A 56,496-nucleotide genomic window follows, 5' to 3' on the forward strand; every position below is an offset into this window, starting at 1 on the left:
AGGGCGCGACGGTGGTGCCGACGATGGAGACGATGAGCAGCAGCAGCGTCGAGTTCAGGCCGCCCGGGAACGACGGGATCAGGCCGTGGGCGGTGTCCTTGGCGCTGGGGTGGACCATGAACGCGAGTGGGAACATGACGATATTGATGGCGATGAGCCCGAACAGGAATCGCTCCCACCGGCGGAAGGAACCGCCCGCGACCATGGCGAACAGCAGTACCGCCGCCAGCGGCACCGAGATCGCCTTGGGGAGCCCGAAGTAGTTGAGCGCCATGGAGACGCCGATGAATTCGGTGACGATGGTGAGCGCGTTGACGATGAACAGGTCGCCGACGCTGAACGCGCCCCAGAACTTCCCGAAGCGGTCGAAGATCAAGCGCGCGTGCCCGACTCCGGCGACCGCGCCGAGGCGGACCACCATTTCCTGGTTCACGTAGAGCACCGGGATGAGCAGCACCAGGGTCCAGACCAGCGCCATGCCGTAGTTCTGCCCGGCCTGCGCGTAGGTGGCCACCCCGCCGGCGTCGTTGTCGCCGACCATGACGATCAGGCCGGGGCCGATCACGGCCAGCAGCATGCGGAAACGCTGGAGGCGGGTGCGGCCCTCGAGGGTGTCGTGCCGGCCGATGGAGCCGAGCGCGCCGACGATGTCGCCGACGTGCGCGGAGTCCATGACCGCGCCGGTCGGGGTGGCGGCCGCGGGTGAGGTGACGGTGGTGGTCCGGCGGGTTGCGCCGTTGGAGAAGAAGGCCATCGCCGTTCTCTCCCTTCTTCACTTGTATTGCTGCACAGCAGATCTGGTGTACGTCGAAAGGGGTGCCGCGGGCGCACCGGATGAGCGCGCCCGCGGCGGTCGCGGCCGGGGCTGTCGACCGCTGGGATGTCAGGCGTGGAAGGGGTGTCCGCCCAGGGAGGCGGTGTAGACCGCGCTACGGCCGCGGGCCAGGTGCAGGTTGTGGCGTTCCTGCTCGGACAGCCGGTGCCGCGTGACGTAGCGACGGACGGAATCGGTCAACGACGCGGTCAGCGAGACGTGACCCGAACGGGGGAAGGCGATGACGGCCATGATGGGGGCTTCCTTTGCGAAAGGCCAGCCGCTGCAATGCATTCCGGGCACGACAAGGCACACCGAAGGCACGCATCGACCACGTCACGGACGACCGGTGTCGCCGTGGCCGATGCCTGATTTCGGGATGTCAGGCGGTTACGGTGTCGCAGCAAGCTGGGAACGAATGTTTTCGAACCGGACTCGGATACGGACTATCGCCGGACTTCATGTCGTCCCTCACCTCCTTGCTGCCTGGACGCGCACGTCACTACGTTGAAATGTCAGAACACGAAAGGGAGAAAACCCGAACAGACTGTTCGGATTGGCACCCCTCTCGTCAGAGCTTCGGCACTGCACGACGTGATCCCTTGCGGGAAGCCACTTCGGGTGACCCCTTAATCCGGGGAAACCTGTCCTAACCCTGGGCGTCTCTCGACGTCGTCGGATCAGTGGCCTGTGTTCGTGCAGGAGCCTCGCCTAGCGAGGTGCTGACCCGAGAATATTGGGCTGTTTTCCAGCGAAAGTCAAATCGAGGCCGGTCGGTTTCTGTATGCACCGACCAGGACCGCGCCGGACGTGGTCGTGCCGAAGCGAAAGCCGCAGCGGCACAACCACGTTCCAACTCAGGCCGCCGGTACGTCTACGGGCCGCCGGAGTGGCAGCAGCGTATTGATCCGATGGAAGAACTGGATCAAGGCCATTCAGCGCTCGGTCGCGGCTGAGACCGGCCGATCATCGGCCCCGTCCACGTCCCGGATGGGGCCGTTTCCGTGGTGTCTGCCCACCCTTGCCACCAAGGCCCCGGAGCAGCGCGATCAGCACCGCCAGCAGGATCACCAACACGATCGCCGAACCGACCCACACCTCGGTGTGACTGTATGCCGGGACATGGCCCGTACCGGCCCCGGCGATGATCGCCCACCCCGTGGGAATGCCCACAGCTTTCAGGCTAGCCGACGGGCGCTGGCCCGCCCCTCGCCCACGCGTCGGTCAGCTGTCATCGACGGCAGTCGGTTCGATGAGGCACTGACCCGCACCACTGTCATCTGCTCTCGCCCCCGGGCAAGGTCGTCGAGTCCAACTCCCGCTCAGGGTTCTGCGAGCGGGTTCGCGGCCGCACAATCTGGGCAGGTGCCATACAAGTCGATGTGGTGTTCGAGGTCGATGTAGCGATGCTGGTGCGCTATGCGCTCGGTGTGGTGTTCCAGCTCGCCGAGAACGAAGTCTTCGGCACGGCCGCAGACCCGGCACAGCAGGTTGTGGTGATGGCCGGTGGTGCGGTGCGTGGCCGCATCTACGTCAGCTGATGGAAAGTTCCGTTGTGACATGTGTTCGGTGGCGTCGGAGGCGGTCGAGGAGGAAAGCGGCCAGATAGCAGCAGGCCGCGACGGTCATGATGGTGAAGCTGGCCGGCGCGGCCGGTATTGCGTAGGAGAGCGTGATACCCGCCCAGACGGACAGGACGGCGAGAGCCGCGGACAACCAGAATGCCGTCCACGGCCGGTCGGTGAGCCGGGTCGCGGCGGCAGCCGGGGCGGCGAGCAGCCCGAGTACGACAACGGAACCGACCAGCGGGGTGGCCTCGGCGACAGTTGTGCCGACGACAGCCAGGAAAACAGCGCCCAGCAGGCGCGTGGGCACACCCGCTGCCCGGGCAACGGCGGGATCGATGGTGGCGAACAGCAGTGGGCGCGCGACCATCAGCAGCACCGCTACCGCAGCCGCGGCGACGATCATGGCGGTCGCGGCCGCCGCGGCATTGATCCCGAAGATGCTGCCGAACAGCACGTTCACGTTCGCATTGCCGTTTCCGCCGCTGCGGTGAGTGGTGTAGTAGGTCAGAAACAGCACGCCCAGACCCAGTATCCAGGAGAAGAACGACCCGATTGCGACGTCGTCCGTGCCGCCGCGAATTCCACCCAGGCCCAGCGTGAAACCGGCCGCGATGGCCGCCGCGAAGAGTCCGATGCGCGGGTTCAGTCCCGCGGCCAACGCGGCCATGGCTCCGGTGTAGGCGACATGCCCGAGCGCATCGCCAGCGAAGACCTCGCCGCGTTGTACGAGGAAATATCCTGTCAGGCCGCATAATACGGCTACAACGGTCCCCGCGAGGAGCGCGTGCGCGATGAAGGGATGCTCCAGCATCGCGGTCAGAGCGTTCATGCGGCGACCTCGCGAGCCAGGTCGGCGACTTGCGATGCGGGCCTTTGCCGCGGCGCCCGGTCGCGCCATTTCCGCCAGGCCAGGCAGATCAAGTAGAGACCGAAAGCGAAACTGCTGACCCAGAATCCGATCGGATACGGCGAGAAGAACGCGAAACCCATTCCCGCCCAGGTGACCACGAGCGCGATCGCGACCGACGCCGCGATCCCCCGGCCCGGATGACCGGTGAGCTGGTGTGCGGCCGCGGCCGGGGCCACCAGGAGCGCGAAGACCAGCAGACTGCCGGTGACCTGACTGGTGCCCGCCGCAGCGACACCCAGCAGCACCATGAAGGCTGCGGCCACCAAATGAGACGGAACACCTTGCGCGGCAGCGGATTCCTGGTCGATCGAGACCCACAGCAGGGGCCTGCCGAGCACAGCCAACAGCAGCAGGCACGGCACCGCGGCGACCAGCAACAGCACGACCTGCTCATCGGTGACGCCCGCGATGGCGCCGAACAGCAGGTTCGTCAGCCCGGACAGAAAGCCCTTGTACAGGCTGACGAACAGCATTCCGGTGGCCAGGGCGAACGCCTGCACAATGCCGATCACGGCCGACTGCTCACCGCCACCACGGGTCCGGACCGAGCGGGGCAAGGCGGCGATGACGATTGCCGCGCCGACACATGCTCCGAAATACCCATAGCCGGAGGCGATTCCGAGCCACGTGGCCGCAGCCGCACCCGGAAACCCGACCAGGGCGAGGGTATGGCCTGCGAAGCTCTCCCGGCGCAATACCATCACCCAGCCGGCAGCACCCGCGACCACCGCCACGATGGTGCCCGCGCGCACGGCGTTCACCATGAACGGATACGAGAGCATCTCGCGCAGATCCTGCACCAGATTCCAGGACGCCGCCGGATTCATCGGGACTGCCCCGCATCGGGATTCGCGAGCATGTGCCCGGCCGCGACATCGGGCTGCCCGACGACCACGAGCCGCCCGGTGCTGTCGCGCAGTACCTCGATCCGGATACCGTAGAGCGCCGACAGCCGCTCACCGGTGATCACTTCCTCGGGTGTACCCGTCAAGGAGGTGCCGTGCGCTAGATAGATCAGCCGATCCAGGTACGGCAGAATCGGATTCACGTCGTGGGCGACCATCATGACCGCTACTCGCTCCTGCCGGCAGACGTCGCGGATGAGCGCGCTGATCCCGGCCTGACTCGGCACATCGAGACTGTCCAGTGGCTCATCGAGCAGCAGCAATCGCGGGCGGCGGATCAGTGCCTGCGCGATCAGCAGTCGCTGCTGCTCGCCGCCGGAGCACTGCCCGATGGGCCGGTGCGCGTACGCGCTCGCGCCGACCAGCTCGATCACTTCCCGCAATCGCCGTTGTGTCGCTTGGAACCGTTGCGGGGCGACGATTTTCGATAGGAACGGGATGGGCGTACCCCAGCGTGCGCCGTCGAGGCCGAGCCGGACGATGTCGATCCCGCGGATGCGCACACTCGCGTCGAAGGCCCGGCGCTGCGGCAGATATCCGATCCCGGCGTTGTGCCGCCCCGGTCTGCCACCGAGCACCTCGAGTGTCCCCGTATTGGTCGGCGCCAGGCCGAGAATCACTTTCAGCAGTGTCGATTTCCCAGCACCGTTCGGGCCGAGCACCGCAACGAAATCCCCCGGCTCCACATTGAGCGAAACCTCGGACCAGATCCGCCTACCGCCGACAGCCGCCGCGATCCCCCTCATATGGACCACGGCTTCCGGGATGGCGGGCGGCGGGTCCGCGACGGTATCCGTGGCGGACCCGGCCTTCACGGTGGTCATCTACTTACCTGTCGCCTTGTGCAGCGCGTCTTCCAGCGCCTGCAGCTGAGCGGACTGCCAGTCCTGGAACGTCGCGTCGGCCGGGGCGAGCGTCTCGGTGACGGCGCTGACCTCGATACCCTGCTTCTTGACCGCGTCCACCTGGGCCTGGACGTCCGGGGTGCTGTTCTGGGTGTTGTAGACGTAGACCTTCAGCGCCTTGGTGGCGATCTGCTGATCGATGGCCGCCTTGTCGGCAGGCGCGGGATCGGTGCCCTCGCTGATCGCCTTCAGGAACGCGGCGGGCGTGATCAGCTCGAGCCCCAGGCCATCCGAGAGCGGCGAGAAGATCGACTCGCTGGCTCCGACCGGGGTGCCCGCGTACTTGGCCTTGATGTCGGCGATCAGGCCGTTGTACTTGGCCAGCGCGGTGCCGACGAACTTGGTGCGCTGATCGTCGAAGTAGGCGGAGTCCGCGGGATCGGCCTTCTTGTAGTCGGCGGTGATCGCGTCCACGATCTTGGTGACCGAGGCGGGCGAGTACCACTGGTGGGGGTTCCCGTCCTCGGCCACCCCGAGTTCCTTGCCGACGGTGAGCTCGGTGCGATCCTTGCCCGGGTTGGCTGCCAGCAGCTTGTCCGCCCAGGCGTCGTAGCCGATTCCGTTGGCGATGAACACCTTCGCGCCCGCGACCGTGCGCGCGTCGGCGGGCGACGGCTCGTAGTCGTGCGGGTCGGTGTCGGGGTTGGTGATGACGCTCGTCTCGTGGACCTTGTCGCCGCCGAGCTGTGCCGCGATGCTGCCCCAGGCATTGATCGTCGCCACCACCTCGAGCTTGCCGCTCGACGAATCCGACGACTTCGACGACGTGCTGCACGCCGTCGCCATCCCCACCAGCGCCACCGCGCACGCGGTGGCCGCAACCGCGCGTTTGCTGAAAACCAGACCAGCCATCTTGCAACCCTCATCAGATCTTGAAATCGAAAATCATTACCAACAACGTAACAGTCCTTCGACCCATTTCCAAGCCGAATCCGAACCGGGCATCCATACGAATCAGCAAGCCGCCGAGCACATCACGCAACCAGAGAACTAGCTATCTGTCAGCGCATACGCAAAAGGATGCGCACATTATGATGTGAACCCGACAGTGACGAGGAAGCGAACCAAGACAGGCACGGGAAAGGAACGAAAATCATGACCACACCCGAGCATGCGACGCACACCGGACACGAACACCATCACGGCGAAGGTTGCGGACATGTAGCTGTTCCGCATGACGGGCACACCGACTACGTGCATGACGGTCATCTGCACCGTGCACACGGCGATCACTACGACGAGTGCGAGCCGGCCGGGCACACCGCGCACGAAAACCACGATCATGTCCACGGCGAGGGCTGCGGCCACACCGCCGTGCCCCATGGCGACCACGTCGACTACATCCACGATGGGCACCGGCACGCGCCTCACAACGGGCACTACGACGAACACTGACGATCACGCTCGGGGCACAGAGCGGCGGAATCGCTTACACGCGAAAATGACTGAGCTTGTAGCACCGGAACCGGAGCTTGTAGCACCGGAACCGCTGACGCACTGCCGCATGCACGCGGAAGCCTTCCACATCGCGTCGTGACGGTGCTGGTCATCGACGACCCGGGCACCATGTACCGCGGGGTGTCCGCTGGAGGTCAGCGGACACCCCTGCCAGGATGTGGGGGTGCTCGCGCAGAACACTTTGAACACCGTCCGCATGCGGGTGTCCTCGACCTATGTCCTTGCCGCGCTGGTGGTTCTCGGCGTGGCCTGCCATGGGCCGCTGGAGCGCGCGGCGGCTTCGTCGGCACGTTTGCAGACCGCGGTGACGATCTTTGCCGGCGTCTTCGTACAGGCGGTGCCATTCCTCGCGCTGGGGGTCACGGTCAGCGGGGCGATCGCGGCGTTCGTGTCCCCCGCGCTGCTGCGAAAGGTGTTGCCGCGCAACGAGACGGCGGCCATCGGCGTGGCCGGGCTCGCGGGTATGGCATTGCCCGGTTGTGAATGCGGGGTCGTCCCGGTGGCGCGGCGGCTGACCGATCAGGGCGCGCCGGGATCGGTGGTGCTGGCCTTCATGCTGTCCGCGCCCGCCATCAATCCGGTGGTGCTGATCGCGACGGCAGTGGCGTTCCCCGGCGAACCGGGAATGGTGGTGGCGCGGTTCACCGGTTCCTTGGCGACAGCATTCACAATGGGCTTGCTCTGGTCGAGAATCGGACGTCCGGGCTGGCTCCTGCCGCGGGCGGCGCGCCACGATCACTGCGCGACCGGGCACAGCCGATGGCAGATCTTCACCGAGACCGCGCGGCACGACCTGTTGCAGGCCAGTGCTTTTCTCGTACTCGGCGCCGTCGCGGCTGCAGCACTGCACGTGCTGGTGCCGCCATCCTGGTACGAGCACCTGGCGGGCCAGGTCGCGACGGCCATCCTCGTGATGGCGGTGCTGGCCATCGTACTGGCGCTGTGCTCGGAGGCCGATGCCTTCGTCGCGGCGAGCATGTCGGCGCTGCCGCTGCTGCCGCGTCTGGTATTCCTGGTGGTCGGCCCGGCCGTCGACGTGAAACTCTTCGCCATGCAAGCCGGTACGTTCGGACGGCAGTTCGCACTTCGCTTCGCGCCGTTGACCTTCGCGGTGGCGCTGGTCTGCGGCACCATCGCCGGACTCGCCTGCCTGGGAGGGGCGCGATGAAGCGGGAGACTCAAAACCTGCTGTTGCTGCTGATCGGTGTCGCGGTGCTGTGGATCACGCTCGATGGCACCTACCTGCGCTACGTGAAGCCGAGCCTGCATCCGTATCTGCTGATCAGCAGCATCGGATTCATACTTCTCGGCCTGATCGCGATCGCGCGTGACATCCGGCGTGGCACCGCAGTTCACGACCACGACCACGACGACCACGATCACGGCAGCGGCCGCACCCAATGGCTGCTGCTCGCCCCGGTCACCGCGCTCCTGCTCATCGTCCCGCCCGCCCTGGGCGCCGGCGCGGCCTCGACAACCTCTCCGGTACAGGCGGTTTCACGCGACCCGGCCGCCGACGAACCCAAGCAGTATCCGTTCCCACCGCTACCCGCCGATCCGGCGCCGCTCATTCCCATCGTCGACCTGGTGGACCGCGCCCTCCTGGACTCGAGCCATTCGCTGGACGGCCGCGAGGTGACCATCCGCGGATTCGTCATCCGCCCCAAAGATCTCGAACAACGCAACCCCGACTCGACCGAGTTCGATCTCGCCCGCGTCGTGATCACCTGCTGCGTCGCGGACGCCCGGTACGTCCTCGTTCACCTCTCGGGCATGCCGGAGGCCATCGCGGACGACACCTGGCTGGAAGTCCGCGGCACAGTCCAACCCGGCAGTGCTCAGCGCGACTCGGATGAAACCCCCACCCTCGCCGTTTCCGACTACCAGCGCATCCCCAAGCCCGACAGCACCTATGAGCGCAGCCACTGACCGAGTCGCCGGCGGCGCTGAGTCCGGCCGTGATACCGGTGCTCTCCTGGGCTCAACGCCGTGCCGGGCGTGAACCCGGATCCGCTTGGGCTCGAAACATGCTGGGTCCGTGCGTATTCGACAGTTGATGCTGCCCGGGGACGCCTCGGGAACCAGCCGAGGCGTCCGATTCGTCGCAGGGGTCAGGCGTGGTCCTGGACGGCGACATAGCGGTGCAGCCGACGTAGTGGGGCGGGGGCGTACCAGTTGATCCCGCCCAAGAGGCTCATGGCGGCCGGCACCAGGACACCACGGATCAGCAGGGCGTCGATCAAGATCGCCAGACCGGTTCCGAGGCCGAACATCTGGATGAAGCTGACCTTGGACACGCCGAATGCGAAGAAGCTCACTGCGAGCAACCCGGCCGCTGTCGAAACGATCCGCCCGGTTTTGGCCAGGCCGTGGATGACGGCATCGGTCGTAGCCGCGCCCTTGTCGTGCAGTTCTTTGATACGGCTGGTGAGAATCACCTCGTAGTCCATGGACAGCCCGAATGCGACACAGAACAACAACACGGCCATGGCGGTGTCGGTCGGGCGCGCGGTGAACCCGAGCAGCCCGCTCAAATGCCCATCCTGGAATATCCACACCATGGCCCCCAGCGCGGCGGAAAGCCCGAGAGCATTGAGTAGCAGCGCGCGCACCGGCTGCACGACACTGCCGGTGAATGCGAACAACAGCGCGAACGTCGTGAGGACGATCATCAATGCGGCTGTGGGGAGCCGGGATCCGATCGACGCCTCGGTGTCGATCTGCTGGGCGTCGACGCCGCCGACCAATGCAACGGCGCCCGCAGGCGCGGAAACGGCACGGACCGAACGCACCAGATCGGCTGCGGCAGTGGACTTCTCGTCCACGTTGCTGGTGATCGTGAGTCGTTGCAGGCCGGGCTGGGCGAGCGCGGCGACCGAAGGCCCGGCGTCAGTGGATTCGCCGTGAACCCAGGTGCCAAGGCTGGTGGTCACACCCGTGACGCCGGGTAGTCTGGACACCCCGGCGGCGTAGTCGGCGATCGCGGATGCTGGTGCGGGACCGTCGATGACGACGTCGAGAGAGGCATGACCGAAGCCCGCAAAGTCGTCGTGCAAGGTGTCCGCCACGTGGCGGCTCGCGGCGCTGACGGGCATCACCCGTTCGTCCGGAATGGAGAAGCCGACTCCGAGCAATGGGCTGGCCACCAGCGCAAGGATCGCGACAACAGGCAGCGCGGCCGCGATCGGACGGCTCGTCACCGCGGCCGCGAGCCGGCCCCACACAGGTGCGTCCGCGCCGCGATGAGCGTTCGACCAGGGCAGCGACCACGCATTGACCCGGTGGCCGAGCACCGCCAGCAGCGCAGGCACTACGGTGAGCGCACTGATCGCGGCGATAGCGACGACGCCCATGCCCGCGTAGGCGAACGACCGGAGGAAGAACTGGGGGAACACCAGGAGCGCGGCCAGCGCCGCGATCACGGTGGTCGCGGAGAACATGATGGTGCGCCCAGCAGTACGCAGCATCGATCCGACCGCGTCGCGCACGTCGGCACCGCCGGAGAGCTCTTCACGGAACCGCGCGACCAGTAAGAGCGCATAGTCCACGCCGAGCGCCAACCCGAGTGCGGTCGTGAGATTGACCGAATACACCGACACATCGGTGATTCGGCCCAGCACGTCCAGTTCCGCGAAGGTACCCAGGATGGCAACCACGCCGAGGATCAGCGGGATCAGCGCGGCCACGACGCTCCCGAATGCCAGTACCAGCAGGATCAGGGTGACCGGGATCGCGATCGATTCGGCGAGCCCGAGATCTTTGGCGACCTGATCGTTGACGTCATGCTGCACCGCTGCACTGCCGCCGGCGGCGACGGTGATCGGCCCGCTGAGGCCGCGGTATCGGCTGACGAGAACGGTGGCGCGTTCGCTGACCTGACCAGCGTCACCGTCGATGTGCGCGATGACGATGCCGTTGGCGCCGTCCCGAGACTTCATGTTCGGCGCGGCCGTTGTCCAGTACGAGGACACCTGACTCACCCCGGGTTCCGCGGCCAGCCTCTCGGTGAGTTGCCGGGCGGCATTCGCGACGTCGGGGGTGTCCACCGAGCCGCTGTTCGCGTGCACCATGAGTACGAGGTTGGTCTGGCCGCCGAAGTGATCGGCGATGGTGGCTGCCGCGCGGCTCGACGCCGCGGCGGGGTCGTCGAAACCGCCCCCCTGCAGCTTGCCGAACGCTCCAGACCCGAGGACGGCGGCAGCGGCGAGAATGAGGACACTGATCGCGAGAACCGTACGGGCCCTTCGATACAACAGGCTCCCTAGTCTGCTCACTCTGTCGATGCTCGAGGTTGGGGCGGCGAGGACTTGTTCGGACATGACTGGCGTTTCCCATCAGGTACGTGGTTGTTCATGGGCCCGGATTCGGGGAGCACGGTCCTTGCTATAGAACAACGTTCTATTAGACTGCGGCAAGCTGTCAACCCGGTCGGCCGCGGAATCTCCGCACCTCGCCGCCTCACCGCATCCCACAGCGGTCCAGTCCGGCCCGGTCGATGACGAGTCACGGTTCACGGCGCCGGCGGATATGCTGCGAGGTGAACGCCACTCTGCGGCAACTACTGTCGTGGCTGCTGTGGGGATGCGAGATCGTTCTGGGACGGCAGGGGCGATGGTCGCGCAATCGTCATGCAGTTGTGATGCCGCTTCGCAGGTACGTTCACCTCATGGTGGCCGCGGCGCGACACGCTGAAGGCCGGTGACACCACGACAGCAGGATGTGCAGAACCTTTGGTTATCGAGACGGTGCTATCCCGGTCGGCGGCGCAGGAGATCCCGCCACCGATGATGGCCGAATCCGCGCCGATGCGCGGTAGCGAGTACGCGGCCCTGTTGCGGCGCGTCCGGCAGGCGGGTCTGCTCGAACGGCGGATGCGGTACTACGGGCGGAAAACCGCTTTCACCGCAATGGCTTTCGCGGCGGGGTGGGCGGCGTTGTGGGTGGTCGGCGAGTCGTGGTGGCAGCTGGGGACCGCGGCCTACCTGGCCGCGGTCTTCGCGCAGCTCGCGTTCCTCGGACATGATGCCGGGCACAGGCAGATCTTCCGGACCCGGCGGGCCAATCACTGGTACGGGCTCATCGTCGGCAATCTCGCCACCGGGGTGAGCATCGGCTGGTGGACCAGCAATCACAACCGTCATCACGCGCACCCCAATACCGAGGACGACGACCCCGACGTCGCGGGAATCCTGGCGCACTCCGGTGAACGGGCCGCCCGCGGAAAAGGCTGGCGGCGCTTCGTCTTCCGCTATCAGGCCTGGCTCTTCTTCCCGATGCTGCTCCTCGAGGCGGGCAGTCTGCACTACTCGAGCGTGCGTGCCGTGGTGAATTGGCCCATCCCACATCGTATCCGGGAGGGCGCATTCCTCGCCGCGCACGCGATCGCCTACTCGGCCGCGGTCTTCCTGGCGCTGTCACCGGGCAAGGCGCTGGTCTTCATCGCGGTGCAGCAGGGCCTGTTCGGCTTCTATATGGGCTGCACCTTCGCGCCCAATCACAAAGGCATGACGGTTCTTCCCGCGGGCGACAACACCGGCTTTCTCCGCCGCCAGGTTCTGACCGCCCGCAACGTTCGCGGCGGGCCGCTGACCGACCTCGCGCTGGGCGGACTCAACTACCAGATCGAACACCACCTGTTCCCCTCCATGCCCCGCCCGGCCCTCCGCACGGCCCAACCCCTGGTCCGAGCCTTCTGCGCCGAACGCGCCATCCCCTACGCCGAGACCTCCCTGCTCACCTCCTACCGCCAGGCCCTCCAGCACCTGAACACCGTCGCCCAGCACACGCGTCGCGTCGAATCCCTTGCTGTCCAAGTACTTCCGAGTGTTGAGCAGCCCGGTACTCGTGACCGCCGATGACTCAGTGGTCGTGGTCGTCCTCGCCGTGCGGGTGGCCGTGGGCGAGTTCGTCCTCGCTGGCGTCGCGGATATCGACGACCTTGACGGTGAAGTGCAAGCGCTGACCGGCCAGCGGATGGTTGGCGTCGATGGTCACCTCGTCGCCGTCGACCTGACGGACGGTGACGATCTGCGAATCGCCGTCCGGCGCCTCGGCGTGGAACTCCATTCCGGGCTCGAGCTCGTCCACGCCCTCGAACATGTCGCGGGGCACGGCGCTGACCAGTTCGGCCAGGTACTCACCGTAGGCGTCCTCGGGCTCCACCACGACTACCAGTTCGTCGCCGGTGCTCTTGCCTTCGAGAGCCTGCTCCAGGCCCGGCACGATATTGTCCGCGCCGTGCAGGTACACCAGCGGCGCCTCGCCGACGGAAGTGTCCAGCACCTCGCCGTCATCGGCCTTCAGCGTGTATTCGATGGAGACAACCTTGTCAGCGGCGATCGACATGGCGGTAACCCTTTCACAGAGGAATCCGGACAGCGCAAATGTATCCCGTCAACTTTCCGGCGCCTGCTCGGCGTGTCCGCCGGGCGCTCGCGGGCCGTCGCTGCTAAGAAACCCATCGTGCCCGATGCATTTTGGCATTTCGTTGCCGCACTGTCCGTTTCCGCCACCGCGGTGGTCGCGCCCGCCACCGCGCTCGCCGCACCACCGTCCACGCCGGAATGTGCGACCACCCTGTCCCCCGCAGAGAACGCCGAGATCGCCCGGCTCGCCGATACCGGCACGCTCACCGGCGACGACGAGCTCGCGCTGCTCGAGGACGCCGTGTCCCACGACCACCTGATCACCCGGATCCTCGAACAGCACGCGGACCGCCGGGGCGCCTTCGCGACCGGCCTGGACGTCGTCGAGCAGCAGGCGGTGCTGCCGCTGCAGCGCGATCCGCAGGCGTTCACCGACCCGGAGTACGCGCACCGGGTCAGCTTCGACCTGCTGCGCCGGTTCCTCGACAATGTGCACGCCGAGTTCAGCGGCGGGACGCCGGAACCGCACTGGGCCAACTACTTCGCGCTCGCCGCGGACTGCGCGGCCTCACCCGGCCGGGTCGCGCTCGCCGGCTACAACGCGCACCTGATCGTCGATCTGCCGCGCGCGGTCGCCGAGGCCGGATCGACACCGGCCGACGCCGGCGACTACTTCAAGATCGTGGCCAGCATCGCCCGGACCGGCGACGTCATCACCGAGCGGACCGACCGGATCTACGACGCGAACATGGGCCCGCTGTGGCGGTTCTACTTCTTCGGCGAAGGACTCGATCAGGTACTCGGCCAAGGGGTCGCCACGAAGCCGCTGCTGGTCGCCGCCGACCTCGGGGCCAATGTGACGATCTTCGCCAACGGACTCGCCCTGGCGAATCCCGCACTGACGACGGCGACGGCCGCGGAGATCGAGCTGGAGCGCCAGACCGCGGAAAGCGCGTTCGACATCCTGGCCCGGCTCAACGGAATCTGAGATCGCATCGCCAGGCGAAACACACTGCCCGGCAGCGACTTTCGCCTGGATCACGCTATCGGCTCACTGGGCCGAGAGGCTGCCGAGGAGTCCCGTGAGGGGATTGGACGCCGACCAGCCGGAGCCGCCACCCGACGGGGTGCAGTCGACGACGTTCACGGTGGCGGTCCTGTTGCTGACCACCTCCTGGGTCGCCTCGAGGGTGTGGGAACCGGTGGCAGTGGGAGTCCAGCTGAAGGTGGCCTGGGTGTTGGACAGCGTGGAGTTGCCGGAACCACTTCGCCGACACTGCCGATTCGGCGTCACTGGCAGAATCCGGGGAATGGCGCAGTCTTCGGTTTCGACCACGTCGCCGGCGGTCGGTCGGGCGCTCGACATCCTCGTCCGCTTGGCCCAGGGTCCGGGCCCGGTCCGGGCGGCGGCGCTCGCCCGCGATCTGGGGCTGCCGCGCTCGTCGGTCTACCACATCCTGTCGGTGCTGGTGGACCGGGGATTCGTGGTGTACGTGCCGGGCGAACAGGCCTACGGGCTCGGCGTGACGTCCTTCGAGATCGGTTCGGCCTACCTGCGCCACGAACCGCTGGAACGGCTGGCTCAGCCGATTCTGCACCAGCTGGCCAGGCAGCTCGGGCAGGCCGTGCATCTGGGCATCCTGCACGGCAACGAGACGGTCTATCTGCTCAAGGAACGCCCCGGCTCCGGTCCGGCCGCGGAGGTCTCGCTGATCACCGATATCGGGGTTCGGCTGCCGTCGCATCTGACCGCGAACGGGCGGGCGATCCTCGCCTCGCTGCCGGATGCCCAGGTAAAAGCGTTGTACGCCAAGCGTTCCGACTTCATCACCCGTACCGGCCGCGGGCCTCGGACCCTGACCGAGCTGCGCCGGGACCTGGAACAGATCCGCACCCGCGGCTGGGCCGAGGAGGTGGAGCTGGTGACGGCGGGGCTGCGGTCGGTCGGCACGGCCGTGTTCGACCACAACAGCCGGCCGGTCGCGGCCCTCAGCACCACGTGGCGCACGCTGTCCTACCCCGAGCCGGAGGTGGTGGGTCAGGCCCTGCGGTGGGGCGCGGAGCGCCTGACCTCGCGAATCGCGGGTCAGGCACCGGTAACGCGGTGACTCGGCAGCCCTGCTTGTGAGTCCCCTCACAAGGGTTGTATGTTGCTGTATATACAACCGCCGCAACGGGGAGATTTCCGACAATGACGCAGGACTGGGACGACGACCTCTACGCACGCATGGCAGATCACACCCTGGCGAAGGCGTACTCCCGGTCCCTGCCCGAGTGGTACAAACACGATTTCGACCCCGGCCGGGCGGCCGCCGACATCGCCCGCGTCGAAAAGCTGCACCCCGACTCATGCGACGTGGCCCTGCACCCACCCACCGGCCGGGCGCGCGGGCGATTGCGGCTCACGCTCTACATCGCCGGCGCGGCCGTCTCACTCAGCCGCATCCTGCCGGTCATCCAGTCCCTCGGGGTGGAAGTCCTGGACGAACGCACCTACCCGGTCGACGATTCGGCCGGAAACCAATGCTGGATATACGACTTCGGCCTGGCCTTCGACAGCGAACCGGCGCCCGACGACGACACGCACACCCGCTTCACCGAAGCCTTCGCCGCCGCCTGGCGGGGCGACGCCGAGAGCGACACCTTCAACCGCCTGGTGCTGGGCGCGGGATTGGCCTGGCGTCCGGTATCGGTACTGCGGGCGTACGCGAAGTACCTGCGCCAGAGCGGATTCCCGTACAGCCCCGAACGGATCGCGGAAGTCCTTGCCGCACACCCCGAATCCGCGCGGCTGCTGACGGACCTGTTCCACGCGCGGTTCGCACCGAACGGGCACGCCGCATCCGCCGAGGCCGAGGTGACCGACCGGCTGAACGACGCCATCGGCCGGGTCGTCGGGCTCGAAGCGGACCGCATTCTGCGCGCCCTCACCACGCTGGTGCGAAACACGCTGCGCACCAACTACTTCGTGCACGACGGCAACGCGACGGCACTGTCGGTCAAGCTGGATCCGCAGCGAATCGACGAACTCCCCCATCCCAGGCCACGATTCGAGATCTTCGTCTATTCGCCCCGGGTCGAGGGCGTGCATCTGCGGTTCGGCGCCGTGGCGCGCGGCGGCCTGCGCTGGTCGGATCGCAAGGAAGACCTGCGCACGGAGGTCCTCGGACTGGTCAAGGCGCAGGCGGTGAAGAACGCCGTCATCGTGCCGGTCGGCGCCAAGGGCGGGTTCGTCGTCAAGCAACCCCCGCGGCCCACCGGCGACGATGCGGCCGACCGCGCAGCCCACCTGGCCGAGGGCATCGCCTGCTACCGGCAGTTCATCGCCGGCCTGCTCGACGTCACCGACAATATCGACGCGGCCACGGGAGCCGTGCTCCCGGCCCGCGACGTCGTCCGCCATGACGGCGACGACACCTACCTGGTGGTGGCCGCGGACAAGGGCACAGCGACCTTCTCCGATATCGCCAATGAGGTCGCGGCGGGCTACGGCTTCTGGCTCGGCGACGCGTTCGCCTCGGGCGGATCGGTCGGCTACGACCACAAGGCGATGGGCATCACCGCCCGCGGCGCGTGGGAGAGCGTCGAACGCCACTTCCACGAAATGGGCCGCGACACGAGCACCGCCGACTTCACGGTGGCCGGGATCGGCGACATGAGCGGCGACGTCTTCGGCAACGGCATGCTGCTCAGCGAGCACATCGGACTGGTCGCCGCGTTCGACCACCGGCACATCTTCCTCGACCCGCAGCCGCGAGCAGCGGCCTCCTACGCCGAACGCCAGCGCCTGTTCCAACTGCCCCGCTCGTCCTGGGCGGACTACGATCCCACCCTCATCAGCGCCGGCGGCGGGGTGTGGCCTCGATCGGCGAAATCGGTGCCCCTCAGCCCCGAAGCCCGTGCGGCACTGGGGCTTCCGGACTCGGTCACGGCGGCCGCGCCGAACGAGGTGATCCGCGCGATCCTGCGCGCACCCGTCGACCTACTGTGGAACGGCGGCGTGGGGACCTACGTCAAGGCCGCCACCGAATCACACGCCGACGTCGGCGACAAGGCCAATGACGGCGTGCGGGTGAACGCCGCCGACGTGCGGGCCACCGTGGTCGGCGAGGGCGGTAACCTCGGATTCACCGCGCGCGGCCGCATCGAATACGCCTGCGGCGGAGGCAGAATCAATACCGACGCGCTGGACAACTCGGCCGGGGTCGACTGCTCCGACCACGAAGTGAACATCAAGATTCTGCTGGACGGCATGATGTCGGCGGGCCGGGTGGACCGGGCCGAACGCGACCGGCTGCTGGCCGACATGACCGGCGAGGTCGGCCGGATCGTCTTGCGGGACAATCATTCCCAGAACCGGGTCCTGGGCGTGAGCCGAGCCGACGCGGCCGCCCGCATCGGTGTGCACGCCCGCATGATCGCACAGCTGGAGGCCCGCCGCGGACTGGTCCGGGCCCTGGAGGCGCTCCCCGACGAGAACGAGCTCACCCGGCGCTCCGACAGCGGCCGCGGTCTGACCTCCCCGGAACTGGCGACCCTGCTGGCGCACGCCAAACTCGCGATCAAGGACGAACTGCTCGCCGGCGAACTGCCCGACGACCCCGCACTGCACGATCACCTGCTCGACTACTTCCCCGCCTCACTGCGAGAACGTTTCGGCGACAGCGTGTCCGAGCACCCGCTGCACCGCGAGATCGTGGCGACACAGCTCGCCAACGATGTGATCGACCATGGCGGAATCAGTGTCGTCTTCCGGCTGGCCGAGGACTCCGCGGCCGGCGGGCCGGACGTGGTGCGCGCCTACCTCGTCGCCACCCGCGTCTTCGGGCTGCACCACCTCTGGGACGACATCGCCGCCAGTGGACTGCCGGCGGCGGTGACCAACGGGCTCGTCCGCACCACGCAGCGGGTGCTCGACCGCGCGGTGCGCTGGCTGCTGGCCAACCGCCCGCAGCCGCTCGACATCGCGACCGAGACCGGCAGATTCGCCCCGCGGCTGGCGGCACACGCCCACTTGGTCCCGGAATGGCTGCGCGACCGTGAACTGGCGGACCTGCACGGCCGCATCGCCGACTCGATCGACGCCGGGGTACCGCGCGAGCTGGCCGTCCGCGTGCACCTGCTGCTCGACCAGTTCGGGCTGCTCGACATCATCGAGGTCGCCGACGCGGGCGGTCACGAGGTGGCCGACGTGGCCGGGCTGTACTACGCGCTGAGCCAGCATCTGGGCACAGTGCGCCTGCTGCAATCGGTTTCGCGACTGTCCACCGAGGACCGCTGGGGTTCGATGGCCCGCCTGGCCCTGCGCGATGACCTGTACGGATCCCTGCGCCTGCTGTGCCTGGCGCTCCTGGCGGACCGGCCCGACCCCGCCGAGCCGCCCGCCGACACCATCGCCCGGTGGGCGACCCGCAACGCCACCCGCATCCACCGGACCAGCTCCACCCTCACCGAAATCCTCGACAGCCCGGCCGCCGACGTCGCCGCCATGTCCGTGGCGGTGCGTCAGATCCGCGGCCTGGTCCGAACGGGATAGCCCCTCAGGAAGTCTGCGCGTCGAAGGTTCCCGCGAGCCGGTAGCGGGAACCGGGATGCAGCAGCCGCGCCGAACTGACCAGCCGATCCTCCGACCACGTACGACGTCGGATCAGCAGACACGGCTCCGACTCGGTGAGCCCGAGCAGGGCACACTCGTCGGGGGTCGGCAGCACCGCCTCCACCACATGCTCGCCACGACCGAGCGGAGCCACCGACACCAGATACGTGTTGGGTGTCGTGGTCGTGAAGTCCTGTTCCAGATAGCGCGGCGCGAACTCGGGATTCACGAAGCGATCCTCCAGCTGGATCGGCAGTCCGTCCTCGAAATGCACCAGCTTCGAATGGAATACGGGGCTGCCGTCGGCGACGCCGAGATCCTGCGCGATCACCGAATCCGCCGGGCGCTGCTCCAGCGACACCACCTCGGCCCGATGCCGGTGGCCCCGGTCCCCGATCTCGTCGGCGATATTGCGCACCTCGACCAGCGCCGAACTGACCTTCCGCTCGGCCACGAACGTGCCGACACCGGTCAGCCGGACTACGAGACCGTCGGCGCTCAGCTCCCGCAACGCGCGATTGATGGTCATGCGCGACAGTCCCAGCGCACCGACCAGCTGATTCTCCGACGGCAGCAGCTCGCCCTCCCGCCAGCGCCCCGAGACGATCTGCTCCGTGATCAGATCCTTGACGCGCTGATACGCCGGGGCTGCTCCACGGCCGCGAGCCCGATACAGCGACGCGATATCCACCTCGTCCATCGCCACATTCGTCACCTGCTCCACATCCTGCCCATCGGTGGACACCCGCCCGTTCGGGCCCAAGTGTATCGGCGCTCCCGGCGGGGGCCCGCAGCGGTCAGGTGTCTCGGATCCGAGAATCTCTCGCGCCGACGCTGTTCCAGGCGTCGAATCCGGGGTGTTATGGGCGTCACGATCAGCCCATACACAGGAGTCCCGATGACCACCAACCCCACGTCCGGCCCCCGCCCGGTCCGTGCACCGCGCGGCACCGAACTGAACTGCCTCGGCTGGCAGCAGGAGGGCGCCCTGCGCATGCTGATGAACAACCTCGACCCCGAGGTGGCCGAGCGACCCGACGATCTGGTCGTCTACGGCGGCACCGGCCGCGCCGCCCGCAGCTGGGCGGCCTACGACGCCATCGTGCGCACGCTGACGACCCTGAAAGACGATGAGACGCTGCTGGTTCAGTCCGGCAAGCCGGTCGGCGTGATGCGCACCAGCGAATGGGCGCCGCGCGTCCTGCTGGCCAACTCCAACCTCGTCGGCGACTGGGCCAACTGGGAGCAGTTCCGCAAGCTCGAGGCCGAGGGCCTCATGATGTACGGCCAGATGACCGCGGGCTCGTGGATCTACATCGGCAGCCAGGGCATCCTGCAGGGCACCTACGAGACCTTCGGCGCGGTGGCGCGCAAGCGTTTCGGCGGCACCCTCGCCGGCACCATCACCCTGACCGCCGGCGTCGGCGGCATGGGCGGCGCGCAGCCGCTCGCGGTGACCATGAACGACGGCGTGGCGCTGTGCGTCGACGTCGACGTCACCCGCATCGATCGCCGCATCGCGCACGGCTACCTCGACACCAAGGCCGAAAGCCTCGAAGCCGCACTGGAACTGGCCGTCCAGAAGCGCGACGCGCGAGAACCGCTGTCCATCGGCGTGGTCGGCAATGCTGCGGAGATCTTCCCGCGCCTGCTCGCCATGGGCGCGCCGATCGACATCGTGACCGACCAGACCTCGGCCCACGACCCGCTGTCCTACCTGCCGATCGGCGTCGACGTCGCCGACTGGCACCGCCGCGCCGCCGAGGATCCCGCCTGGTTCACCACCGAGGCCCGCAAGTCCATGGCCGCCCACGTCGAGGCCATGGTCGGCTTCCAGGACGCTGGCGCCGAGGTGTTCGACTACGGCAACTCCATCCGCGACGAGGCCCGCAAGGGCGGCTACGAGCGGGCCTTCGAATTCCCGGGATTCGTGCCCGCCTACATCCGGCCACTGTTCGAAGAGGGCCTGGGCCCGTTCCGCTGGGCCGCCCTGTCCGGCGACCCGAAGGACATCGCCGCCACCGACCAGGCCATCCTCGAGCTGTTCCCGGAGAACGAGCACCTCGAGCGCTGGATCACCATGGCCGGGGAGAAGGTCCACTTCGAGGGCCTGCCCGCCCGTATCTGCTGGCTCGGCTACGGCGAACGCCACCGGGCGGGATTGAGGTTCAACGAGATGGTCGCCTCCGGGGAGCTGTCCGCGCCGGTCGCCATCGGCCGCGACCACCTGGACTCCGGTTCGGTGGCCTCCCCCTACCGCGAGACCGAGGCCATGGCCGACGGCTCCGACGCCATCGCCGACTGGCCGCTGCTCAATGCCCTGGTCAACACCGCGTCCGGGGCATCATGGGTGTCGATCCACCACGGCGGCGGAGTCGGCATGGGCCGTTCCATCCACGCCGGACAGGTGTGCATCGCCGACGGCACCGAACTGGCCGCCCGCAAGCTCGAGCGGGTGCTGTCCAACGATCCCGCCATGGGCGTGATCCGCCACGTCGACGCCGGCTACCAGCACGCGGCCGATGTCGCCGCCACGCGCGGTGTCCGAATCCCGATGCAGGAGAACTGAACTCACATGCACAACGAATCCGGGCAGTGGACGGTCGTCGACAATATCGGCGCACTGGTGACCAATGATCCCGAGATCGGCGCGGGCCCGCTCGGCGTGATCCGGGATGCCGCGGTGGTGCTCGGCGACGGCCTGATCCAGTGGGTCGGCCCGCGGGCGCGTCTGCCCGAGGGCAGCGCCGGCGCCCGGGTGGATCTGGAAGGCCGTGCCGCCCTGCCCGGATTCGTCGACAGCCATGCGCATCTGGTGTTCGGTGGTGAGCGGTCGGAGGAATTCGCGGCTCGCATGACGGGTGCGCCCTACAGTGCGGGCGGCATCCGGACGACCATCGCCGCGACCCGGGCGGCCACCGACACAGCGCTGAGCGCCAATGTCGCCCGCCTGGTCGCCGAGGCCCTGCGGACCGGAACCACCACGATCGAAACGAAGTCGGGCTACGGACAGACCGTTGCCGACGAGTTGCGGAGCCTCGAGATCGCCGCCCGGCACACGTCGGAGACGACCCTGCTGGCGGCGCACGTCACACCGCCGGAATTCGCCGGGCGCACCGACGATTACGTGCGGCTGGTCATCGACGAGATGATTCCCGCGTGCGCCCCGCACGCCACCTGGATCGACGTCTTCTGTGAGGAGGGCGCCTTCGACGCCGACCAGTCGCGTGCCGTGCTCGAGGCCGGTATCGCGGCCGGGCTCACGCCGCGAGTGCACGGCAACCAGCTCAGCTACGGCGCCGGCGTCCAGCTGGCGGCCGAGCTGGGCGCGGCCTCGGTCGATCACGTCACCTACACCACCGGCGAGGACATCGAGGCGCTGGCGGCGAGCACCACGGTCGCCACCCTGCTGCCGGGGGCCGACTTCTCCACGCGCAACAAATATCCCGACGCGCGGGCCCTGCTCGACGCGGGCGTGACGGTCGCCCTGGCCGCCGACTGCAATCCGGGCACCTGCTACACCACGAGCATTCCGTTCTGCATCGCACTGGCCGTCCGCGAAATGCACATGAGCCCGGACGAAGCCGTGTGGGCGGCGACTGCGGGCGGCGCGGCGGCCTTGCGGCGCAACGACATCGGATGCATCCGGGTCGGCGCGCGCGCCGATCTGATCGCACTGGACGCACCCTCGCACCTGTACCTGGCATACCGGCCGGGAGTGGCGCTGGTGCGCGAGATCTGGAAGGACGGACACCGGCTGTGACCGCTGTCGATCATCCGCCCGCCCCCTGGTCCGGTCGCGACGACGGCCCGGGTCCGGCACATCTGCGCTGGCACAACGCGATATCCCCGTTCACCCCCGAAACCCCGCCCGGGGCAAGCGTTCTGGTCGGATTCCGCAGCGATGAGGGGGTCCGCCGCAACAAGGGGCGGACCGGAGCTGCCACCGGCCCGGCCGCCCTGCGGCAGGCACTGTCGTCCATGGCGCTCCCCGGCCCGGCAAGCGTCATGGACGCCGGTGACGTGGCGGTCGAGGACGGGGATCTCGAATCCGGGCAGCGGCGACTGGGCGCGGTGGTCACCGAATTGCTCGACGGCGGGCATTTCGTGACGGTGCTCGGAGGCGGGCACGAGGTGGCCTACGCCAGCTATCTCGGCATCGCCTCCGGGGCCACGGTCGCCGCCGGGGCACGCCTGGGCGTGCTCAACCTCGACGCCCATTTCGATCTGCGCGCCGACCCAACGCCCAGTTCCGGGACGCCGTTCCGGCAGATGGCCGAGGGCGAGGCAGCGGCCGGGCGGGCGCTGAACTATGCGGTGCTCGGCATCTCGCAGCCGAGCAACACCGTGGCATTGTTCGAGACCGCCGCAACTCTGGGAGTGCGCTATCGGCTCGACGAGGACTGCACCGCCGCGGATATGCCCGGGGTGCGGGGTTTCGTCGAGGAGTTCCTGGCCACCGTCGATGTCGTGTATCTGACCATTGACCTGGATGTGCTCCCCGCGCCCGTCGCGCCGGGCGTCAGCGCCCCGGCCGCGTACGGCGTGCCGCTCGAAGTGATCGAGCGGGTGTGTGACCTGGTCGCGGGCAGCGGCAAACTGGCACTGCTGGATGTGGCGGAGCTGAATCCGGATCTCGATATCGACCATCGGACCGCGCGCACCGCCGCTCGGCTGATCCACCGGATCGTGACTCGACGCGATGGCCAACTAAATTAGTTGCCATTGTGTAACTACCCGCTCTTGACACAGTTGTATAGACAGCCCTATACATGTGTGAACGCACTCACAATCCCTGTCGGGCTGCGTTATGAACAACACCAGGGAGTTCGATCCGTGAAAGACATCTCCTCGACCCTGACCCGGGGTCTCACCGCCCGCCACATCCGATTCATCGCACTCGGTTCGGCCATCGGCACCGGCCTCTTCTACGGATCGGCCGAGGCGATCAAACAGGCCGGCCCTTCGGTGCTGCTGGCCTACCTGATCGGCGGCGTCGTGATCTTCATCGTGCTGCGGGCGCTGGGCGAAATGGCGGTCCGCAACCCGGTGTCCGGTTCGTTCGGTGAGTACGCCAGCCAGCACATCGGTCCACTGGCCGGGTTCATGACCGGCTGGACCTACATCTTCGAGATGGTCATCGTGCTGCTGGCCGACACCACCGCGTTCGGGGTCTACATGGGGTTCTGGTTCCCGGATGTCCCCCGATGGATCTGGGTGCTGGCGATCGTCTTCTTCATCGGCGCGATCAACCTGCTCAACGTCAAGGTGTTCGGCGAGCTCGAATTCTGGTTCAGCCTGATCAAGGTCGTCGCGATCATCGCCATGATCGCGGGCGGAACCGCCGTGCTGATCTGGGGATTCGGCATCCATGACACCAGCACGGGCCTGTCCAACCTGCACGCCGGCGGCGGATTCTTCGCCAACGGCGTGGGCGGCTTCCTCGGGTGCTTCGCGATCGTCATGTTCGCGTTCGGCGGCTCGGAGATCATCGGCGTCACCGCGGGCGAGGCGGAGAATCCCGAGAAGACGATTCCGCGGGCCATCAACACCGTCCCCGCCCGCATCATGCTGTTCTACGTCCTGACCCTGACCGTGATCATGGCCGTCACGCCGTGGAACCAGATCGGCGACGAGGGCAGCCCGTTCGTGCAGATCTTCAAGAGCCTGGGTCTGGGGTCGGCGGCGACCGTGCTGAACGTCGTGGTGATCACGGCGGCCCTGTCGGCGATCAACAGCAATATCTTCGGCGCGGGCCGGATGATGTACGGCATGGCCCTGCGCGGGCAGGCCCCGGCCGTGATGCGGCGGGTCTCCCGCAACGGCGTGCCGTGGATGACCGTCGTGATCATGGTGTCGGCCCTGCTGGTCGGCGTGATACTCAACTACCTGATTCCGGACCGGGTCTTCGTGGTCATCGCCTCCATCGCCACCTTCGCCACCGTCTTCGTCTGGCTGATGATCCTGGTGTCCCACTTCCGCTCGCGTAGGCAGATGAGCGCAGCGGAGGCGGCCGAGCTGAAGTTCCCGGTGCCGCTGTGGCCCTACCTGCCGATCTTCGCGATCGCGGGCCTGGCGTTCGTGATCGTCCTGCTCGCCTTCGACGCCGACACCCGGGTGGCGCTCATCGTCGGCGCGGTGTGGCTGGTCCTGCTCACCGCCGCCTACCGGCTGTGGTGCCGGCCCGCAACCGAACCCGCCCCGGCGGCCCGCGCGGACCAGGCGCCCGGGACCACCCCCTCACTGACCGCAGACCGTCTCTGACCGCAGACCTCTATCAACCGCAGATTGGACAACACCACGATGAGCTCGAACACCCTCCGCCTTTCCGAAGAGCACACCTTGGCAGCAGGCGACGTCGAAGTCGGCGTCGGCGCTCTCACCCCCGAGGACGTGGTCCGGGTCGCCCGTGGCAATGCCACCGTGCGGCTGTCGGAGGACGCGCTCACCGTGATCGCGGCGAGCCGCACCCGGATCGAGGCGCTGGCGGCCGACCCGAAGCCGGTCTACGGCGTATCGACCGGTTTCGGCGCGCTCGCCACCCGGCACATTCCGCTGGAACTGCGAACTCAGTTGCAGCGCAGCCTGGTTCGCTCGCACGCGGCCGGTTCCGGGGCGGAGGTCGAGCGTGAGGTGATTCGCGCGCTGATGCTGCTGCGGCTGTCCACGCTGGCGACCGGCCGGACCGGCGTGCGTGTGGAGGTCGCCCAGGCGTATGCGGCGCTGCTGTCGGCGGGGATCACGCCGGTGGTGCACGAGTACGGCAGCCTCGGCTGTTCCGGCGACCTGGCGCCGCTGGCGCACGTCGCCCTCGCGGTGATGGGTGAGGGCATGGTCCGCGATGCGGACGGCACGCTCATGCCGGCCGCGCAGGCGCTGGCCGCGGCCGGCCTCGAGCCGGTGGTCTTCGCCGAGAAGGAGGGCCTGGCGCTGATCAACGGCACCGACGGCATGCTCGGCATGCTCGTGCTGGCCTGCCACGACCTGCGCCGGCTGCTCCGCCTGGCCGACGTGACCGCGTCGATGAGCGTCGAGGGCCTGCTCGGCACCGACAAGGTGTTCGCCGCCGACCTGCAGGCCCTGCGCCCGCAGCCGGGTCAGGCGCTCGCCGCCTCGAATATGGTTCGGCTGCTGCAGGGTTCGGGCATCGTGGCCAGCCACGCGACCCCCGACTGCACGGTGGTGCAGGACGCCTACTCGCTGCGCTGCGCCCCGCAGGTCGCCGGCGGCGCGCGCGACACCCTCGCGCACGCCGAACGGATCGCGTCGTACGAACTGTCCAGCGCCGTGGACAACCCGGTGGTCACCCTCGACGGCCGGGTGGAGTCCAACGGCAACTTCCACGGTGCGCCGGTGGCCTACGTGCTGGACTTCCTGGCCATCGTGGTCGCCGACGTGGCCAGCATCAGCGAGCGCCGCACCGACCGCTTCCTGGACCGGGCCCGCAACCACGGCCTGCCGCCGTTCCTGGCCGATGATCCCGGCGTCGACAGCGGCCACATGATCGCCCAGTACACGCAGGCCGCGATCGTCTCCGAGCTCAAGCGCCTGGCCGCGCCCGCGAGCGTGGACTCGATCCCCTCCTCGGCGATGCAGGAGGACCACGTGTCGATGGGCTGGTCGGCGGCCCGCAAGCTGCGCCGCGCCATCGACGGCCTGACCCGGGTGCTGGCCATCGAGGCCCTCACCGCGGCCCGCGCCCTGGATCTGCGGGCTCCGCTGGAACCGTCCCCCGCGACCGCCGCGGTCCGCGACCGGATTCGCGAGGTGGTCGAGGGACCGGGCGCCGACCGCTACCTGGCACCGGAGATCGAAGCGGTCGTGCAGCTGGCGGCCTCGGGCGAGTTGCTGGCCGGCGCCGAATCCGTGGTGGGCCCGCTGTCCTGAGCGCGGGAGTTAACCGCCGAGCAGGCCCTTGGCGATGTGGGTGACCTGAATTTCGTTGCTGCCCGCGTAGATCATGAGCGACTTGGCGTCGCGGGCGAGCTGCTCGACCTTGTACTCGGCCATGTAGCCGTTGCCGCCGAAGAGCTGCACGGCCTCCATGGCGACCTCGGTCGCGGCGCGCGAGGAGTACAGCTTCATGGCCGAGGCCTCGGCGAGGGAGACCTTCTCGCCCGCGGCGGTGCGCTCGATGGCGTTGAACACCATGTTCTGCACATTGATTCGGGCGATCTCCATCTCGGCCAGCTTGAGCTGGATGAGCTGGAACTGGGCGATCTCCTTGCCCCACAGCTTGCGCGACTTGGCGTAATCGACGCTGAGCCGATGGCATTCGTTGATGATGCCCAGGGCCAGCGAGGCGATGCCGATGCGCTCGGCGGCGAAAGACTCCTTGGCACTGTCCTTTCCGTCGCCCTTGGCCGGATTCTCGGTTTCGCCGAGCAGCCGGTCGGGGGTGATGCGGACATTGTCGAAGAACAGTTCGCCGGTGGGCGAGGAGTTCATGCCCATCTTCTTGAAGGCGGCGCTCTGGGTGAAGCCGGGCATGCCCTTGTCGAGCACGAAGGTGAGCACCTTGCGGTCGCGGCGGTCGGTGCCGTCCTCCTCGTCCAGCTTGGCGTAGACGACGGTGACATCCGCGTACGGGCCATTGGTGATGAAGGTCTTCCGGCCGTTGAGGATGTAGTCCTCGCCGTCGCGGCGGACGTAGGACTTCATGCCGCCGAAAGCGTCTGAGCCCGAATCGGGTTCGGTGATGGCCCAGGCGCCGACCTTCTCGAAGGTGACCAGCTCGGGTAGCCAGCGCTTCTTCTGCGCCAGGGTGCCGCGGCTGCGAATGGTACCGACGGTGAGGCCGAGGCTCACGCCCATCGAGGCCACCAGGCCCAGGCTGATGCCGGCGAGCTCACTGTTGAGGATCACGCCCATGCTGCCCGATCCGCTGAACCCGCCGCCGGACTTGCCCGGCTTGTTCTCGACGCCGCCCTCTTCCCGCGCGAAGGCCTTCTCCAGGCCCTCCCGGGCGAGCTCGTCCAGGCCGAAGGTCGCGTACAGCTTGCGGATGGTGTCGAAGGGCGGCAGCGCACCGCTTTCCAGCTGCTCGACGTTGGGTTTGATCTCCTTGTCGATGAATCCGCGCAGGGCGTCGCGGAACATCAGGTCTTCGTCGGACCACTGATACATGTAGTGAACTCCCGAGGGCTCGCCGGAACGGTTACCCCGAATATAGAACACGTTCTACTTCGGCCGTTGGCGAGATCAGCCGGGCAGCTCGGTGGGCGGGTTGGGTGTGGTGATGGCCGCGGCCCCAGCCGCACCGAGAGTGACGTCGCCGGATTCGAGGTAGCGCACGACCGCCGCATCGACGGGTTGGTTGCCGCGGCCGAACGAGCCGTGGTCGGTGCCGTCCACCCAGACCAGGGTGCCGTTCAGGGCGGCGGCCATGGCCGGGCCGCCCGCCGCGGGGGTGGCGGTGTCGCGGGTGCTCTGCAGCACCAGCGGACGGGTCGCCAGGCCGGTGCCGTCGACACGGACGCGATCGGACGAGGCGGGCCAGGCTCCGCAGAACGCACCGGAGACCTGCAGGCGGGAGAAGAAGGCGAAAATGCTCGCGCCGGAGACGAAGTCGCCGATCGCGGCCGGGACGGCGGCCGGGTCCGGGGTTCCGGTGTCCTCGTTGCAGGTGATCGCGTCGTACATCCACTGGCCGGTCGGATCCAGGGCGTTCCGCTCGGTCAGGTAGGTGAGGAATTCGGTGTGCTGCGGGTCGGCGCGGTACCGGCGCATCCCCTCGGCGAGATCCGGCCACAGGTTGCGCGAGTACACCGCGGTCGAGGCGGCGGCATAGGTCGGGCTGGTCGTGCCACTCGGATGCCGCACGGTCTGCACCAGATTCGCGATTCGACCGGAAACCTCGTCCGCAGCGGGCGTCCGACCCGGCGCGGTGAGCGCACCACCCGCACCGCCGAGCGCCGGATCGAGGCGGGCCAGCCAGCCGCCGCCCTGCGCGTCGACCTGCCGGACCCATTCGGCGGCAACGGCATTGCGGGTGGCGCCCAGGCCATAGATGGAGTCGTTGGCGGCGATCCAATCGAACAGTTCGGTGAAGCCCGCCTCCCGGGCCCGCCAGCCCTGCGCGAATTGCTCCCGCCAATCCCACTGCGGGTTCACATTGCCGTCCAGCACCAGGTGATCGACGTGCGGGGCGAACAGGGTGGCATACGCGGCGCCCAGGAAGGTGCCGTATGAGCCGCCGTAGAAATCGATCCGGTCGGCGCCCAGGGCCTGCCGCGCCGAATCCAGGTCGCGCGCCAAGGTTTCGGTGGTGATGGTGCGCGGATAGCCTGGATCCGCGCTCTCACACGCGGATCGGTCGGTCACCGGAATGACGACCATGGTGGTCGTCTTGCACTGCAGTGGGGTCGCCCACCGCAGCCCGCGTGGCTGCACCGCGATCTCATCGAACTCCCGATGCAGGTCGGGCACTGTCACGTTCCGGGGCGCCCAGAACCCGAGGGCGTCCGCGCCCGGCCCGCCCTGGCCGACGAACAGCACCCCGTGCTTGTGCGCCGGATCGCTCGCCGGAATCCGGCTGATCGTGATGTCGATGTGCCGGCCGTCCGGTGCCGCGTAATCCATCGGCACCGACAGGCTCGCGCACTCGGCATCGCCCGCCTTCGACTCGGCCGGGCAAGGCCCCCACAGCAATTCGCCGCCCGGCTCGGCGGCCGCCACCGGCGCGATCCCCGTGGCCATTACTCCGCAGGCGGCCACGGCGGCCGTCCGCAACCAGCGTGCCGAACGCACTCCACCCATCACTGCCCCTCCCCAAGGCGCGATCGAATCCGCCGCCACCCTACCGCGCAGGCTCCAGATGGCGGGCCGGTACCGCCGCACTCATGACCATCGGATCACCGACTTCCGGATGCTGCCCGAGGCAGCGCACCAGCGCCTCGGGACCGGACGTGGTCATGTGTGGTTCCGGATCGCCGACGAACTGCGGCCAGCGAAAGCAGTTGGCGCAGTATGCGTGACAGGTTTGGTCGTTGCGAGGGAAGTAGAGCACCGTGTGCCGGTACTTGTGCTGCATGCCGTCGAGATCAGGTCCTCGACCTGGCCGCCGCTCTCCGGTGCGATCAAGCGATACCGATGACCGGTTCGGCCGACTACTCCTGCGGCGCTTCGCCATCCGAGGTGGGCGGCGCGCCGTCGCCGCCTCGGATGGTCCAGAGGAGACCGTCGAGTTCGTCGGGTTTGATGAGTACATCTCGGGCCTTGGAGCCTTCCGAGGGGCCGACGACTCCTCTGGTTTCCATGAGGTCCATGAGGCGGCCGGCCTTGGCGAAGCCGACGCGGAGTTTGCGTTGCAGCATGGAGGTGGAACCGAATTGGGAGGTGACGACCAGTTCGATGGCCTGCAGCAGCAGGTCGAGGTCGTCGCCGATGTCGGGGTCGACGTCCTTCTTCTCGCCGGGCTTGGCGGCGGTGACGCCCTCCTGGTAGTCGGGTTCGGCCTGGGTCTTGGCGAAGTCGACGACGGCGGCGATCTCCTCGTCGGAGATGAATGCGCCCTGTAGACGGGTCGGTTTGCTTGCGCCCATGGGCAGGAACAGGCCGTCACCCATGCCGATGAGCTTCTCCGCGCCGGGCTGGTCCAGGATGACGCGCGAGTCGGTCAGCGACGAGGTCGCGAAGGCCAGGCGGGACGGGACGTTCGTCTTGATCAGACCGGTGACGACGTCCACCGAGGGCCGCTGGGTGGCCAGCACGAGGTGAATGCCTGCGGCACGGGCCTTCTGGGTGATGCGGACGATGGCGTCCTCGACATCACGCGGCGCGGTCATCATGAGGTCGGCGAGCTCGTCGACGATGGCCAGGATGTACGGGTAAGGGCGGTACACCCTTTCGCTGCCCAGCGGCGCGGTGATCTGGCCGGACTTCACCTTCCGGTTGAAGTCGTCGATATGGCGGACCTTGTTGGCCTGCATGTCCTGATACCGCTGCTCCATCTCCTCCACCAGCCAGGCCAGCGCCGCCGCGGCCTTCTTGGGCTGGGTGATGATGGGGGTGATCAGGTGCGGAATGCCCTCGTAGGGCGTCAGTTCCACCATCTTGGGGTCGATGAGGATCATGCGCACCTCATCGGGGGTGGCCCGGCACAGCAGCGAGACCAGCATGGAGTTGACGAAGCTGGACTTACCCGAACCGGTCGAACCGGCCACCAGCAGGTGCGGCATCTTGGCCAGATTGGCCGCCACGAACTCGCCCTCGATGTTCTTGCCAAGACCGATCACCAGCGGATGGTGGTCGTTGCGGGTGCTCGAGGCCTTCAGCACGTCAGCCAGGCGCACCAGTTCGCGGTCCGCGTTCGGCACCTCGATGCCGACGGCCGACTTGCCCGGAATCGGCGCCAGCAGACGGACATTCTCGGTCGCCACCGCGTAGGCGATATTGCGGGCCAGGGCGGTGATCTTCTCGACCTTCACGCCGGGACCCAGCTCCACCTCGTAGCGGGTGACCGTCGGGCCGCGCACGAAACCGGTGACCGCGGCGTCGATCTTGAACTGCACCAGCACCTCGGTGATGGCCTCGATCATGGATTCGTTGGCCGCACTGCGCTTCTTCGGCGGATCGCCGTCGGTGAGCAGCGACAGCGCCGGCAGCGTGTAATCGCCGTCCACCTCGCGGTCGGTGACGAACTCCAGCTGCTGCGGCTCCGGTGGCGGCGGGGTCTGGTCGACGACCTTCGCGACGGCCTTGCGCGGCTTGGGCTTCGGCTTCTCCTCCGGCGCGGCGATGTCCTTGGCGTCCTGCAGCGGCGGCTCGCCGATGATCTCGGTGGTTGCGTCGGAACCCGCGAACTCGTCGGTCGGATAGTTCTCCGACGGGGTACGGCCGCGGCGCTTGCGCACCTCGGGACGGTGCATCGGGAAGCCGTCGGCGTCATAGCTGTCGGGGTCGTAGAGGCCGTGTTCCTCGGAGTAGCTCTCGTATTCGTCGCCGCCCGCGCCGGTGCCGAAGATCTCCCGCAGCCGGGCGGGCACATCCCGCGCCTGGGTGCCGGTGAGCAGCAGCAGCCCGAAACCGATGGCCAGCATGAGCAACGGCACCGCCAGGAAGGCGCTCAGCCCCTCACCCAGCGGACCGCCCACCACGTAGCCGACGAATCCGGCTGCGTGCGCGCGACCGTGCGCGTCGGACGGCGAACCCGCCGCCAGATGCCACAGACCCAGCACCGGCAGCCCGGCCAGCAGACCACCCAGCACCAGCCGGGGCCGGATCTCCGGCTGCGGCTCGGTCCGCATCAGAATCACCGCGATGGCCACCGCCACGAATGGCAGTGCCGCCGAGGCGGATCCGGCCACCCCGCGCACGACGGCATCCACCCAGTGCCCGACCGGGCCGCCCGCCGACATCCACACGGCCGCCGCGATCACGAAGGCGAAAGCCACCAGCCCCAGCCCGATCCCATCGCGCCGATGCCCGTGCTCGATCTCCCCGGCCCGGCTGACCGCCCGCGTCGTCGCGCCCAACCCCCGCGCCATCACGGTCCAGCCGTTGGTGACGCCCCGCCGAACTACCGCGAGCGGTGCGGTATTCGATCCGCGCCGCGGTGCGGGCCGCCGCGCCGGCGCCTTCCGTCCCGCTCCCCCACGCCCCTTCGCGGGGGTGCGGGGGCTGCGCGCGCGGGCCTGTGCAGGAGCCTGCCCCCGCGTAGCCCCCGCTCGCGAACGTGACGTTCCGGTGCGGGCCTTACCTGCCATGCGTCCCAGGCTAGCCGCAACAGCACCACCGGGACCATCCGCAACACCCGGCCCACCCGAATCGGAAACTGTGGCGCTCACAACCAAAAACCCGCACCGACGGCCCGATCACCCGCCTCGAAGCGACCCGAAACCACCCGTCGCACTACGGCGGGCCGCGGCTGTTCCGGCCCATTCGCGCGCTGGAAAACCACCACGTCCTGCAGCGGGCCCGGATCAGCGGGTCGCGGGGAGCGCGGGGCCGGCGGTCCAGGTGGTGAGGGCGGTGTCGAAGTCCGGGATCTGGGTGCTGGCGGTGCGATAGCACTCGGCGGCGTCGAGGGTGCGACCCAAACGGCGCAGGGCCGTGTAGCGGACCAAGAGGTTGTGCGTGTGGGCGGCGCCACCGGCCGAGATCCGGGTGGCCTCGGCACGTTCGGCGTGCTCGGCGGCCTGGTCGTAGCGGCCGGCGGCCAGATCGGCCCGGGCGGCACGGGCGTGGATCACCGACTCGAAGCGGGTGTTGCCGAAGCGGCGGGCGGTGACCAGGGCGGCATCGAAAAGGCGGGCGCCGCGATCGGCGTCGCCCTCGCTGCTGAGAATCCAGGCGGCCTCGGTCAGGCCCCACACCACATTGCGGCGCACACCGGACTCGTTGTCGCCGACCACCGCCCGGGCCGCGGCGGCCAGGGAGTCGCGGTTGCGGCCGGCCGCCGAATAGGCCCGGGCGAGCAGCGAATACGCGACGCGGACGCACTCGGAGCTGTCGGCGCGACGGTAGTAGGTGAGGGCGGTCGCGAAATGCGTTGTGGCGCGGGCCGGGTCGCCATCGTGCAGGGCGAGCATGCCCGCGAAGCCCTGAATCGCGCCGGAGGTCCAGGGATCGATATCCGGATCGTCGTCGGCGAGCAGCCCGCGCACGTGCACGGCCGCACCGTGCGGCTCCTCCAGTTCCGCGGCCAGCGCGAAGACCAGCGCCAGCCGGACGCGGCGGGCCGCCACGATGTCACCGTCGGAAGTGATGGCCTGCACCAGCTCTTCGAGGACCTTGACCAGGTCGACGGTGGCGTCACAGGACAGCCCCGTCTCGGCGACGGTCAGCGCCAGGTCCGCAGCCAGCACCCGATGCCGGGGTGTCCCCGCGACCGCCAGCCGATAGACGGCGGCCAGGTTACGGCGCTCGATGGTGAGGAAGTCGCGGGTCGAGTCCAGATCGCCGAGGCGGGTGCCGGGGTGCCCGGTCGGTGCGAGGCGCAGCCGCAGACCCGGATGTCGCACGCGCAGCACCGTTTTCATGGTGGCCAGGTAGTAGTCGAGCAGGCGGGCGGTGACATCGAGCTCGCGCTCACGGTCGGGGCGGCCGAGCGCGAACAGGCGCATCAGGTCGTGATAGTGGTAGCGGCCCCGGCCGACCGATTCCAGCATGCCGCGATCAACCAGCTCCTCGCACAGGTCCTCGGCCACCGATTCGACGGTGTCGAGGACCGCGGCGGTGGCGGCCAGCGAGAGTTCGGGCAGATCGGCGACCGCGAGCAGCCGGAAGGCCCGCGCCGCGTCCGGCGGCAGTTGCTCGTAGCCCGCGCGGAAGGCGGCCGTCAGCGCCAGGTCCCCGGCCCGGAAGCGGTCCAGGTCATGGCGTTCGGCCGCGAGCCGGTCCGCCTCGGAGACCACCGTCCACTGCGGCCGGGCCGCCACCCGCGCGGCCACGATGCGCACCGCCATGGGCAGCAGGCCGCACAGTTCCACAATGCGGCGCACCGCGTCGGGTTCGGCCGCCACTCGCACCGCGCCGACGATGCGGGTGAACAGGGTGACGGCCTCTTCGGGTTCGAGCACCGTCAGCGCCGCGGACCGTACACCGGGCAGGGCGGTGAGCGGGCGGCGCGCCGTCACCAGCACCGCGCAGCCGGACTCCCCCGGCAGCAGCGGCGCGACTTGCGCTGCGTCGCAGGCATTGTCGAGCACGATCAGCAGGCGGCGGCCACTGCTGGCGGACCGGAACAGCGCGGCCCGCTCGGCGACGCCGACCGGAATCTCCTTCTGCGCCACGCCCAGTGCCCGCAGGAACGCGCCCAGCACGTGCTCGGGTTCGGCCGGCGTCGCGCCCGCGCCGAACAGATCCACGTACAGCTGGCCGTCCGGGTACAGGTCCCGGATCCGGTGTGCCACATGCAGAGCCAGCGCCGTCTTGCCGACCCCGCCCATGCCGGAGATGGCCACGATCGGCCGGGTCGCGCCGAGCACGGCGCACAGATCGCGCACCAGGTCGTGACGTCCGGTGAAATCGGCGGTGTCGGGCGGCAATTGGGCCGGCCGGGGCGCAATGACGGTGATCGGCGCGGTCTCCGATGCCACGGTGGGCAGCTCGTCGGCCAGGATCTGGCGGTGCAGCTCCGCCAGCGCCGGTCCCGGCTCGATGCCCTGCTCGGCCACCAGCAGCCTGCGAATGCGCTGATATTCCTCGAGCGCCTCGGTGCGGCGGCCCGCCCGGTAGAGGGCCGTCATCATGAGCCCGCGCAGCCGCTCACTGTGCGGATCACCGGTGATGAGCGCGGCCAATTCGGCCATGGCGTGCGAGAAGTCGCCGCGCTGCACGGCGAGCTCGAGGAGGTCTTCGGTGAGGACGCGATGCAGCCGCCGCAGCCGTGCGCGTTCGGCCGCGGCCCACGGCCCGGGCACGCCGGTCAGCGGATCACCGCGCCAGGCGCCCAGCGCGTCACGCAGCGCGGCGGTGGCGGTCTCCAGGCAGCCGGCGGCCCGCGCCTCGGCCGCCTCGCCGCGCAGCCGGTCGATCCGGTCGACATCCAGGTGCAACGGCCCGTCCAGGCGATACCCGCGCGCTTCCGACGACAGCAGCACCGTCTGCTGCGCGGCCAGATGCTTGCGCAGCGCCCATGCGTAATTCCGGAGCGCGCCCACCGCCGAGCTCGGCCGTTCGGCACCCCAGATGCCGTCCACCAGTTCCTCGACCGACACCGTGCGCCCGTGCGCACACGCCAGGATGGCCAGCGCCGCCTGCTGTTTGGGTGGCATGGGCGGAATCGGCACGCCATCGGCCGTCAACTCGACCGGTCCGAGAACCGCCAGTTGCCAAGACATTGCCTACCACCTCATCACACACGGGCCGCTGCCGAGGAAGCAAGCTACCGCTCGACGCGTGATCGTTTCATGACCGGTGTGCGCGCTGCCACTCCCGCCGGAGCATGCTCCCGCGGCCGGGTATGTCAGACGCTGCGGTCGAGGGCGTGCACCAGTGCCACGTCGTCCGGGGCGCCGGTGGCCTCGAGCCGAACGGCATTGCGGCCGAAGGCATGCAGCAGCAGCTCCGACGGCGGTCCGGCCAGCACCACGGTGCGGTCACCGGCCTGGCGGGCGACGGTGCGGCGGCCGTCGGGCGTGGAGAGCGCGACAGTAACCGGCGATTTGCGATATGCCATGCGCGCCAAGCCCGTCAGCACCTTCCAGAGCTGGTTCTCATCGGCGGCGGACAGGGTGCGCGGCTCCCAGCCGGGCGCGGCGCGGCGGACGTCCTCATGGTGGACGAACATCTCGGTGGTGTTCATCAGCGAGTCGACCGGGCGCAGCAGGAACGGCGGGCCGCTGCGCACCTCGTCGAGCAGGTCGGCGAACGGGCGCCGAGTGACCTTGCGCTGCACGCGGTCCAGATAGGAGGCGAAGGGCTTCAGCAGGATGCCGGGTGCGGCGTCGGGGCGGCGTTCCCGGACGACCAAGTGGGCGGCCAGGTCTCGGGCCGTCCAGTCGCCGCACAGCGTGGGCGCGTCCGGGCCGGCTTCGGCCATCGCCTGAACCAGGGCCTGGCGCTCCCGTTGAGCCAAAGTCATGAGGGGAACCTTAGTCGGGGATGTCCGAAGGTGCACGCGGCGTTAAGCGAACCACCCGGTCCTCCATAAGGGCGGGAGTTGATCGTGATCACCGCGTCCGGTTGTGCCAGTGCGGTCGGCCGCGACGCCCCGCTCGACGACGCCGCACAAAACACAGATCCGGGTTGGCGTCAACCTTTCCGTATCGGTAGCTTGATCCCTCGGTCCATAGGGTCGTGGATCCGAAAGCAAAAGAAGGGCAACACTTTGAAGAAGATTGTCAGCGGCGCAGCCGTGATGGTCGCGGCCGCCGGCTCCCTGCTGGCCGCAACCGCGGCTCCGGCCAATGCCTACCAGGACTATTACTACGGCGCCATCGCGCTGTCGCCGTCCACCGGTCATATCGGCTACTCCTACGACTATTCCGACAGCCCCTCGGCGCAGAACGCCGCCATGAGCTCGTGCCCCCAGGCCGACTGCCACATCGTGGCGCGCTTCGCCAACGGCTGTGGCGCGATCGCCTACTCGTCGCGCGACGGCTACTACACCTTCGGCGCGGCCTCCTCGCGCAGCGCGGCCAAGGGCCAGGCGCTGGGCCGGAACTCCGGCGACGCCACCATCATTCACTGGAACTGCACCACCGGCTACGAGCTTTAATCCGACGGCGCCATTCCAAAACAACGGGGAGAATTTCGTTGAAGCACAACATCCTTCGCGCGACCGCCGCGCTGCTGCTGACCACCTCGGCCTTCGGCCTGGTGGCCTGCAGCAAGTCCGATGACAGCACCAAGGCCGCGTCCACCACCACCGCGGCCGCCCCGGCCGGCAAGTTCGACGGCAGCACCGAGGGCGACGGCAAGATCACCGGCGCGGCCCCCGCCCCCACCACGGTCGCGGATCTGCCCAAGCCGAGCGTGCAGGACCTGAACGACAAGGTCACCAAGGCGTTCGACCCGTCCATCGACTCCAAGACCAAGACCGACTGGATCGAGGACGCCGCCCTGGACCCGCAGCTGGCCCAGAAGCTGGTCGACGCCGCCAAGGCCAACAACGTCACCATCAAGATCACCAATGTCGGCGACCCGGCGAACGGCAAGCTCAAGGCCGACGCCGACGTCACCATCGACGGCAAGCCGGTCCAGAACGCCACGGTCTCCTTCGTCGCCGACGGCAGCGACTGGAAGATCGACCACAACTACGCCTGCAGTATCGTCAAGGCCGCGAAGCTCGATTCGGCCGCCTGCCAGGACAAGTAGAAACTCTTGTAGTTCCCGCCCCAGGCGGAGTGTTGTTTCCGCCCCAGGCGGAATGCCACCTCCGGCGGAGGAACCCCTGGCGGTAGACTCGCCCAGTTTTTCCCGCCCCCGACAGCCGGACTGTCGGGGGCGGAGCTGTCTTCGCCGTGGATTCGGCTGTGCGACAAGCGAAACCGCCCGAGCAGCGGAATGCGCTCGGGCGGTTCGGTTTTCGGTTGTGCGCCGGGTCAGACGCCGATGACCGTGGGGACGATCATGGGGCGGCGGCGGTAGGTCTCGGCCACCCAGCGGCCCACCACGCGGCGGACGGACTGAGCGATGCGGTGGGTGTCGGTGACACCCTCGACCGCCAGGCGGTGCAGTTCGTTCTCGACGAGTTCCTGGGCGCCGGACAGCGCCTCGGGGTCGTCGGAGAAGCCGCGGCCGCTGACCTCCGGTGTGCTGATGGCCTTTCCGGTGGCCGAGTCGACGGCGACATTGATGGAGATGAAACCGCCCTCGCCCAGGACCAGGCGGTCGGACAGGGTGGACTCGCCGACGTCGCCGACCGAGAGGCCGTCCACGTAGACCTGGCCGACCGGGACACGGCCGGAGATGGAGGCGATGCCGTCCACCAGATCGACCACCACGCCGTTCTCGGCCAGGATGACCCGCTCCTCGGGCACGCCGGTGGCCACCGCGAGCGCGCCGTTGGCGCGCATGTGCCGCCACTCGCCGTGCACGGGCATGGCGTTGGTGGGGCGGACCGCGTTGTAGAGGTAGAGCAGCTCACCCGCCGAAGCATGGCCGGAGACATGGACTTTCGCGTTCTGCTGGGTGACGACCGTGGCGCCCAGGCGGGCCAGGCCGTTCACAACCGCGAAGACCGCGTTCTCGTTGCCGGGGATCAGCGAAGAGGCCAGCACCACCAGATCGTCCGGGCGGATATTGATCTGGCGGTGATCGCCGCGCGCCATGCGCGACAGCGCCGACAGCGGTTCACCCTGCGAACCGGTGGAGATCAGCACCAGCTTGTGCACCGGCAGGTTGGCGGCCTGATCCAGATCGACCACCAGGCCGTCCGGGATGTCCAGATAGCCGAGGTCCTGCGCGATCTGCATATTGCGGACCATGGACCGGCCCACGAAGCAGACCCGGCGGTCGTAGCGCTGCGCCACGTCCACCACCTGCTGGATGCGGTGCACGTGAGAAGCGAAGGAGGCCACGATGACCCGGCCCTTGGCCTTGCCGATCACGTTGTCGAGCACCGGGCCGATCTCGCGCTCGGGCGTGACGAAGCCCGGCACCTCGGCATTGGTGGAGTCGACCAGGAACAGGTCCACGCCCTCGTCGCCGAGGCGGGAGAACCCGGCCAGGTCGGTGAGGCGGCCGTCGAGCGGCAGCTGATCCAGCTTGATGTCACCGGTGTGCAGCGCGATGCCCGCGGGCGTACGGACGGCCACCGCGATGGCGTCCGGGATCGAGTGGTTGACCGCGAAGTACTCGCAGTCGAACGCGCCGTGCTGGGTGCGCTCGCCCTCGGTGACCTCGATGAGGTTGGGCTGCAACCGATGTTCGCGGCACTTGGCCGCCACCAGGGCAAGGGTGAACTTCGCGCCGATGACCGGAATGTCGCGCCGCAGGCGCAGCAGGAACGGCACCGCGCCGATGTGATCCTCGTGCCCATGGGTGAGGATGACCGCGACGATATCGTCCATGCGGTTCTCGATCGGACCGAAGTCGGGCAGGATCAGGTCGACGCCGGGCTGCTGATCCTCAGGGAACAGCACACCGCAGTCGACGATCAGCAGCTTGCCGTCGTACTCGAAAACGGTCATGTTGCGGCCGATTTCGCCGATACCGCCGAGCGCGAACACCCGCAGGCCGCCCTTGGGCGCCTTGGGCGGGGTGCCCATCGCGTGCGGATCGCGCGGGGCCGGGGCCGGCTCGCGATCGCGGCCGCCCTGCCGGGACCGGCTGCCGGCGCGGCGGCTGCGGTCGCCGCCGCGGCCGCCACGGCCGCCACGCTCCCGAACCGGTTCGGCCGCAGCTGATTCCGTGCGCGGGGCGGCGGCTTTCACCGATTCCTGCGGCACGGCAGCGGTGCTCTTCTGCGCGGCGGGTTCGGCCTGGGCCGGAGTCGGCGCGGGCTGCACGGGAGTCTCCGGAGCCGGGGCGGGCGCACCGGCCGCGCGGCTGGCGGTACGGCGGGGGCGACGAGCGGGGCCGGTCATGCGAGCACCCCGGCCGCGCGCAGGTCCACCGCGAGTTCGTCGAGTTGATCCTGGGTCGGCATGAGTTGCGGCAGCCGTGGTTCCCCGGTCTCGACGCCGAGCAGGCGCAGCGAACCCTTGGTCATGGCGACGCCGCCGAGGCGGGCCATGGCCCGGTTCAGCGGGGCCATGCTCACATTGAGCTCCCGTGCCCGCCGCACATCGCCGGCGCGGTAGGCGTCGACCATGGCGCGCAGGCGGTCCGGCACGAGATGGCCGATGACACTGATGAATCCGGTCGCGCCGACCGACAGCCACGGCAGGTTGAGCACATCGTCGCCGGAGTAGAAGGAGAGCCCGGTCTCCGCGATCAGCTCGGCGCCGGCGCCCAGGTCGCCCTTGGCATCCTTGACCGCGACGATGCGCGGGTGCTCGGCGAGCCGGCGAATGGTGTCGGTGGCAATGGGAACCACCGAGCGCGGCGGAATGTCGTAGAGGGTGACCGGCAGGTCGGTCGCGTCCGCGACGGCGGTGAAGTGAGCGAACAGACCGTCCTGACTGGGACGCGAGTAGTACGGGGTGACGACCAGCAGGCCGTGCGCGCCCGCCCGCTGCGCGTTGCGGGCCAGTTCGATGCTGTGCGCGGTGTCGTAGGTGCCGGCGCCCGCGATGACGGTGGCGCGGTCGCCCACGGCGTCCACGACGGCGCGCAGCAGATCGAACTTCTCGGACTCGGTGGTGGTCGGCGATTCCCCGGTGGTGCCGGAGACGGCGAGCAGATCGACGCCACCGTCGATCAGGCGGGCGGCCAGCGCGACACCGGCATCGACGTCGAGCTTGCCTTCGACCGTAAAGGGGGTCACCATCGCGACACCTACTGTGCCGGACGCGTGCAGCTCGGTTCGCGTCGATTCACCGTTCGTCATAGTCAGAAGGCTACAGCCTTGCCGGAACGGGTTTTGCATCGTTATACCCGAACCGTGCCCGGCGCGATGGTGATTCGCATCAAGCGCCCACTTCTGGCGTCAGAAGTTTCCTTGAATGACATCAGCAACGACGTCACACTGGTGTCATGGATCTCAACAAATACACCGCCCAGCTGCGCGAGAACCTCATCGCCGCCGCAGCACTCGGCGATGAGAAAACCCAGGCTACGGCCGCCGCCCTGGCCGCCGCCACCGAGAACTCCGCCCGGCTGGTGTTGCTGGCCGCTCTTTCGGAACTGGCCGCCGAGGTGAGCGCGACCCTCCCCGACCGCACGGTGCACGTGTCGGTCGACGGGACCGACGCCCACATCGACGTGCGCAAGACCGCGGGCGAAGAGGAACACCCCACCTTCGACGAGGTCACCGGCGACATCAGCCGGGTGACGCTGCGACTGGTGGAGCAGATCAAGGCCCGCGCCGAGGAGGCGGCCGCGCAGAGCGGGCAGTCGCTGAACTCGTGGCTGTCGACCACCGTTCAGTCCGCGCTGCGCGACCAGATGAAGCGGGGTGGCCCGGGCCGCTGCGACGCTCCCTGACCGCTCAATCGGTGATGGTCGTGACCTTGCCGTCGGTGTCGATTTCGGTGCGGCGGTCCTCGTCGGGGGCCGTCGCCAGCACGGTGGCGAGTACGTGCCGCCCCAGCGGCAGCACCCGGACCGTGATGCGGCCGGCATTGATGGCGTCGAGTTCCCTTGTGGCGGCATCGATCACGCGCTTGCGGACCCATTCGGGGACGCCCGTGAAACCGCCGTCGTCGAGGAGCACGACCTCCACGCCACGCGCCCGCGCGCCCCGGGCCGCGCCGCTGAGCTCGTCGGTGACCAGCTGCGGTGCGCGCAGGCCGTCGCGGAGTTCGGCTTCCAGCAGCCGGCACTCCTCACGTTCGGCGGCGGTCAGCTCCGCGCCGTCGGCGATGCGTTCCAGGATCGGCCGGGCCACCCGGTCCAGGCGGGCGAGCTGACGGGTGCGCTCGCTGTCTGCGGCCGCCATGGTGGCCTCGGCCGCGGCACGCATCATGGCGTCCTCGCGCAGGATTCGCAGCGACCGCTGCATGGGTCGCATGATCGCGGCGAACACCGAGATGGCGGTGACGGTGCCGACCGGTACCACCGAGCCGACCAGGGTGCCGGGTTGCAGATGCGAGCCCAGACCGAGGACCACCAGCACCGTCGCGACGGCGATGACGCCGACCCACGCGGTGCGAATCCGCCCGCGCAGCACCAGGACCGCGAGTACATAGGACGAGGCGAAGGCCGACCACACCGACTCGTTCGGCAGATCGTGGGTGGGGGTCATGACCGTCAGGGCGGTGGCAACCGGCGGTGCGGCGGCCGCGTACAACGCCACCGGAATCGGCAGCGGGTCCACCGGAATCGCGGTGACCAGCGCGGCCGCGCTGAGCATGAGCACCAGGCTGGCGAAGGCGGCCCACGGCGGTGACTGGCCGAAATTGCCCAGCATGTACAGCGCGATGACGGCCTCGAGAATGAGCAGGAACAGCCAGGCGGCGCTGCCGCGCAGCCCGAGCAGGTCGCGCAGCCCGAATCGAGGTTCCAGGTCGATAGGGGAACTGTCAGCGGGAGCCATCGCCACCCCACACCAGTGTCACGATGGTGCCCTCGCCCGGTTGGGATTCCACGAACGCCGAGCCGCCGGCCAGCTGGCGCATGCGACCCAGGATGCTCATGGAGATGCCGAGGCGGTCGGCGGAGACGGCGGCCAGGTCGAAACCCGCGCCGTCATCGCTGAAGGCGATGCGAATACTGCCCGCGCTGACCGTGGCGGTGACGGTGCGGCGCACCTCCCGGCCCGGAACGGAGGCGTGGCGCAGACTGTTTCGCACCGCCTCGATGAGCGCGGCGGCGATCGTGCTGGCCGAGTGCACGGGCATGCGCAGGTCGTCGTAGCCGGGCCAGGTGCGGGTGGTGAAGCGGATGCTCGGATTGATCTCCTGCACCGCGGCCCGCAGGAACAGCACCGCGGAGCGGGCGTCGAGCAGGTCTGGATCGCGCTGCGCGCCGCGGGATTCGTCGAACTGCTCCAGGGTGCGTTCGGCCTGGCGTTGCAGCACATCGGATTTGGTGCCCGTCCGGGACGCCTCGAGCAGGGTGGAGAGCACGGCGTCGTGGATGAGGGCGGCGAAGCGGCCGCGCTCCCGGTCGCGGGACTGAGCGGCGGCCTGGGCGGCGGCACGGCGGCTGGCGATGGCGGATTCGCGGTCGACCCGGGCCGCGGCGCCGGTGGCGGCGGTGCCGCACCAGACGAACAGGGCCGCCAAACCCGCTGAGCGCAGGAAGTTCTCGGTCACATGCTCCGGGGTGACCCTGCTGAGCGTGTACACGGTGGCCAGCGCCGCCGAGGTCGCGGCGGCCAGCAGATAGATCACGGTCACGCGGCTGGACCAGGCCAGCACCGCCGCCGTTACCGCCAGCGCGGTCACCCGGTACGGCCAGACCGTGGTGGCGTCCACAGTGTGAATTTTCAGCCCGAACGGGATGGAGGCCAGGGCGCCCAGGAAACTCAATGCCGCGCAGCCGCAGACGAAGCGGACGGCCCGCGGACCCGACACCGCCGACACCACGGCGATGATCGGATACCAGCCGAAGGCCAGCACCACCGCGGTCACCGTCCACCAGGCCGGCGCGTAGCGGCCCTGTTCGGCCACCTCCGGCAGCTCGACACCCCCGACGATGATGCCGGCGATACCGATGGAGATGCCCAACCGCCGCATGATGCGGTCGTAGGCGGCGATGGCCGAGTCCTCCCGCATGCTGAGGCGGCCGCGCAGGCGCTGGGTGTATGCCGCGAGGGACGGCATCGGCCGGGGTGCGGCCGGGGATTCCAGGGCGCCCGAGGCGGTCATGCGCGCGGATTCCGCTCGGGAACGGGCAGCCACCCGTCCTCGACGGCCCGCTTGTACAGATCGGTCTTGGTGGGGGCCGGGCGGCCGGCGTCGGCGTACTTCTGCCGGATGCGGCCCAGGTAGTCGTTGACGGTCTGCTCGGACAGGCCGGTCATGCGCGCGACCCGCGAGGCCTTCTCCCCCGACGCGTACAGCTGCAGCACCTGCTGCTGGCGCGGGCTCAGCCCGACATCGGACAGCTGCGGGTCGCCGTCGATGGCGGCGGCCCAGTCGGTGGTCACCACCTGCTCGCCGTGCGCGGCCCGGCGCACGGCCGCGACCACCGTCGGCATGTCCTCGGACTTGCGCACCACACCCAGCACGCCCGCCCGCGCGGCCGACCGGACCAGGAACGGGTTGTCCGCTCCGGTGAACACCAGCACCTCGATCCCCCGCGCCCGCAGCGCTCGCACATTGTCATCGGGCGAGGACCCGTCCGCGAGCCGCAGATCCAGCACCACCAAATCCAATTGCGGCCCCGCCGACAGCAATTCCGCCACGGTCCCCGCCGTGATCACCAACTCCAGATCGGCTTCGGGGGCCAGCATGGCCGACAACCCGATCGCCACCGACTCATGGTCCTCGACCAGCCCGATGCGGCGTATCCCCGACTCTTGCGCCTCCACGGCGGCCGTCACCTCTTCCCTCACTCCCATGTGACGTTCCCTGAGAACGCCCCCACGAGTATGACCGGCGCGGCACCAAATGTGTCAGCCACCAGAAATCGGGGGCTCACCCCATCAGTTGTGCGGCGATGGTGGCCCCCAATTCCCAGCAGCGCTCGATCTCCGCCTTCTCCGGCTTCGCCAGCACGATCACCGGTGCGGCCGCTTTCTCCCAGCCGAGTCCGGTCGTCGCGCTCTCGACACTCCGCTCGGCTCCCTCGGTCCCTTGATTCCCGTGGATGTACAGCCCGTAGGGCCGGCCCCTGGTCGAATCCAGGCACGGGTAATAGAAGGTGTCGAATGCGTGCTTGAGCGCTCCGCTCATGTAGCCGAGATTCGCGGGCGTCCCCAGCAGATACCCGTCCGCCGCGAGCACATCGCTCGCCGTCACGCCCAGGGCGGCCCGCCGCACGACGTCGACCCCTTCGATCTCGGGATCCGTGGCGCCCGCCACCACCGCCTCGAACATCTCCTGCATGAACGGTGACGGCGTGTGATGAATGATCAACAGAGTCGGCACGTCCCGAGCCTAACCCTCCGCCGCCGCCCGGCCCGGTTCCTCGGCCGTGCGGGGTGCCCCGATCCGCGCTTCGGTCGATGCCGCGAGAGTTTGTAGTTCACACAGTGGTGAACGTGCTGCAACATCGGTCTGAACGCTTAAGCCGTTGCGGCCGAACCGGTGTCGGACTCAATGTTTCCGGGCCTCGGCAATTGGCCGTGGTTGCGGCCGTGACCGGCGGCGATCGCGGACGCAACCCTCCACCCCCAGAGTCCGCTGCGACTTCATCGAGGTTTGCGGTACGATTCCCACATCACCGAAACATGTTCCAGCGAAACGTATCTCGCGGGTGAACATATCGGGAGAAGTGCACGCTGATCATTGACTCGAAGCGGGAGTGCTGCTGGCGGCCCGAAAACGGCATCGATGTATTCGATTGCTCGGCAAGCGGATACGCGCCACCAGCATTCCAGCAGCAATACCGACCGTTCTCGATCCTGTGTGATCGTTGCACCGGGGGTCGTGGAACTGGTCGCATTCCATCCGTCCATGGGAGCTACACCTTGGTAACTAACGTGTTCGAGGCCGCATGAGGCTGTATTCGCCCGAGTTCACCGCCGACCCCCGCACCGCGTACGACCGGATGCGGCGCGAGCACGGCCACCTCGTCCCGGTCAAAGTGGCGACGGGAGTTTCGGCGACGCTGGTGATCGGATACCGTGCGGCACTGCGCATTTTGAGTGATCCGGACCGTTTTCCCGCCGATCCGAGAGCCTGGGAGTCGAGTCTCCCCGAGAACTGTCCCGTCCTGCCGATCATGGAGTGGGGGACGATCGGTTCCGGGGCGGAGGACGAACACCGCACGCGCTATCGGCTCGCCTACCTCGAGGCGCTGCGCGCCGTCGATCTGTTCACATTGCGGCACGAGGTCGAGGCGGCCGCGGTGCCGTTGATCAACGAATTCTGCGGTGCGGGAAAGGCCGACCTGCTCGACCAGTTCGCGGTGCCGCTGACCGTGCGGGTGGTCAACAATCTGCTCGGCCTGTCCCGGGAGGTCGGCGAGCGGGTGTTCACCGCGATGTCCGTCCTGCGCGATGCCCCCGACGAGGAAACCTCGGACCGCTACAACCAGCGTCTGACCGGAGACCTGCTGGAGGCGGTCTCCGCCAAGCGGCGCGAACCCGGCACGGACGTGATCTCGCGGCTCATCTCGCACCCGGCCGGGCTCGACGACGCCGAGATCGTGGCGCAGCTCGCGGTCCTCTATGCCCGCGGCAGCGAACCCACCTGGAATCTGATCGTCAACACGGTGCTGTTGATGCTGACGGACAGCCAGTTCCACGATGATCTGCTCGCCGGTGCGTTGCCCGTGCGGGACGCGATCGACGAGGTGTTGTTCGTCAATCCCCCGCTGGCCAACTCCTGCGCCCGCTATCCCCGGCAACCGCAGCTGGTCGAGAATGTGTGGCTGCCGGCCGACCAACCGGTCATCATCAGCTCGACCGGATGCAATTCCGATCCGGCGGTGGCGGGCGACCGGGTCGGCAACCGCTCGCATCTGGCGTGGGGCGCTGGATCACGGTCGTGCCCGGCCCAATCCGTGACGCTGGTCATCGTGCAGGAGGCTCTGGACCAACTGCTGGACGCGCTACCCGAGATCGAATTGGCCATGCCCGCAGACCAACTCGAATGGCGGCCGAGCGCGTTCCATCGCGCGCCCGCCGCGGTTCCGGTGATCTTCCCGCCCGCCCTGCCGCTGGCCGTCCCGACCCTGTGAGTACTCCTATCGCCACAGGCGACTGCGGCGGTAAAGGGGTTGGAACGCCACACGATTCAGGATGCCGACCGGGGCGGGCATGGCGGCCAGGAACGCACGGCGCTCCTCAGGGGTGACGTCGTCGAGGATCCACGGGATGTAGACGGCCGCGCCGGAGGGGCCCTGACGCCGGGCCATCGCGGAGCGGAAGGCCGCCCAGTCCGCGGCCGTCAGTTCCTGCTGGATGAGTGGCAGGGCGGCAATCTCCTCGTGCCGCATGTGATTACCGAGGACTTCGGCCAGCTCCAGGACGCGCGCACCGAGATCCGGGGCTCGGTGTGCGATGGCCGAGTCCACGCTCGCCAGCAGCGGATCCAAGTGCGCGTGCTCGGCCTCCATATCGGCGATGAGCGCGAGCTCGACGGGACGGCCGGCCACCGCGCGGTGCAGTGCGGGCCACAGCACCACGTCCTCGACCGAATGGTGCACGTCCAGTTGGCGTTTGAAGTTCGCCCAGCCCGCTCGCACGCCCGGGGCGTCCATCCGACCGGCGTCGGCGGCCTCGCGCAAACGCCCCAGATCGCGGCGAAAAGCATTGTGGGTGGCATACATCGGCGTGAAGTCGATAAGTTCGGAACTCGACGGGGAGTCGACGGACATCGGTGGATCCCTTCAGTTCTGGAATGCGGAGGCGTTCTCGTCGGCCCACTGCGCGAAGGTGAGCGCAGACCGGCCCAGCAATTCCGCGACGATGCCGGTGGTGGGGCCGGGGGTGCAGGCGTAGTCGGCGAGCGAGCCGAGCAGCCGGGCCGGAACCTCCTCGGGCAGGCCCTGGGTCAGCAGCGCGGCCCGCACCTGATCCGGCGCGACTTCGGCGAATGACAGGTCGACGCCGAGGGCCTTGCCCAGGATGCGCACCTTGTCGCGTTGGTCGAGTGACTCCGGGCCGGTGAGGACGTAAGCGCGTCCGCCGTGGCCCGATTCGGTGAGCGCGCGAACCGCGACGGCGGCGATATCGCGCTGGTGGATCGGTGAGGTGGCCGCCTCGGCGTACGCGCCGCGGACGGTTCCGGTGGCGCGGATCTGCGGGGCCCAGGCCAGCGCGTTGGCGTCGAAGTCCGCGCAGCGCAAGGCCGTCCAGTCCAGGCCGGAGTCCCGCGCGGCCTGTTCCGCGGCCCGGAAGCCGTCGGCGAAGCGGGCTTCTCCCGCCGGGTACTGCACCGTCAGCGCCGAGATGACCACCGCGCGGCGCACGCCCGCCGCGGCGGCCGCGGCCAGTAGGTCAGCGGCCGCCGCCCCGACCGCGCGCGGGCTGATCAGCACCGCTTCCGCGCCGTCCCACACCGGACCCAGCGAGCGCGGGTCCGAGGGATTCCCGCCGACCACGCGCACATCCGGGGGCAGCGCCGCCCGCTGCGGATTCCGGCTGACGGCGGTCACCTGCTGCCCGGATTCCAGTAGAAGCTGGATGGTTTCGCGGCCGACGACTCCTGTCGCACCGGTGATGACGATCATCGTGAGCTCCTTTTTTGTACGATTGTCATATAATTCGAATAGTAGATGCTACGAATTTCATACTACAAGGTGAGCTGGGTCACTCATGCATAGGCACTTCCACAGATGAGGCCCATCCGGGGCCAAGTACGGGTGACGTAAAGTACGAATCTCATACGAGCCGATGGGAGGCGTGGTGGGTGCTGCAGCGGATCGCGAGGAAGCCCGGCTGCGGCGGCGCGCCGCGGGCGACATCAAGGGCGCGATGCGCGGGCTGCGCAGCAACCTGGCCATGCTCAACCGTCAAGTCGGGGTGCGCCTGGAACTGCGCGACGTCGACGTCGACTGCCTCGACGTGATCAACAGCCAGGGCCCCATCAGCCCCACCGCACTGGCCCGCGCCGCGGGACTGCACCCCGCCACCCTCACCGGCATCCTCGACCGGCTGGAGCGCGGCGGCTGGATCGTCCGCGAACGCGCCGCCGCCGACCGGCGCTCGGTCGTGGTCCGCACCCTCCCCGACCGCCTCGGCGAGCTCTACCAACTACTGTCGGGCATGAACAGCTCACTGGACGAGATCTGCGCCGACTACACGACCGAACAACTCCAGCTCATCGCGGGATTCCTCCGCCGCAGCGCCATCGCAGGCCACGACTCCGGCCGCGAACTCCAGTAACCGCCACCACCTTCACCCATAGCGGAATCCCAACGGCGGCAACGACACCCGGCCGCCTCCCGCGGCAGGCGAGGGCGGTACCCAGGGCGGTCCTGCCTGCGCCCGGGAGGCCGCTCACCAGGACCAGCCGTCCGTCCACGGAAGGCTCAGCCTCTGAAAAGTCTTCGCCACCAAGGCCGTTCGATGCGAGCGTCCGAGGACGGGATTGCGGTGCGGGGTGGGCGGGCGGATTTGCGTTCGGCGCGCCAGGCTTCGACGACCTCGTCGACCTTCAGGGGGCCGATCGGGACGTGGGGGCCGGTTGGCATGCGAAGGTACTGGACTATGCGGTCGTTGAGGGAGGCCACCGTAGCGCGAACATCCCTCTCGGAGAACATGTCCCGGACGGTTTCCTGGATGCGCTCGCGTTCCCGGCGCAGGACGATCGATTCCGGGAGGAGGGCGTCGCCGCCCAGCCCCTCACGCTTCAGATAGTTGCGCAGCCACCAGTCTTCGTCGGCGGCGCCGGACGGGATGGGTTGGCCCGCACCCTTCAGGTTGTCGAATTCGCCACGCTCCGTTGCCTCGCGGACCTGTTTGTCGATCCACGATTCGAAGGAGAGCCCGGGCGGTTTGCGCTCGGTCATGTCCCGATCCTACCGATCGCCACGAAGCAGCCGAGTGCGCGAGATCCCTTCCGGCGCCGGGTCAGTTGTCGCCGCGGTAGGGGTCGAACACGGTGGTGACCAAGCGGTGGGCGGTGGCGACGGCGTGGTCGGCGCCGCCCTCGGCCAGGCCGAGCAGCGGGTCCAGGCCGGGGACGTGGGGGGCGAGGGCCAGGTGGGGCAGCATGAGGAGCAGCAGCGAGAGCAGGGCCTGGGTGTCGGCGCCGGGGCGGAGGGCGCCCTGCGCGGTCGCCACATCGAAGAGGGGTTGCAGCACGGCCACGTAATGGCGGTTGACGGATTCCCGGACGGCGGTGCGGGCCACGGGGTCGGGTTCGAGGTTGGCGGCGGCGGTCATCGCACGCTCGAGCGGGTGGTCGTAGAAGTAGCGGATCCAGGCTTCGAGGAGGACGTCGAGGGAACCGAAGAAGTCACTCCCCCAGTCCAGTTTTCTCGCGGTCGCCTCCATGGCCGAGCGGATCCGTTCGCTGGACAGTTCCGCCAGGTAGACGTACATGTCGGCCTTGTCGGCGAAGTACTGGAACAGGCTGCCCTTGGAGACGCCGGCCTCGCGGCAGATGGTGTTGAGGCTGCCGCCGCTGAACCCGCGGGCCGCGAATTCGGCCTCGGCGGCGGCCACCACGGCGGCCCGGCGCGGCGCGGGGAGCCGGTCCCATGTTCCTGTCGGCATCACCGATCTCCTCTGCCCGCGGGCTATTGACTGTGCGACGGATTACATCCTACAGTGACCAGCGGTCATATGACCGCTGGTCATAAAGGAGTCCGAGTCATGTCCAACAATTCCAACCAACCGAGGGTCTGCGTCATCGGCGCGGGCTCCGCCGGTATCACCGCGGTGAAGGTGCTGGCCGAACGCGGCATCGACGTGCACTGCTACGAGCTGTCCGACCGGGTCGGCGGCAACTGGGTGTGGGGTAACAGCAACGGAGTATCGGCCGCGTACCGGTCGCTGCACATCAACACCTCACGCCAGCGCATGGAGTTCAGCGACTTCCCCATGCCCGCGCACCTGCCCGACTTCGCCCGCCACGATCAGATCGCCGACTACTTCGATGCGTATGTGCGGCATTTCGGGTTCGGCGACCGCATCCGGTTCCGCACCGGGGTCGACCATGTGCGGCCGCAGCCCGACGGCACCTTCGACGTCACGCTGTCGACCGGCGAGACCGTCGTCTATGACGCGGTCCTGGTCGCCAACGGCCACCACTGGGATCCCCGCCTGCCTGAGCCGATGTTCCCCGGCGCGAGCGAATTCCGCGGCGAGATCATGCATTCGCACGCCTACACCGACGAAGCGCAGCTGACCGGCAAGCGGGTCGTGGTGCTGGGCATGGGCAACTCCGCGATGGACATCGCCGTCGACGCCTCGTATCACGCTGCCGAGACCTATCTTTCGGCGCGCAGCGGGGTGCACGTGATTCCGAAGTACGTATGGGGCCGCCCGTACGACCGGATCGGAGCGGCCGAATGGTTCCCGTCGTTCCTGCGCTGGCCGTTGGCCCGCAAGCTGATGGCCGCGGCGACCGGGCCGATGACCCGCTACGGGCTGCCCGCGCCGGATCACAAGTTCGCCCAGGCACATCCGACCATGTCGAGCCGGATCCTGGATCGGCTCGCGCACGGGGCGATCACGCCGATGCCGACCATCGATCGCTTCGACGGTGACGAGGTGGTGTTCGCCGACGGTCGCCGGGTAGCCGCGGATCTGGTGGTGTTCTGCACCGGGTACAAGATCAGCTTCCCGTTCTTCGACCCCGGGTTCCTGGATCCGTCGGGCGACAATCGAATGCGCCTGTACCGCCGCGTCTTCCACCCGGAGGTGCCGGGCCTGTACTTCGTGGGGCTGGTGCAGCCGCTGGGCGCGATCATGCCGATCGCCGAACGCCAGGCGCACCTGATCGCCGACCACCTGCAGGGCCGCTACCACCTGCCAGGACCGGCCGAGATGGACCGGGAGATCACCGCGTACCAGCGTGGCATCCAGCGCCGGTACGTGGCGTCCAAGCGCCACACCATTCAGGTCGACTTCGACGACTACATGCGCGATCTGCGGCTGGAGCGCCGCCGCGGCGCGCAACGGCCGGGCGGGATCCACCCCGTCGATCGCCCGACCGCGAGTGTCGCCGCCCGCCGCACCCGCGACGCCGAGGTGGTGGCGTGATGAGCGAGAACACCACGGGCGCAAGCGAACACGATGTGCGCTTCCCGTCCGAGGACGGGTCGTACTGTGCTGCGACCCTCTATCTGCCCGAGCACCGGCCCAGGTCCAGGCCGCCGGTGATCGTCATGGCGCACGGGCTCGGCGCGATCCGCGCCATGGGCCTGTCCGCCTTCGCCGAACGTTTCACCGCCGCGGGATACGCCTGCCTGGTCTTCGACTACCGCCATTTCGGCGACAGCGAGGGCATGCCGCGGTATCTGCTGTCGACCCGCAAACAGCGCGCCGACTGGGCGGCCGCGATCGCCTTCGCGCGGCACCTGCCGCAGGTGGACGGCGACCGAATCGTGGCCCGGGGCACCTCTTTCGGCGGCGGGCACGCCATCTACACCGCGGCCCAGCGCCCGGCCGGGCTCGTCGCGGCCATCGCCCAGTGCCCCTTCACCGACGGCATCGCCTCCACCCTGGCCATTCCACCGGTCAACTCGGTCAAGGCCACCCTCGCCGGTGTCCGTGACGTCGCCGGGGCACTGCTGGGCCGTGCGCCGCATATGATCACGACAGCCGGGCCCGTGCACGGCACCGCGCTGATGACCGCACCCGATGCCGAATCCGGTTATCTCGCACTGGTTCCGCCCGGTGCGGACTTCCGCAACGAGGCCGCGGCCCGCGTCGTCTTCGATATCCTGACCGATCGGCCGGGCCGCTTGACCGACCGCATCGAGGTGCCGATCCTGTTCTCGGTGTGCGAAACCGATTCCGTCGCACCGGCGAAGCCGACGCTGCGCTATGCGGCCCGGGCGCCGCGCGGCGAGGTCCGCACCTACGCCGACGGGCATTTCGACATCTATCGCGATACGGCCTTCGATCGCGTCGTCGCCGATCAGCTCGACTTCCTGCGCCGCCGTGTCCCGCTCAGCGCCGAAGGGAAATCGCAGGCATGACCGGCCGCACCGTGCTGCTCGGGGCCACCGGCTACACCGGCGACCTCGTGCTCGAGTCGCTGCTGCGCCGGAGCATCGAACCGGTCCTGGCCGGACGCAATCGCGCGGCCGTCCGGGCCCGCGCCGAACGCACCGGCGGCCTGAACTACGCCTTCGCCGACGTCACCGATCCGACGAGCATCGCCGACCTGGTCGGTCGCGGCGACGTTCGTGGCCGAGATCCACCTCGAGGGCCCCAGCATCTACACCCTCACCGGTGAGCTGATCGCCTGGGCCGCAAAGCAACTCGCCACGAACCGATTCCGTGACGCAGGGGTGGTCGGCCCGGTCGAAGCCTTCGGATTCGACGCCCTCCTCCAGGGCTGCGCCGACCTCGGGCTCGTCCCGGTGTGACCCATGACCACCGACGAGCAGGCCCTCATCGATTTCGCCCTGGTGTGGCAGCCATTCCACGGCCCGCCCGCCGAGGACATCCTTACCTCCTTCGGCCTTACTCCCCCTCAGTTCCGCGCCCGGATCCGCGGAATCCTCACCGCCCCCGGCACCCGCCTCGATGCACCACTCCGACAGCACGCACGAGCAGTCCTGCGCTCCTATCTGCCCACAGCCGGTCACCACTGACACCCGTCCGGTCGATGCGAAACGCGACCGCGGTCGGCTGCGGCATGAATCCGGATCGATACCAGCGATGGTCCCTGCGCGATTCGACGGACGGATTCCTCATCGTCGGTGGCCTGGTGGTCGCGGCGGGTTCAGCCGTCCTGCTGCGCCGCACCACACGCCCGTAACCGCGACCGCTTCGCCGGGTTCCGCGGGCACACTGAAGGGCATGGATCCTGTCGTCGCGTTGCGGATGATCGCGTTCTTCAAGGACCGGGCCCGGGAGGATTCCCGGCGGGTGATGGCCTATCGCAATGCCGCCGACATCGTCGAGGGTCTCGACGATGCCGAGCGGGAACGGTTGGGGCGGGCCGGCGACTGGCAGTCGCTGCCGGGGATCGGGCCGAAGACGGCGGCGGTGATCGCGCAGGCGTGGGCCGGGCGGGAGCCGGACACGCTGATCCAATTGCGGACCGCCGCAAAGGATCTCGGAGGCGGCGAGTTGCGGGCCGCGCTGAAGGGCGACCTGCACGTGCATTCGAACTGGTCGGACGGATCGGCGTCCATCACGGAGATGATGGCCACCGCGCAGGCGCTGGGGCACGAATACTGTGCGCTCACCGACCACTCCCCCCGCTTGACCGTCGCCAACGGGCTCTCACCGGATCGGCTGCGGCAACAACTGGATGTCATCGACGAACTCCGCGACCGGTTCGCGCCCATGCGCATTCTCACCGGCATCGAGGTCGACATCCTCGACGACGGAGCGCTCGACCAGGAACCCGACCTGCTCGACCGCCTCGACATCGTGGTCGCCAGCGTCCATTCGAAGCTGAAGATGGACGCGGCCGCCATGACCCGCCGCATGGTGCGCGCGGTATCCGGCGGCCGGGCCACGGTCCTCGGCCACTGCACTGGCCGCCTCGTCGAAGGCAACCGCGGCACCCGCCCGGAATCGACATTCGATGCCGAACAGGTCTTTTCCGCCTGCCGCGACCACGGCGTGGCCGTCGAGATCAACTCCCGCCCCGAACGCCGAGACCCACCCACCCGGCTCCTGAACCTGGCCCTCGACCTGGGCTGCCACTTCTCCATCGACACCGACGCCCACGCCCCCGGCCAACTCGACTTCCTCGGCTACGGCGCCCAGCGCGCCCTCGACAACAGCGTCCCCGCCGACCGCATCATCAACACCTGGCCGCTCGACAAGCTCCTGACCTGGGCAGGTTCCTAGCCCCGATCGAGATCAGGGAGCTCTCAGCGCGGTAATTCGTCCGAGTCGGCGCATGAGAGCTCCCGATCTTGTTGCTCGAGGTACGGGACGAGGCCGCCGGGTCAACGCGGGCAGGTGGATTGGAAAGGCTTGTTCACGAACAGGTCGTCGATCCAGGACGACCACTGCGGTATGACGGTGGCGGGGGCGTCGTGGCCGCCGGGCACTGTGAGGTCGTGGACCGGGGCGCCCAGGGTGCACATCTTCGAGATTGCGGCGGTGGACCAGGTGGTGTCGACCAGTCTGTCGGCGTCGCCGCGGACTATGTACGTGGAGAGTGCGGTGGCGGATCGGGGGAGATTCGTCCGGGATTGAAAGTCGGCGAAGGGGCGGGCTGCGGCGTCGTCGGTGAAGGATGCTTCGGCGGGGGTGGCGGCCCGGCCGAGGGCCATGTCGGCGGGGGCGAAGGTGCCGGTGCAGGCGGATTCGAGATGGGGTGCGGCGGTGAGCAGATCGCCGTGGATGACCTGGTCGTAGCGGTAGTCGGGAGTGGTGTCGCGTACTGCGGCAACGAGATACGGGATGATCAGGTATTGGTCGGGGGCGTTCAGGGTGCCGGTGCGGACGGTGTCGACGAGCTGGAGTTCCAGGGCGGGTGAGAGGAGGACGACGCCGTGGAGGTTCAGGTCCGGCGCATAGGATTTCGCGGTTTCGGCGGCGGATTCGGCTGCGCGACCGCCCTGGGACACGCCGAGGAGCACGGTGTCGGACGACAGCGGGAGCCCGGTGGAGTGGGCGGCGCGGATCGCGTCGAGGACGTCGTAGCCGGAGGATCGGGAGTCCAGGTACGGGGCGTTGCCGGGGCCGTCGAGTCCCTGATAGTTGGTCATCACCACGGCGCGGTGCCCGGCCAGGAGTCCGGCCACCGTGGAGGCCGAGCCGAAGAGGGTGGGCGAATTGGTGGGGGCGCAGGCGCTGACGACTCCGGAGGTGCCGTGCGCGAAGGCGATGACGGGCCAGCCGCCGGCGGGGGCATCGCCGGTGGGGACGAAGATCGCGCCCGATACCTCGATCGGCTTCCCTGCCGGGGAAGTGGATCGGTAGCGGATGTAGGTGGCCGAGGACATCGCGGCCGTCAGGGCGGGATCGAGATTGCCCATCGGTCGCTGGGATACCAGCTTTCCGGGAGAGTCCGCCTTCGGCGCGGTCGTGTCGGAGGTGGCGCCGCACGCGGTCAGAAACAGGGCAGCCAGTACCGGGAAGACAAGCGCTGCTCGCATACCGCTCCTTCGGATCGGGGTTCGATGACAGCCTCCTCGATTAACTCGAATCTAGCTGGTGCGACCACCCGGGCCGGAGCAGGGGCGCCAGCTGACCTTCGCAGGCGGACCATGCGGCCCGCGAGAGACGGGGGCGGACACGCGCGAAGAGCTCGTAGAGCCCCGTGCCGTATTTCGTTGCCAGTTCGGCATTTTGCGCCAGCACGTCCAGCTCGTTGGCGATCGTCAGCTCCAGAAAGGCCCGGAAATCGGGCTCGGAGGGTTCGAATTCACCGCCTGTGAAGCGGTCCCGGAACCGCACCGGAACCGCGTCGATGCGGGGATAGACCGTTTCGCGATCACAGGCGGCGTACTGGTAGATCCATCCCTCGGCCCGCGTACCGACCAACTCGACAACCGTTGCGCGATCGGATAATTCGACGAGCGAGACACCGAATCCATCGGTGCCGTATACGGCGTGCGCCAGGCCGGCGAGCTGGAGGTCGCCGTCATGCCCCCACGCCGCGAGTGTGTCGGCGACCCGGCCCAGGTGGGCGAGCAGTGTCCCGCCGGGATGGTCGATGGTCTCCGTGCCGCGATCCCGCAGGAACCGCTCGACGCGGTTCCTGCGGGATGCGAGGGATTCCGGCTCGTTCACCTGTTCATTGTCGCGCGGGAACCGGTTCGGCGGCAGCCGCTTTCACCCGCCGCTGCTGTCGGTACAGGATCGTGGAAGCCGCGGAGGCCGCCACCGAGAGAGCGGCGAGGATTCCGAAGGCGAGGTGGTAGCCGGACATCGGCGCCCAGCCGGATGACGTTGCCCGGGAGAGGATTACGGCCACCAGCGCTACCGCGACGGCCCCGCCCACCCGCTGCAGGATGTTCACGAAGGCCGTGGCGTCGGGCAGCTGCTCGTGCCGGACGGCCGCATACGCCGCCGAGACCAGCGGCATGGCGCCGACACCGGTGGCCATACCCGCCGCGAAGAGCAGGAATTGGATGAGGATTCCGTTCGCGCCGACCGGCAGGAACGCGAGCGGCAGCACGGCGCAGGCAATGGCGAGGTTGCCGAGCACCGCGACCCGGCCGCCGCCGAACCGGTCGGTCAACCGCCCGCCCAGCGGCAGCATGATGATGCCGCCCAGGCCGTAGCCGAGCAGGTCGACGCCGGTGCGGATGAGCCCGGTGCCGTGCAGCACCTGGA

At 68.7% G+C, this 56,496-nt stretch carries 54 protein-coding genes and 1 riboswitch (1 of these 55 only partly in view); of the genes, 25 read left to right on the top strand and 29 right to left on the bottom strand.

Annotation, left to right across the window (positions count from 1 at the left end; all coding sequences use genetic code 11):
- From ABZ909_RS31370 to ABZ909_RS31400, 7 genes are all read right to left on the bottom strand, one after another.
- Positions 1–754, bottom strand: a 754-nt coding sequence (locus tag ABZ909_RS31370) for a divalent metal cation transporter (protein WP_357006774.1), incomplete at its 3' end; no start/stop codon positions are given.
- A 129-nt stretch (positions 755–883) separates the two neighbouring features.
- Positions 884–1,066, bottom strand: coding sequence for a hypothetical protein (locus ABZ909_RS31375; protein WP_357007120.1), 183 nt, complete (start codon positions 1,064–1,066; stop codon positions 884–886).
- Between the two features lie 304 nt (positions 1,067–1,370).
- A riboswitch (M-box (ykoK) riboswitch) is annotated at positions 1,371–1,540 on the bottom strand.
- Positions 1,541–2,136: 596 nt separating this feature from the next.
- Positions 2,137–2,376 carry a transcriptional repressor gene (locus ABZ909_RS31380; protein ID WP_357006776.1) on the bottom strand — a complete coding sequence of 80 codons (240 nt, stop codon included), beginning with the start codon at positions 2,374–2,376 and terminating at the stop codon, positions 2,137–2,139.
- A complete protein-coding gene (locus ABZ909_RS31385) occupies positions 2,348–3,211 on the bottom strand; it encodes a metal ABC transporter permease (protein ID WP_357006778.1) in 864 nt (287 codons plus the stop codon). Before ABZ909_RS31385 ends, ABZ909_RS31380 begins: the two co-directional genes overlap by 29 nt.
- Complete coding sequence (locus tag ABZ909_RS31390) at positions 3,208–4,119, bottom strand: metal ABC transporter permease (RefSeq protein WP_357006780.1); 912 nt, start codon at positions 4,117–4,119, stop codon at positions 3,208–3,210. Before ABZ909_RS31390 ends, ABZ909_RS31385 begins: the two co-directional genes overlap by 4 nt.
- Positions 4,116–5,021 (bottom strand): ATP-binding cassette domain-containing protein, encoded by a 906-nt coding sequence (locus tag ABZ909_RS31395; protein WP_357006783.1) that lies wholly within the window; start codon positions 5,019–5,021, stop codon positions 4,116–4,118. The genes ABZ909_RS31390 and ABZ909_RS31395 overlap by 4 nt, the downstream gene beginning before the upstream one ends.
- Positions 5,022–5,825 carry a zinc ABC transporter substrate-binding protein gene (locus tag ABZ909_RS31400; RefSeq protein WP_357006785.1) on the bottom strand — a complete coding sequence of 268 codons (804 nt, stop codon included), beginning with the start codon at positions 5,823–5,825 and terminating at the stop codon, positions 5,022–5,024. It abuts the gene before it with no gap.
- On the opposite strand from ABZ909_RS31400, the gene ABZ909_RS31405 reads away from it, so the two are divergent.
- The 4 genes from ABZ909_RS31405 to ABZ909_RS31420 all read left to right on the top strand — a co-directional run bounded on the left by ABZ909_RS31405 (position 5,797) and on the right by ABZ909_RS31420 (position 8,489).
- Complete coding sequence (locus ABZ909_RS31405) at positions 5,797–6,096, top strand: hypothetical protein (RefSeq protein ID WP_357006787.1); 300 nt, start codon at positions 5,797–5,799, stop codon at positions 6,094–6,096. The genes ABZ909_RS31400 and ABZ909_RS31405 overlap by 29 nt on opposite strands.
- A 101-nt stretch (positions 6,097–6,197) precedes the next feature.
- A complete protein-coding gene (locus ABZ909_RS31410) occupies positions 6,198–6,497 on the top strand; it encodes a hypothetical protein (protein WP_357006789.1) in 300 nt (99 codons plus the stop codon).
- 259 nt (positions 6,498–6,756) lie between these two features.
- Positions 6,757–7,728 (top strand): permease, encoded by a 972-nt coding sequence (locus ABZ909_RS31415; RefSeq protein ID WP_357007096.1) that lies wholly within the window; start codon positions 6,757–6,759, stop codon positions 7,726–7,728.
- Entirely contained in the window at positions 7,725–8,489 is a 765-nt protein-coding gene (locus tag ABZ909_RS31420; RefSeq protein ID WP_357006791.1) for a TIGR03943 family protein, read from the top strand. Before ABZ909_RS31415 ends, ABZ909_RS31420 begins: the two co-directional genes overlap by 4 nt.
- 182 nt (positions 8,490–8,671) lie before the next feature.
- Here the strand turns inward: ABZ909_RS31420 and ABZ909_RS31425 are convergent, their stop codons facing one another.
- Positions 8,672–10,834: an MMPL family transporter gene (locus ABZ909_RS31425; RefSeq protein ID WP_357006793.1), complete on the bottom strand. Its 2,163-nt coding sequence runs from the start codon at positions 10,832–10,834 to the stop codon at positions 8,672–8,674.
- 456 nt (positions 10,835–11,290) lie between these two features.
- On the opposite strand from ABZ909_RS31425, the gene ABZ909_RS31430 reads away from it, so the two are divergent.
- Complete coding sequence (locus ABZ909_RS31430) at positions 11,291–12,418, top strand: acyl-CoA desaturase (protein WP_357006795.1); 1,128 nt, start codon at positions 11,291–11,293, stop codon at positions 12,416–12,418.
- A 1-nt stretch (position 12,419) separates the two neighbouring features.
- On the opposite strand, the gene ABZ909_RS31435 is transcribed toward ABZ909_RS31430, so the two are convergent.
- The gene (locus tag ABZ909_RS31435) at positions 12,420–12,905 is read right to left on the bottom strand and encodes a peptidylprolyl isomerase (RefSeq protein WP_357006798.1); all 486 of its coding nucleotides are present in this window, start codon (positions 12,903–12,905) and stop codon (positions 12,420–12,422) included.
- Positions 12,906–13,022: 117 nt separating this feature from the next.
- On the opposite strand from ABZ909_RS31435, the gene ABZ909_RS31440 reads away from it, so the two are divergent.
- Entirely contained in the window at positions 13,023–13,913 is an 891-nt protein-coding gene (locus ABZ909_RS31440; protein ID WP_357006801.1) for a DUF5995 family protein, read from the top strand.
- A gap of 63 nt (positions 13,914–13,976) precedes the next feature.
- Here the strand turns inward: ABZ909_RS31440 and ABZ909_RS31445 are convergent, their stop codons facing one another.
- Positions 13,977–14,219 (bottom strand): hypothetical protein, encoded by a 243-nt coding sequence (locus ABZ909_RS31445; RefSeq protein ID WP_357006804.1) that lies wholly within the window; start codon positions 14,217–14,219, stop codon positions 13,977–13,979.
- 16 nt (positions 14,220–14,235) lie between these two features.
- On the opposite strand from ABZ909_RS31445, the gene ABZ909_RS31450 reads away from it, so the two are divergent.
- Together ABZ909_RS31450 and ABZ909_RS31455 are read left to right on the top strand one after the other, a co-directional pair.
- Positions 14,236–15,033, top strand: coding sequence for an IclR family transcriptional regulator (locus ABZ909_RS31450; protein WP_357006807.1), 798 nt, complete (start codon positions 14,236–14,238; stop codon positions 15,031–15,033).
- Between the two features lie 83 nt (positions 15,034–15,116).
- Positions 15,117–18,461 carry an NAD-glutamate dehydrogenase domain-containing protein gene (locus ABZ909_RS31455; protein ID WP_357006809.1) on the top strand — a complete coding sequence of 1,115 codons (3,345 nt, stop codon included), beginning with the start codon at positions 15,117–15,119 and terminating at the stop codon, positions 18,459–18,461.
- 4 nt (positions 18,462–18,465) lie between these two features.
- Here the strand turns inward: ABZ909_RS31455 and hutC are convergent, their stop codons facing one another.
- Positions 18,466–19,221 (bottom strand): histidine utilization repressor, encoded by a 756-nt coding sequence (gene hutC / locus ABZ909_RS31460; RefSeq protein WP_357007099.1) that lies wholly within the window; start codon positions 19,219–19,221, stop codon positions 18,466–18,468.
- 198 nt (positions 19,222–19,419) lie between these two features.
- On the opposite strand from hutC, the gene hutU reads away from it, so the two are divergent.
- The 5 genes from hutU (at position 19,420) to hutH (ending at position 26,408) form a co-directional block, all read left to right on the top strand.
- Positions 19,420–21,090 (top strand): urocanate hydratase, encoded by a 1,671-nt coding sequence (gene hutU / locus ABZ909_RS31465; RefSeq protein ID WP_357006812.1) that lies wholly within the window; start codon positions 19,420–19,422, stop codon positions 21,088–21,090.
- A 6-nt stretch (positions 21,091–21,096) separates the two neighbouring features.
- A complete protein-coding gene (gene hutI, locus ABZ909_RS31470; RefSeq protein WP_357006814.1) occupies positions 21,097–22,284 on the top strand; it encodes an imidazolonepropionase in 1,188 nt (395 codons plus the stop codon).
- Complete coding sequence (hutG, locus tag ABZ909_RS31475; RefSeq protein ID WP_357006816.1) at positions 22,281–23,240, top strand: formimidoylglutamase; 960 nt, start codon at positions 22,281–22,283, stop codon at positions 23,238–23,240. Before hutI ends, hutG begins: the two co-directional genes overlap by 4 nt.
- Positions 23,241–23,357: 117 nt before the next feature.
- Positions 23,358–24,785, top strand: a complete 1,428-nt coding sequence (locus tag ABZ909_RS31480; RefSeq protein ID WP_357006818.1) for an amino acid permease — start codon at positions 23,358–23,360, stop codon at positions 24,783–24,785.
- A gap of 39 nt (positions 24,786–24,824) precedes the next feature.
- On the top strand, positions 24,825–26,408 hold the full coding sequence (gene hutH / locus ABZ909_RS31485; protein ID WP_357006820.1) for a histidine ammonia-lyase: 1,584 nt from the start codon (positions 24,825–24,827) through the stop codon (positions 26,406–26,408).
- 9 nt (positions 26,409–26,417) lie between these two features.
- Here hutH and ABZ909_RS31490 read toward each other — a convergent pair whose 3' ends face one another.
- From ABZ909_RS31490 to ABZ909_RS31510, 5 genes are all read right to left on the bottom strand, one after another.
- On the bottom strand, positions 26,418–27,647 hold the full coding sequence (locus ABZ909_RS31490; RefSeq protein WP_357006822.1) for an acyl-CoA dehydrogenase family protein: 1,230 nt from the start codon (positions 27,645–27,647) through the stop codon (positions 26,418–26,420).
- Positions 27,648–27,722: 75 nt separating this feature from the next.
- Entirely contained in the window at positions 27,723–29,279 is a 1,557-nt protein-coding gene (locus ABZ909_RS31495) for an alpha/beta hydrolase (protein ID WP_357006824.1), read from the bottom strand.
- Between the two features lie 350 nt (positions 29,280–29,629).
- The gene (locus ABZ909_RS31500; protein ID WP_357006826.1) at positions 29,630–32,227 is read right to left on the bottom strand and encodes a DNA translocase FtsK; all 2,598 of its coding nucleotides are present in this window, start codon (positions 32,225–32,227) and stop codon (positions 29,630–29,632) included.
- Positions 32,228–32,443: 216 nt separating this feature from the next.
- Complete coding sequence (locus tag ABZ909_RS31505; protein WP_357006829.1) at positions 32,444–35,305, bottom strand: BTAD domain-containing putative transcriptional regulator; 2,862 nt, start codon at positions 35,303–35,305, stop codon at positions 32,444–32,446.
- 125 nt (positions 35,306–35,430) lie between these two features.
- Entirely contained in the window at positions 35,431–36,048 is a 618-nt protein-coding gene (locus ABZ909_RS31510) for a TIGR03085 family metal-binding protein (protein ID WP_357006832.1), read from the bottom strand.
- A 246-nt stretch (positions 36,049–36,294) separates the two neighbouring features.
- On the opposite strand from ABZ909_RS31510, the gene ABZ909_RS31515 reads away from it, so the two are divergent.
- A complete protein-coding gene (locus ABZ909_RS31515) occupies positions 36,295–36,684 on the top strand; it encodes a DUF4189 domain-containing protein (RefSeq protein ID WP_357006835.1) in 390 nt (129 codons plus the stop codon).
- A gap of 38 nt (positions 36,685–36,722) precedes the next feature.
- Positions 36,723–37,283 (top strand): hypothetical protein, encoded by a 561-nt coding sequence (locus ABZ909_RS31520; RefSeq protein ID WP_357006838.1) that lies wholly within the window; start codon positions 36,723–36,725, stop codon positions 37,281–37,283.
- A 227-nt stretch (positions 37,284–37,510) separates the two neighbouring features.
- On the opposite strand, the gene ABZ909_RS31525 is transcribed toward ABZ909_RS31520, so the two are convergent.
- Both ABZ909_RS31525 and dapA read right to left on the bottom strand, forming a co-directional pair.
- Positions 37,511–39,496: an RNase J family beta-CASP ribonuclease gene (locus ABZ909_RS31525; protein WP_357006841.1), complete on the bottom strand. Its 1,986-nt coding sequence runs from the start codon at positions 39,494–39,496 to the stop codon at positions 37,511–37,513.
- Positions 39,493–40,401, bottom strand: coding sequence for a 4-hydroxy-tetrahydrodipicolinate synthase (gene dapA / locus ABZ909_RS31530; RefSeq protein WP_357006843.1), 909 nt, complete (start codon positions 40,399–40,401; stop codon positions 39,493–39,495). Before dapA ends, ABZ909_RS31525 begins: the two co-directional genes overlap by 4 nt.
- 146 nt (positions 40,402–40,547) lie before the next feature.
- Here dapA and ABZ909_RS31535 point away from each other — a divergent pair, with 146 nt between their 5' ends.
- Entirely contained in the window at positions 40,548–40,997 is a 450-nt protein-coding gene (locus ABZ909_RS31535; RefSeq protein ID WP_357006845.1) for a hypothetical protein, read from the top strand.
- A gap of 4 nt (positions 40,998–41,001) precedes the next feature.
- Here ABZ909_RS31535 and ABZ909_RS31540 read toward each other — a convergent pair whose 3' ends face one another.
- From ABZ909_RS31540 to ABZ909_RS31555, 4 genes are all read right to left on the bottom strand, one after another.
- Positions 41,002–42,048 (bottom strand): hypothetical protein, encoded by a 1,047-nt coding sequence (locus ABZ909_RS31540; RefSeq protein WP_357006847.1) that lies wholly within the window; start codon positions 42,046–42,048, stop codon positions 41,002–41,004.
- The gene (locus ABZ909_RS31545) at positions 42,035–43,324 is read right to left on the bottom strand and encodes an ATP-binding protein (RefSeq protein WP_357006849.1); all 1,290 of its coding nucleotides are present in this window, start codon (positions 43,322–43,324) and stop codon (positions 42,035–42,037) included. Before ABZ909_RS31545 ends, ABZ909_RS31540 begins: the two co-directional genes overlap by 14 nt.
- Positions 43,321–44,019, bottom strand: a complete 699-nt coding sequence (locus ABZ909_RS31550) for a response regulator transcription factor (RefSeq protein WP_357006851.1) — start codon at positions 44,017–44,019, stop codon at positions 43,321–43,323. Before ABZ909_RS31550 ends, ABZ909_RS31545 begins: the two co-directional genes overlap by 4 nt.
- Before the next feature lie 76 nt (positions 44,020–44,095).
- The gene (locus ABZ909_RS31555) at positions 44,096–44,548 is read right to left on the bottom strand and encodes a flavodoxin family protein (protein ID WP_357006853.1); all 453 of its coding nucleotides are present in this window, start codon (positions 44,546–44,548) and stop codon (positions 44,096–44,098) included.
- A gap of 568 nt (positions 44,549–45,116) precedes the next feature.
- On the opposite strand from ABZ909_RS31555, the gene ABZ909_RS31560 reads away from it, so the two are divergent.
- Entirely contained in the window at positions 45,117–46,304 is a 1,188-nt protein-coding gene (locus ABZ909_RS31560; protein WP_357006855.1) for a cytochrome P450, read from the top strand.
- Positions 46,305–46,310: 6 nt separating this feature from the next.
- On the opposite strand, the gene ABZ909_RS31565 is transcribed toward ABZ909_RS31560, so the two are convergent.
- Together ABZ909_RS31565 and ABZ909_RS31570 are read right to left on the bottom strand one after the other, a co-directional pair.
- Complete coding sequence (locus tag ABZ909_RS31565) at positions 46,311–46,943, bottom strand: hemerythrin domain-containing protein (RefSeq protein WP_357006857.1); 633 nt, start codon at positions 46,941–46,943, stop codon at positions 46,311–46,313.
- A 12-nt stretch (positions 46,944–46,955) separates the two neighbouring features.
- The gene (locus ABZ909_RS31570; protein WP_357006859.1) at positions 46,956–47,798 is read right to left on the bottom strand and encodes an NAD(P)H-binding protein; all 843 of its coding nucleotides are present in this window, start codon (positions 47,796–47,798) and stop codon (positions 46,956–46,958) included.
- 175 nt (positions 47,799–47,973) lie between these two features.
- Here ABZ909_RS31570 and ABZ909_RS31575 point away from each other — a divergent pair, with 175 nt between their 5' ends.
- Positions 47,974–48,453 (top strand): MarR family transcriptional regulator, encoded by a 480-nt coding sequence (locus tag ABZ909_RS31575; RefSeq protein WP_357006861.1) that lies wholly within the window; start codon positions 47,974–47,976, stop codon positions 48,451–48,453.
- Between the two features lie 146 nt (positions 48,454–48,599).
- Here the strand turns inward: ABZ909_RS31575 and ABZ909_RS31580 are convergent, their stop codons facing one another.
- Together ABZ909_RS31580 and ABZ909_RS31585 are read right to left on the bottom strand one after the other, a co-directional pair.
- Positions 48,600–49,079 carry a DUF1992 domain-containing protein gene (locus tag ABZ909_RS31580; RefSeq protein WP_357006862.1) on the bottom strand — a complete coding sequence of 160 codons (480 nt, stop codon included), beginning with the start codon at positions 49,077–49,079 and terminating at the stop codon, positions 48,600–48,602.
- A 61-nt stretch (positions 49,080–49,140) separates the two neighbouring features.
- A complete protein-coding gene (locus tag ABZ909_RS31585) occupies positions 49,141–49,788 on the bottom strand; it encodes a TetR/AcrR family transcriptional regulator (protein WP_357006863.1) in 648 nt (215 codons plus the stop codon).
- Positions 49,789–49,887: 99 nt separating this feature from the next.
- On the opposite strand from ABZ909_RS31585, the gene ABZ909_RS31590 reads away from it, so the two are divergent.
- The 7 genes from ABZ909_RS31590 to ABZ909_RS31620 are packed head-to-tail and all read left to right on the top strand — an operon-like array spanning position 49,888 to position 54,054.
- Positions 49,888–51,279 carry an NAD(P)-binding domain-containing protein gene (locus ABZ909_RS31590; protein ID WP_357006866.1) on the top strand — a complete coding sequence of 464 codons (1,392 nt, stop codon included), beginning with the start codon at positions 49,888–49,890 and terminating at the stop codon, positions 51,277–51,279.
- On the top strand, positions 51,279–52,220 hold the full coding sequence (locus ABZ909_RS31595) for an alpha/beta hydrolase (RefSeq protein ID WP_357006869.1): 942 nt from the start codon (positions 51,279–51,281) through the stop codon (positions 52,218–52,220). Before ABZ909_RS31590 ends, ABZ909_RS31595 begins: the two co-directional genes overlap by 1 nt.
- Positions 52,217–52,480, top strand: coding sequence for a hypothetical protein (locus ABZ909_RS31600; protein WP_357006872.1), 264 nt, complete (start codon positions 52,217–52,219; stop codon positions 52,478–52,480). The genes ABZ909_RS31595 and ABZ909_RS31600 overlap by 4 nt, the downstream gene beginning before the upstream one ends.
- Positions 52,431–52,613 (top strand): hypothetical protein, encoded by a 183-nt coding sequence (locus tag ABZ909_RS31605; protein ID WP_357006875.1) that lies wholly within the window; start codon positions 52,431–52,433, stop codon positions 52,611–52,613. Before ABZ909_RS31600 ends, ABZ909_RS31605 begins: the two co-directional genes overlap by 50 nt.
- A gap of 3 nt (positions 52,614–52,616) precedes the next feature.
- Positions 52,617–52,841: a hypothetical protein gene (locus ABZ909_RS31610; protein WP_357006878.1), complete on the top strand. Its 225-nt coding sequence runs from the start codon at positions 52,617–52,619 to the stop codon at positions 52,839–52,841.
- A 14-nt stretch (positions 52,842–52,855) separates the two neighbouring features.
- Positions 52,856–53,008: a hypothetical protein gene (locus ABZ909_RS31615; RefSeq protein WP_357006881.1), complete on the top strand. Its 153-nt coding sequence runs from the start codon at positions 52,856–52,858 to the stop codon at positions 53,006–53,008.
- A 41-nt stretch (positions 53,009–53,049) separates the two neighbouring features.
- A complete protein-coding gene (locus tag ABZ909_RS31620; protein WP_357006883.1) occupies positions 53,050–54,054 on the top strand; it encodes a PHP domain-containing protein in 1,005 nt (334 codons plus the stop codon).
- A gap of 101 nt (positions 54,055–54,155) precedes the next feature.
- Here the strand turns inward: ABZ909_RS31620 and ABZ909_RS31625 are convergent, their stop codons facing one another.
- The 3 genes in view from ABZ909_RS31625 to ABZ909_RS31635 are tightly spaced (at most 40 nt apart) and all read right to left on the bottom strand, a layout consistent with a single transcriptional unit that may run on beyond the window.
- Complete coding sequence (locus tag ABZ909_RS31625; protein ID WP_357006885.1) at positions 54,156–55,313, bottom strand: lipase family protein; 1,158 nt, start codon at positions 55,311–55,313, stop codon at positions 54,156–54,158.
- 40 nt (positions 55,314–55,353) lie between these two features.
- Positions 55,354–55,950: a DUF6817 domain-containing protein gene (locus ABZ909_RS31630; RefSeq protein ID WP_357006887.1), complete on the bottom strand. Its 597-nt coding sequence runs from the start codon at positions 55,948–55,950 to the stop codon at positions 55,354–55,356.
- Positions 55,951–55,954: 4 nt separating this feature from the next.
- Positions 55,955–56,496, bottom strand: the final stretch of a protein-coding gene (locus tag ABZ909_RS31635) for a DHA2 family efflux MFS transporter permease subunit (RefSeq protein ID WP_357006889.1). It continues 943 nt past the right edge of the window; only the last 542 of its 1,485 coding nucleotides appear in the window; the start codon falls outside the window, past its right edge; the stop codon is at positions 55,955–55,957.

The sequence above is a fragment of the Nocardia sp. NPDC046763 genome, assembly GCF_040645495.1.
Lineage (GTDB): Bacteria > Actinomycetota > Actinomycetes > Mycobacteriales > Mycobacteriaceae > Nocardia.

Bases quoted from the DNA above. Each gene is read 5' to 3' on its own strand.
- ABZ909_RS31375 (WP_357007120.1), bottom strand. From the start codon at position 1,066: ATGGCCGTCATCGCCTTCCCCCGTTCGGGTCACGTCTCGCTGACCGCG.
- ABZ909_RS31380 (WP_357006776.1), bottom strand. From the start codon at position 2,376: ATGTCACAACGGAACTTTCCATCAGCTGACGTAGATGCGGCCACGCAC.
- ABZ909_RS31385 (WP_357006778.1), bottom strand. From the start codon at position 3,211: ATGAACGCTCTGACCGCGATGCTGGAGCATCCCTTCATCGCGCACGCG.
- ABZ909_RS31390 (WP_357006780.1), bottom strand. From the start codon at position 4,119: ATGAATCCGGCGGCGTCCTGGAATCTGGTGCAGGATCTGCGCGAGATG.
- ABZ909_RS31395 (WP_357006783.1), bottom strand. From the start codon at position 5,021: ATGACCACCGTGAAGGCCGGGTCCGCCACGGATACCGTCGCGGACCCG.
- ABZ909_RS31405 (WP_357006787.1), top strand. From the start codon at position 5,797: ATGCTGCCCCAGGCATTGATCGTCGCCACCACCTCGAGCTTGCCGCTC.
- ABZ909_RS31410 (WP_357006789.1), top strand. From the start codon at position 6,198: ATGACCACACCCGAGCATGCGACGCACACCGGACACGAACACCATCAC.
- ABZ909_RS31415 (WP_357007096.1), top strand. From the start codon at position 6,757: ATGCGGGTGTCCTCGACCTATGTCCTTGCCGCGCTGGTGGTTCTCGGC.
- ABZ909_RS31420 (WP_357006791.1), top strand. From the start codon at position 7,725: ATGAAGCGGGAGACTCAAAACCTGCTGTTGCTGCTGATCGGTGTCGCG.
- ABZ909_RS31435 (WP_357006798.1), bottom strand. From the start codon at position 12,905: ATGTCGATCGCCGCTGACAAGGTTGTCTCCATCGAATACACGCTGAAG.
- ABZ909_RS31450 (WP_357006807.1), top strand. From the start codon at position 14,236: ATGGCGCAGTCTTCGGTTTCGACCACGTCGCCGGCGGTCGGTCGGGCG.
- ABZ909_RS31455 (WP_357006809.1), top strand. From the start codon at position 15,117: ATGACGCAGGACTGGGACGACGACCTCTACGCACGCATGGCAGATCAC.
- hutC (WP_357007099.1), bottom strand. From the start codon at position 19,221: ATGGACGAGGTGGATATCGCGTCGCTGTATCGGGCTCGCGGCCGTGGA.
- hutU (WP_357006812.1), top strand. From the start codon at position 19,420: ATGACCACCAACCCCACGTCCGGCCCCCGCCCGGTCCGTGCACCGCGC.
- hutI (WP_357006814.1), top strand. From the start codon at position 21,097: ATGCACAACGAATCCGGGCAGTGGACGGTCGTCGACAATATCGGCGCA.
- hutH (WP_357006820.1), top strand. From the start codon at position 24,825: ATGAGCTCGAACACCCTCCGCCTTTCCGAAGAGCACACCTTGGCAGCA.
- ABZ909_RS31490 (WP_357006822.1), bottom strand. From the start codon at position 27,647: ATGTATCAGTGGTCCGACGAAGACCTGATGTTCCGCGACGCCCTGCGC.
- ABZ909_RS31495 (WP_357006824.1), bottom strand. From the start codon at position 29,279: ATGGGTGGAGTGCGTTCGGCACGCTGGTTGCGGACGGCCGCCGTGGCC.
- ABZ909_RS31500 (WP_357006826.1), bottom strand. From the start codon at position 32,227: ATGGCAGGTAAGGCCCGCACCGGAACGTCACGTTCGCGAGCGGGGGCT.
- ABZ909_RS31505 (WP_357006829.1), bottom strand. From the start codon at position 35,305: ATGTCTTGGCAACTGGCGGTTCTCGGACCGGTCGAGTTGACGGCCGAT.
- ABZ909_RS31510 (WP_357006832.1), bottom strand. From the start codon at position 36,048: ATGACTTTGGCTCAACGGGAGCGCCAGGCCCTGGTTCAGGCGATGGCC.
- ABZ909_RS31525 (WP_357006841.1), bottom strand. From the start codon at position 39,496: ATGACCGGCCCCGCTCGTCGCCCCCGCCGTACCGCCAGCCGCGCGGCC.
- dapA (WP_357006843.1), bottom strand. From the start codon at position 40,401: ATGACGAACGGTGAATCGACGCGAACCGAGCTGCACGCGTCCGGCACA.
- ABZ909_RS31535 (WP_357006845.1), top strand. From the start codon at position 40,548: ATGGATCTCAACAAATACACCGCCCAGCTGCGCGAGAACCTCATCGCC.
- ABZ909_RS31540 (WP_357006847.1), bottom strand. From the start codon at position 42,048: ATGGCTCCCGCTGACAGTTCCCCTATCGACCTGGAACCTCGATTCGGG.
- ABZ909_RS31545 (WP_357006849.1), bottom strand. From the start codon at position 43,324: ATGACCGCCTCGGGCGCCCTGGAATCCCCGGCCGCACCCCGGCCGATG.
- ABZ909_RS31550 (WP_357006851.1), bottom strand. From the start codon at position 44,019: ATGGGAGTGAGGGAAGAGGTGACGGCCGCCGTGGAGGCGCAAGAGTCG.
- ABZ909_RS31560 (WP_357006855.1), top strand. From the start codon at position 45,117: ATGAGGCTGTATTCGCCCGAGTTCACCGCCGACCCCCGCACCGCGTAC.
- ABZ909_RS31565 (WP_357006857.1), bottom strand. From the start codon at position 46,943: ATGTCCGTCGACTCCCCGTCGAGTTCCGAACTTATCGACTTCACGCCG.
- ABZ909_RS31570 (WP_357006859.1), bottom strand. From the start codon at position 47,798: ATGATCGTCATCACCGGTGCGACAGGAGTCGTCGGCCGCGAAACCATC.
- ABZ909_RS31580 (WP_357006862.1), bottom strand. From the start codon at position 49,079: ATGACCGAGCGCAAACCGCCCGGGCTCTCCTTCGAATCGTGGATCGAC.
- ABZ909_RS31585 (WP_357006863.1), bottom strand. From the start codon at position 49,788: ATGCCGACAGGAACATGGGACCGGCTCCCCGCGCCGCGCCGGGCCGCC.
- ABZ909_RS31590 (WP_357006866.1), top strand. From the start codon at position 49,888: ATGTCCAACAATTCCAACCAACCGAGGGTCTGCGTCATCGGCGCGGGC.
- ABZ909_RS31595 (WP_357006869.1), top strand. From the start codon at position 51,279: ATGAGCGAGAACACCACGGGCGCAAGCGAACACGATGTGCGCTTCCCG.
- ABZ909_RS31600 (WP_357006872.1), top strand. From the start codon at position 52,217: ATGACCGGCCGCACCGTGCTGCTCGGGGCCACCGGCTACACCGGCGAC.
- ABZ909_RS31610 (WP_357006878.1), top strand. From the start codon at position 52,617: ATGACCACCGACGAGCAGGCCCTCATCGATTTCGCCCTGGTGTGGCAG.
- ABZ909_RS31615 (WP_357006881.1), top strand. From the start codon at position 52,856: ATGCGAAACGCGACCGCGGTCGGCTGCGGCATGAATCCGGATCGATAC.
- ABZ909_RS31620 (WP_357006883.1), top strand. From the start codon at position 53,050: ATGGATCCTGTCGTCGCGTTGCGGATGATCGCGTTCTTCAAGGACCGG.
- ABZ909_RS31625 (WP_357006885.1), bottom strand. From the start codon at position 55,313: ATGCGAGCAGCGCTTGTCTTCCCGGTACTGGCTGCCCTGTTTCTGACC.